Source organism: Flavobacterium sp. LM4 (assembly GCF_002017935.1).
In the GTDB taxonomy this organism is placed as follows: Bacteria; Bacteroidota; Bacteroidia; order Flavobacteriales; family Flavobacteriaceae; genus Flavobacterium; species Flavobacterium chungangense.
Genome location: NZ_MUFW01000001.1, coordinates 2,133,845 through 2,191,515 on the forward strand (window position 1 = coordinate 2,133,845; position 57,671 = coordinate 2,191,515).

Genomic DNA, 57,671 nt, shown 5'->3' on the forward strand with positions numbered 1-57,671 from the left:
AAAGCAGAGCAAAAGCCAAATCATGTGTTACGATACATTGGTGAATTGTCTGGTGATTTGCAAAATGACAAAGGAAATCTTGAAGTAAAATTAGTTTCAGTACCATCAGATACTGCCCTTGGCGGATTAAAAGGTTCTGATTCTTTCTTCGAAATTTATACGGAATCTTATGGAGACCGACCAATTGTAATTCAGGGAGCCGGAGCCGGTTCTGCTGTAACTGCGAGAGGTGTTTTTGGAGATATTTTGAGATTGTCTGATAAAGGATAGAAGATTTAAGAATTTAGATTGTAGATTTCAGATTTTTGAATTCAAAAAAAAACAAAAAACAGAAAAAATGAAAGTAAGCTTAAACAGAGTAAACGAAAACTTCCATTTCGAATTAAAAAACGAACGTGGACATATTGTAAATGTTGATGCACGTCCTGAGTTTGGAGGAAACGACATGGGACCAAGCCCAATGGAATTAGTGTTAATGGGTGTGGCAGGCTGCAGTGGAATCGATATGATCTCAATCCTGAAAAAACAACGTCAGGAAATTACTTCTTTCAAAGCTGAGGTTGAAGGCGAGCGTGTACAGGTAGGAGAAGCAAAACCATTTAAAGATATTTATGTAGTTTTTTCTTTGGAAGGAAACATTAAAGAAGACAAAGCGGCAAAAGCAGCACAATTGTCTTTCGAAAAATATTGCTCGGTTTCTAAAACGGTTGAACCAACTGCTACTATTCATTATAAAGTAATTTTGAATGGCGTAGAATTAAATAAATTAGAAAATTAGTCAATTAGAAAATCAGATAATTTTTGATTGGCTATTATAATGAAAGGTATTTTGCGAAACTCTGTGTTCACTTTTGTGAATCTCTGCGAGATAACTTTTTTTAAACAAAAAACAAAATGAACGAACAAGAATTTGGTTTTGAAACACAAGCCATAAGAACACATTTAGAAAAGTCACAATTTCAGGAACATTCAACTCCTTTGTATTTATCATCAAGTTTTGTATTTGAAGATGCAGAGGACATGAGAGCATCTTTCACTGAAGAAAAAATACGCAATATTTATTCCCGTTTCAGTAATCCAAACACAACAGAATTTGTTGATAAAGTTTGTGCGATGGAAGGAGCAGAGGCAGGTTATGCTTTTGCAACCGGAATGGCAGCAATTTATTCAACCTTTGCCGCTTTGTTGGATTCTGGTGATCATATTGTTTCTGCTGGAAGTGTTTTTGGGTCGACTCACGCGTTGTTTATGACCTATTTTCCAAAATGGAATATTGAAACGACTTATTTTGATATCAACAAACCGGAAACAATTGAAAGTTTTATTAAACCGAACACTAAAATTTTATACGCCGAAACACCTACAAATCCTGGTGTAGATGTAATTGATTTAGAGTTATTGGGCCAAATAGCCAAAAAACACAATTTAATTTTAATCATTGATAATTGTTTTGCAACACCATATATTCAGCAGCCTATTAAATACGGAGCACATATAGTAGTGCATTCTGCTACAAAATTAATGGATGGTCAGGGTCGTGTTTTGGGAGGTGTTGCTGTTGGTGATGCTGAATTAATTCGCAAAATATACTTGTTTTCAAGAAATACAGGTCCGGCAATGTCACCATTTAATGCATGGGTATTGTCAAAAAGTTTAGAAACTTTGTCAGTTCGTGTAGACAGACATTGCGAAAATGCTTTGAAAGTTGCTGAATTTTTAGAAAGCCACCCGAATGTAAACAGTGTGAAATATCCTTTCTTAAAATCACATCCAAAGTATGAAATTGCTAAAAAACAAATGCTTTTAGGCGGCAACATTATTGCATTTGAAATTAAAGGCGGAATTGAAGCAGGACGTAAATTTTTGGATAAAATTAAATTGTGTTCACTTTCAGCCAATATCGGAGACGTAAAAACGATTGTAACGCATCCGGCATCAACTACGCATAGTAAACTTTCTGTTGAAGAAAAATTAGCAGTTGGAATTACGGAAGGTTTAGTGCGTGTTTCTGTGGGTTTAGAAACAGTAAAAGATGTAATTGCTGATTTGGAACAGGCACTTTCTTAAAATAATTTTGGATTATACAAAATGACAATTTTTGACTGTAAACTTATACTGTTAAAAATTGTCATTTCCTTTTACTATTTGTTTGAACTAAAAATATATTTTTGTTTTGATTAAATCCATTTTATTAAATAACATATATTATTCAAGCCAATCAACATGAGTGATTCTACCTACATCCTTGATAACAAATTATTGGCTTCTAATGACAGTCGTTTTATAAATAATCTTGTAGATTCATCTCTTACATACGCTTTTTCCTTAGTGTTACAATATTTTTTTTTTCCTTTTCTTATAGGTTTTTTTGACTCGTTTGATTTAACTGGTTTTGGAGTTTGGTATTATAATTTAAATGAATGGTACTGGTTGGGTATTAGTTGGACACTGACATTAGGTTATTATGTTTTAACAGAAGGTTTTTTGGGCAGGTCGCTTGGGAAATTTATTACAGGTACAATAGTGATAAATAAGAGTGGCAATAAACCAGGTTTTAGAATAATTTTGATAAGAACTTTAATTAGATTTATTCCTCTAGATATTCTTTCTTTTTTAGGAAATTCTGGAAGAGGTTGGCATGATTCGTTTTCAAATACTTATGTAGTGAAAAAAAAGGCATTAGATGAAAGTATAAAATTACATTATGAATTTGATTTAATTGGAATGCCGGAAATAGAGTAATGAAATTAATTTCTCTAAACTATGAAACCAAAATTACTCATTTTATCAGATTTATTTGGAGGGAAAAATCCCGAATGGGTACAATTATATACCGAAATATTACAATCTAAATTTGATGTCCAATATTATGATGTTCGGGAATTGGCAGATATCAGTTTAGAATGTGTTACCGAATCAGATATCCACAATCAATTTCTAAATGGAGGAATTGAAAAAGCAGTTGAGAATTTATTGAAGCTTGAAAAAGGTGAAATTACTGCTTTAGGTTTTAGCATAGGAGGAGCAATTGCATGGAAAGCTGCTCTAAAAGGTTTAAAAGTTTCTCATTTAATAGCGGTTTCATCAACGAGATTACGTTTTGAAACCCAGATTCCGTGTTGTAAAATAAAATTGTATTTTGGGCAAAAAGATTTAAATCTGCCAAATCCGGAGTGGTTTTCAGCTTTAAAAATTTCCAATCATTTTTTTGAAAATCAAGGCCATTCACTATATTTAGAAAAAGAGAATGCTTTTATTATTTGTAATATTTTTTTGTAATATTTTTAGCCAAAAAGTATATTTTGTTAGCAACTAAAATTAAAAAGGTGTCATAAATTCAATTTAATTGAAGTTCAGGAAGAGGATTGATAAAACTATACTAATTTGGTAGAATTAACTTTTGTTCTATTAGAAATCTCATTCAAAAAGCTTACTTTTGCTCCGAAATAACAGGAAGCTTTATGTTTAATTCATTGATAGCTTCTGAACTAAATTTCCAATCTAAAATTTAAAAATGCTTTCAAAGAAAACAAAATACGGAATTAAAGCTTTAACTTATTTGGCCAGACGTGAAAATAATGAGCCTGTACAAATTGCTGAAATTGCCAAAAGCGAACATATTTCGATCAAATTCCTGGAAAGTATTTTATTGCTGCTAAGAAACTCTGGCTTTCTGGGAGCCAAAAAAGGTAAAGGCGGAGGATATTATCTAATCAAAGAACCAAAAGATATCAGTATGGCCAAAGTATACCGTATTTTGGAAGGCCCCATTGCTCTATTGCCATGCGCCAGCCATAATTTTTACGAAAAATGCGATGATTGTGATGATGAATCAACCTGTGCCGCGAGACGTTTAATGACAGAAGTTCGTGACAATACACTCAAAATACTGGAAAGTAATTCTCTGGCAGATATTGCATTTTAATAGTACAGAATTAATTATAAAAAAATGACCATTTCATATAATAGTAATGAAATGGTCATTTTTTTATAATTATTTTAGTCTAAAAAATCAATTTATACCCGGCTAAAAAGAGCATTACTGCGATTGCATTTCTAAGAAACTGATCCGGAACTTTTCCGCTTAGCATGCTTCCTACAAAAATTCCCGGAAGAGATCCCAATAATAATTGTCCCAATAATATCAAATCCAGGTTTCCCATAGAGGCATGTCCAACGCCTGCAACTAAAGTTAATGGAACGGCGTGTGCAATTTCGGTTCCCACTAAACGGGGAGTTGGCAATAAAGGATAAAGAAAGAATAAAGTAACGGTTCCCAATGCACCGGCGCCAATAGATGTCAAAGTTACTGTTGCACCTAATAAAACACCAATTCCTATAGTTAGCATATTTTGAGTTGTGCTTTCGCTGTGAAATTTATCTCCGGCGTGTTTCTGAGAAAACTTTAATATCTTTTGTTTAAATATAATGGCTACAGAAGTGAAAAGCAATGCCCATCCTAAACTTTTTTTAATCACCTGATTAACAGTTTCGATATCTGTTTTAATATTATTTAGAATCCATAAAGTCAGTAAGGCTGCCGGAACACTGCCTAAGGTTAACCATCCGGTAATGGACCAGTTTATGTTGCTTTTTTTATTATGCACAAATACACCGCCCATTTTGGTAAAAGCTGCATAAAGCAAATCGGTACCCACGGCCTTTGTTGGCGGAATTCCAAAATATAATAAAATAGGAGTCATTAAAGAACCACCTCCAACACCTGTCAGGCCTACTACAAAACCAACAACTAAACCTGCAATAACTAAACCTATTTGAAAATCCATAAATAAAAGTTTGGCGCAAAAATAGAAACAATTTTACAATTATCCTATGGAAATGGTAGGCTTTAAAAGTGTATATTTGGAACTTGAAATAATTGTAATTGTAAGTATCTTAAAAACAGAGAAGTATGGTTTTAGATTTATTGAATTTATTTATTAATCTTTTAAAATTTCCTTAGAATTTGATTTTAAGAAGTTTAGAAGTTTAAAAAGTTTAAAAATTGTTTTGATATTTAGAAATAAGTAGTAATTTTGCTTTTCAATCTACTAACCCGATAGGGTAATAGATTTTAGCAAGGAAACCCAGTAATTATGGAGAAAGAATTGAAAATTAATAGTGTTGATGTTACCTTTTATGCGTCAATAAAAGATAAATTATGGATAGGGATACCTGTTGTTTTATTAATAGGTTTGCTAAGTACGCTGATTTATAACCACCATGCTGAGTTTTCATGGGACGGATTTATTGGAGGATTTAATCAGGAGTTTTTAGTTTTTTTTGCTATTGGTGTTTTTGCACAATTGGTAGACGGTACTTTGGGAATGGGTTATGGAGCGACATCAACTTCATTTCTATTGGCTTACGGAATTCCTCCAGTAGTTAGCAGTACAGGAGTTCACGTAGCTGAGATGTTTACAACGGGAGCATCTGCAATATCGCATCATAAATTTGGAAATATCAATAAAAAACTGGTAAAAAATTTATTGATTCCAGGAGTATTAGGTTCTATTACGGGAGCTTATCTATTATCTGATGTTATTAATGGCGATGTTATTAAACCATTTATTGCGGTTTATATGATCGTTCTGGCACTTATTATTATCAGAAAAGCATTAAAAAAGAGTATTGTAAAAAAGAAAACTAAAAAATTAGGCGTTTTAGCTGTTTTTGGAGGTTTTATGGATTCTGTTGGAGGAGGAGGCTGGGGGCCGATTGTAACTTCAACATTATTAGGACGAGGAAGAAATCCAAGATATACGATTGGTTCTGTAAATGCAGCTGAGTTCGCAATTTCATTCGCAAGTGGTATTACCTTTATGCTTTTTGGAGGAATTCACGGTTGGCAGGTAATCATCGGGTTGATTTTAGGAGGGGTTATTTCTGCTCCATTGGCGGCTTATTTGGTTAATAAAATCAAAAGAAAACCAATGATGGTGGCAGTAGGAATTTTAATTATTTTATTGAGTTTAAAAACATTATCTAAATTATTGTAATAAATATTTAGGAAGGAAAGAAAGAATATGAGTGCGACAATTATACAATCACTGTTAGATAAAACGAAAGATTTTTCAATTGAAGAGACTTTTGCTTTTTTGGCTGAAGAATTTCCGGGAAAAGTAATTTTTTCGACTTCTTTTGGTCAGGAGGATCAGGTGATTACAGATTACATTGCCAAAAGCAATTTGGATATTACCATTTTTACATTAGATACCGGAAGGTTGTTTCAGGAAACGTATGATGTTTTTCATAAAACATTAAAAAAGTATAAGAAACCTATCGAGGTTTTCTTTCCTGAAGCCGCATCAGTTGAAAATTTGCTGAAAGAAAAAGGCCCGAATAGCTTCTACGATTCGGTTGAAAACAGAAAAGAATGCTGTTTTATTCGAAAAGTAGTTCCGTTGCGAAAAGCTTTGGCAGGAAATGCGGTTTGGATTACAGGTTTAAGAGCAGAACAATCCGAGAACAGACAAGATTTGAGTTTGTTTGAATATGATGGAGGTTTTGACATTATCAAATTCAATCCTTTGTTAAAATGGACTTTGCAGGAAGTTGAAGATTATTTGAAGGAAAACAATGTACCTCAAAATGCATTACACAAAAAAGGCTTTGTAAGTATCGGTTGTGCCCCTTGTACCAGAGCCATTTTTCCCGGAGAAGATATCAGAGCCGGAAGATGGTATTGGGAGTCCAGTCATAAAGAATGTGGTTTGCATGGTGCGAAAAAAGAGTAGCAGAAAAAACAAGCTAAAAGCAACACGCTGATGGCAGACAATAGAATACAGATTATTAGAATAAAAGCAGAGATTTTTAGATCAGGCGAAAAAAACTTGAAACTAAAGTTTTCACAAATAAAATATCAAATAAAATATCAAAAATGAGTTCAGTGTTAAAAACAAATGCTTTAGAAAGTGAAGCGATATACATCTTTAGAGAAGTTGTTTCTCAGTTTGACAAACCGGTTTTACTTTTTTCAGGTGGAAAAGATTCTATTACATTAGTACGTTTGGCCCAAAAAGCATTTTTTCCTGCTAAGATTCCGTTTCCTTTATTACATGTTGATACGGGACACAATTTTCCTGAAACAATTGCTTTCAGAGATAAATTGGTAGAAGAATTAGGTTTAGAATTGATCGTTCGTAATGTTCAGGATGCTATTGATGAAGGAAAAGTGGTTGAAGAAACTGGAAAATATTCAAGCCGTAACAGCTTACAGACGACAACACTTTTGGATGCCATTGAAGAATTTAAATTTGATGCTTGTATTGGTGGTGCGCGTCGTGATGAAGAAAAAGCAAGAGCAAAAGAACGTATTTTCTCTGTTCGTGATGATTTCGGACAATGGGACGAAAAAAATCAAAGACCTGAGTTATTTGATATTTTGAATGGTAAAATCGAAAATGGACAAAACGTTCGTGTTTTCCCAATTTCAAACTGGACAGAATTAGATGTTTGGAGTTATATTGAAAAAGAACACATCGAAATTCCATCAATCTATTTTTCACATAAAAGAAAAGTTTTCTTAAGAGATGGTTTAATCTGGTCGCATTCTCCTTTTGTATATCAGGAAGAAGATGAGCAAATCGAAGAGCGAATTGTTCGTTTCAGAACCGTTGGAGATATGAGCTGTACAGCAGCTGTTGAATCTTATGCAGCAACTATTGCAGAGGTAGTGGGCGAAATCAGAGAGTCTACCATTTCAGAAAGAGGAGCCAGAATTGACGATAAACGTTCTGAAGCTGCAATGGAGAAAAGAAAACAACAAGGATACTTTTAATAATTATGAGTTATGAATTGTGAATTATGAATGCAATTCTAGACGAAATTTTAAAAGTGAAAATCAAGAAAACAAAAACATGCAGATTATTAGTTTCAACAGAAAACCTGAAACTTTAAACCTGAAACAAAATATTACAGAATGGACGTTTTAAAAATAGCAACAGCAGGAAGTGTAGATGACGGAAAAAGTACTTTGATCGGAAGATTATTGTATGACACAAAATCATTGACTACAGATAAAATTGAAGCAATCGAAAAAAGCAGTAAACAAAAAGGATATGATTATCTTGATTTTTCTTTGGCAACTGACGGATTGGTAGCAGAAAGAGAACAAGGAATCACGATTGATGTGGCACATATTTATTTTTCGACTGCAAAGAAAAGTTACATTATTGCCGATACTCCAGGTCATGTAGAATATACAAGAAACATGGTTACAGGAGCTTCGACTTCTCAGGTTTCAATCATTTTAATTGATGCCAGAAAAGGGGTTATTGAGCAGACGTATCGTCACTTTTTTATCAATAATTTATTGAGAGTAAAAGAAGTAATCGTTGCCATCAACAAAATGGACTTAGTAGATTATTCAGAAGAAGTGTTCAATAAAATCAAAGCCGATTTTCAGGCATTAAATGCAAAAAGTACTTTCAAAGAACAAAACGTAAGTTATATTCCGTTGAGTGCTTTGACAGGAGATAATGTCGTGGATAAGTTAGGTAAAATGCCTTGGTACGAAGGGCAGACAATTTTGGAGCATTTAGAAGGATTACATTCTTCGGATGTTTTTGAAGCAGGAAAAGCACGTTTTCCAGTTCAGACAGTTATCCGTCCAAAAACAGAAGAATACCATGATTTTAGAGGATATGCCGGTAAATTATACGGAAACTCAATTAAAGTTGGGGATGCGGTAACGGTTTTGCCTTCTTTAACCGAATCAAAAGTGACAAACATTCATTTTTTCGATAAACAATTTGATGAAGCTGTTGCAGGTTCTTCAATTACAATCGAATTAGAAAATGATATTAATGTGACAAGAGGTGATATGATTGTAAAATCGTCAGAACTTCCAAAAATTGAAAAAGATATTGTAACTACAGTGTGTTGGATGGACAGCAAAAAATTAGTTCCGGGAGCTAAATATTTTGTACAGCACAATACGAACAGAGTTTTAGCTAAAATTGAGAGTGTTACCAATACAATTGCGACTGATTATTCAGGAACTACTCCGGCTTCACAATTATCAATTAATGAAATCGGTGAAGTAAGTATCAAATTAAGCAAAGCATTATATTTTGATTCTTATAATGAAAATAAATCAAACGGTGCTTTTATTTTAATTGATGCCGTAACCAACACAACAGCAGGAGTAGGATTTATTAGATAGGAAGCTTTCAGCTATGGGCTTTGAGCCTAGCGCTTTTGGACAATGGTAAAAACCTAGTTTTAGAGTAAATCTAAAAAAGATATAAGTTTATAATACAGATAACAGCCCACAGCTCATAGCCCAAGGCTCAAAGCTTAAAAGAAAATGGAAAGTTTTAGAACAGAAATAGAAAATCCGATAGTTCAGAAAGAGATTATCGATTTAGAAAAAAAGATTCATTTATTCCGTGGAGGAAAAATTGATGATGAGCGTTTTCGTAGTCTTCGTTTAGCGCGTGGAATTTACGGTCAGCGTCAGGAAGGTGTACAAATGATTCGTATCAAATTGCCTTACGGTAAAGTAACCAGTGAGCAGTTAGTACGTATTACGAAAGTTTCTGATGAATATTCTACAGGACGTCTGCACATTACAACACGTCAGGATATTCAGATTCACTACGTAAGTCTAGACAGAACGCCTGAACTTTGGGCTAATTTGGCTAAGGACGATATTACATTAAGAGAAGCTTGTGGAAACACCGTTAGAAATATTACAGGAAGTGAATTGGCAGGTGTAGATGTAAACGAACCATTTGATGTGACGCCTTATGCTCATGGAATGTTTCAATACTTATTAAGAAACCCTATTTGTCAGGAAATGGGACGTAAATTCAAAATTTCGTTCTCATCATCTGATGAAGATACTGCTTTGAGTTATTTGCATGATTTAGGATTTATTCCAAAAATTGTAAATGGTGAAAAAGGTTTTAAAGTTGTTTTTGGTGGAGGTTTAGGTTCACAGCCTGCTCACGCTGAATTACTTTCAGAATTTATTCCGGTAAATCAAATCATCCCGACAGCAGAGGGAATCATCCGTATTTTTGACCGATATGGTGAGCGTGCCAAAAGGATGAAAGCCCGTATGAAATTCTTAATCAAAGAAATGGGAAGAGATGTTTTCCTTGATTTGGTTGAAAAAGAGAAAAAAGCAATCGCTTTTGAAACATATGAAATTGACACCACCGCTTTTGAAGGTCCAATTCCGGAACCTTTATTAGCAGTTCCGCAAGTTACAATCGATGATACAGCAGCTTATGAAGCCTGGAAAAAATCGAATGTAATCGCTCAAAAACAGGCAGGTTATTATGCAATCGGAATAAAAGTTTTATTAGGTGATTTTTACACAGATAAAGCGAGATTATTAGCAGATTTGATTAAAAATTACGGAGCAAATGAACTTCGTTTTTCATTGCGTCAAAATATTGTAATTCGTCACATAAAAGAAGAGAATTTACCTTTCTTTTATCAGGAATTAGCCAAATTAGATATGGTAGCTTTAGGTTACAATACTATTGGTGATATCACTGCGTGCCCAGGTACAGATACTTGTAATTTAGGAATTGCAAGCAGTACCGGGATTGCAGATGAATTAGAAAAAGTAATCAAAGCAGAATACCCACAATACAGCAACAATACTGAGATTGAAATCAAAATCAGTGGTTGTATGAACGCTTGCGGACAACATAATATGTCAGCAATTGGTTTTCAGGGAATGTCTATCAACTCAGGAAAACTGGTAGCTCCGGCTTTACAGGTTTTATTAGGAGGCGGACGTTTAGGAAACGGAGAAGGACGTTTTGCTGATAAAGTAATTAAAATTCCAAGCCGTAGAGGACCGGACGCATTAAGAACTATTTTAAATGATTTTGATGCTAATGGAAACGGAGACAAATTCCTTAATTATTATGATGCCAAAGGAGAGAAATATTTCTATGAAATCTTAAAACCTTTTGCAGATGTAACCAATTTAACTGAAGCCGATTTTATTGACTGGGGTAATGCAGACAATTATGTAAAAGCGGTTGGAGTTGGAGAATGTGCCGGTGTTGTGATTGATTTAGTCGCTACTTTATTATTAGAAGCCAAAGATAAACTGACTTTCGCACAGGAATCTTTCGACGAAGGAAAATGGGCTGATGCAATCTATCACGCTTATGCAGGATTTGTTAACGGTGCAAAAGCATTGTTGCTTTCAGAAAACCAAAAAACAAACAACCATGCAGGAATCGTAGATTTATTTGATACTGTTTTTGTTGAAAGTGCTAAAATTGGATTGCCAACAACGTTCAAAGAATTGGTTTATCAAATCAATAAAAATGAGCCGACTGAAGCATTCGCAAAACAATATATTGAAGAAGGAATTGCATTTTTTGCGATAATAGAAAAATACAGAGCACAGGAATTAGCAAATGCATAATACTATAAAACCAAAAGTAACTTTAGTCGGTGCAGGTCCCGGCGATCCGGAATTGCTTACACTGAAAGGTGCAAAAGCACTGGCTGAAGCGAATGTGGTTTTGTATGATGCCTTGGCAAATGATGAAATTTTAGACCACGCTCCTAAAAATGCGATCAGAATTTTTGTTGGAAAAAGAATTGGAGATCATGTTTATTCGCAGGATCAGATCAATCAGTTGATTGTGGATAATGCGCTGACGTATGGAAATGTAGTTCGGTTAAAAGGTGGAGATCCATTTGTTTTCGGAAGGGGAAGCGAAGAAATAGAATTTGCAGAAAGTTTCGGAATCGAGACAGCTGTAATTCCTGGAATTTCATCAGTAGTGGCAGTCCCTGCAAGTCAGGGAATTTCGATTACAAAGAGAGGCGTCTCAGAAAGCTTTTGGGCCATTACAGGAACAACTTCAGACAGGAGATTATCAGCAGATGTAGCTTTGGCAGCACAATCATCAGCAACAGTTGTGATTTTGATGGGAATGCACAAATTACCTCAAATTGTTGAATTGTTTCAGCATGAAAAGAAAGGCGATTTGCCCGTAGCGATTATTCAAAACGGAACAACAGCAGAAGAAAAAGTGGGTGTAGGAACTGTAGATTCAATTATTGAAATTGTAAAACAACGAAATTTGAGCTCACCCGCAATTATTGTTTTGGGAGAAGTTGTTAAAGAAAGTCACAAGCTAAAAGGATTTTACGAAGAATTTCTGTCAAAAGAAATCTCGAGATAAGTTCCGTAGGAACGAAACATATTGTAGCGTCGGGTTTTAACCCGATGATAAAATAAAAATTGTAACGTCAGATTTTAGTATTTTCGGCGAAACAAAAAATTAAAATGGAACAAAACGAATTATATCCGGTATTCTTAAAACTTCACAATCTAAATGTGCTGATTGTAGGTGGAGGAAATGTTGGATTGGAAAAGCTTTCTTTTTTATTAAAGTCGAGTCCAAATGCCAACGTTGAGGTGGTTGCGCCCGACTTTCATTTAGAAATAAAAGTATTAGCTGAAAATCATCCTTCAATTAAATTGACGGAAACAAAGTTCAAAAAGAAAATGCTCAAAAAGCGACACATGGTAATCGCCTGCACGGATGATTTAGCGGTGAATAAAAGGGTTTACGATTTGTCCAGAAAGCGTTATTTGATTTGCAATATTGCCGATACACCCGATTTGTGTGATTACTATTTAGGCGGAATCGTAACAAAAGGAAATGTAAAAATTGCGATTTCGACCAACGGAAAATCACCAACAACAGCCAAAAGGCTAAGAGAATTTTTTGAAGAAGTAATTCCGGAAGATATCAATTCAATGGTCGAAAACCTAAACGAATACAGAAAAACGCTAAAGGGCGATTTTGAAGATAAAGTAAAGAAGATGAATGAAATAACGGCTTCTTTGAGAAATAAAGAATAACAAAAAAGTTCCGGAGGAACAACCGATTTTGTAGTGTCGTTTTTTTAACCAGATGTAAACGAATGAACGAAATTACCGGTTCGTTAAAAATAAAGAGTAAAAAGTTTCGCAAGGAAATGAATGATAAAAATCATTGAAATTAGAATAAATTATTCGTTTCTTTGTATTATTAAGAATGATTATAAACAACACCATAATGATTAAAACAGATATACTTATAATTGGAGCAGGACCAACAGGTTTATTTGCCGTTTTCGAGGCAGGATTATTAAAATTAAAATGCCATATCTTAGATGCTTTGCCTCAGCCGGGCGGACAACTTTCTGAATTGTACCCTAAAAAGCCAATTTATGACATTCCTGGTTTTCCGGAAGTGTTAGCGGGAGATTTAGTAGACGGATTAATGGAACAGATTAAACAATTTGAACCTGGTTTTACTTTAGGTGAGCGTGCAGAAACTATCGAAAAACAAGAAGACGGAAGTTTTATCGTAACGTCAAACAAAGGAAAAAAATTCCACGCACCGGTTATCGCAATTGCCGGAGGTTTGGGAAGTTTCGAACCCAGAAAACCTCTTATTGAAGATATCGAGTTTTATGAAGATAAAGGTGTAAAATACTTCATCAAAAATCCGGAGAAATTCAGGGATAAAAGAGTGGTTATTGCAGGAGGAGGAGATTCAGCATTAGACTGGAGTATCTTTTTAGCAAATGTAGCTTCAGAAGTAACTTTGATTCACCGTAGAAACGAATTTAGAGGAGCTTTAGATTCTGTAGAAAAAGTACAGGAATTAAAATCAGCAGGAAAAATCAAATTGATCACACCAGCTGAGGTAATCGGAATTAACGGTGCTGAGCACGTAGAATCTTTGGATATTGAGGAAAACGGAGCACACCGTAAAATCGAAACGGATTTCTTTATTCCACTTTTCGGATTAACGCCAAAATTAGGACCAATTGGAGACTGGGGACTTGAAATCGAGAAAAATGCGATTAAAGTAAACAACGCATTAGATTACCAAACCAACATTCCTGGAATCTTTGCCATTGGAGATATCAATACTTACCCTGGGAAATTAAAATTAATCCTTTGTGGTTTCCACGAAGCAACTTTAATGTGCCAGGCTGCATACGGAATTATCAACCCAGGTAAAAAATATGTATTGAAATATACAACAGTTTCTGGTGTTGACGGTTTTGACGGAACTCGTAAAGAAGCTCCAAAAGCGGTTGTGAAAGCAATAGTGTAGTCTGAGTTTCTAAGTTGCTGAGCAGCTAAGGTTCTGACAGTTTATATTATAAAGCTCAAACTTTTTAAGTTTGGGCTTTTTTATTGATGTTAATTTAAACTTAGTCTGTAAAAAGTGAGGTAAATTTGCAGTATTAATTTTTTTCAGAAAGAGAAATTTTGATTTTAGCATTTTGAATTACCAATATAAAATACTAACTTTAAGAAAGTATTAAACAAATTATCTATTATGAACAATGATGAACAACTACTAGAAGAAAATTCCAAAGTCGGCAGTGAAATGAAAATGACAGATAATGAATTAACAGATCATCAGGAAGTCATGGATACATTTCTAAAATGGGACAGAAGTTTTTAAACGACCCCATTCTGATCACCTTAATAAGCCCGTAACGCTGGGTTTATAGACTAAGATTTTAAAATCGAAAGCTCAAACTGATACATAGTTTGAGCTTTTTTATTTTAGAAAATTTAAGCATAAAGCCTCAGAACCTTAGTGTTTTAGAATCTTAAAAAAAACTTGCAAGTCGAAAGGCTATTTTGTACCTTTGCGCCGTTCCTAATTTTATTGAAAGTTATCACGAAAGGCCGAGGGAAAGACCCAATGAAACCTTAGCAACCCTTTGCCATAAAGAAGGTGCTACATTCTACTTAATACAACAAAATGTATTCAAGATAGATAACGCAAAATACATTACGTATTTCTCAAAAAACTTTTCCTGACAACTTACAATATTTCGAGCGAATCATTGACGCATTTTTGCAGTCAAAATTCCCGCTTTCGCCTATATTTCTCCGCTTCACTGCGAGGATAACGGCTCAAGCGTAGTTTACTGAACTCCTGTGAAAATAGAAAATAGGTGAAGTAATCGGGGCTAATGAGCCGGCAATAGTGAACTTTTGAAATTAATAATGATTAAAAAACTTAGCATCTTAGAACCTTAGTAGCTAAAAGATAAAAAAATATGTCGATTACAATTCAGGAAGCAATCAAAAAAAATATCCTAATCCTTGACGGAGCAATGGGAACCATGTTACAACGCTACAACTTCTCAGAAGAAGATTTTCGTGGCGAGCGTTTCAAAGATTTTCTGCATCCGTTAAAAGGAAACAACGATTTATTATCCCTCACACAGCCACAGGCAATTCGTGACGTACACGCTGCATATTATGAAGCGGGAGCAGATATTGTAGAAACCAACACATTCTCCGGAACGACAATCGGTATGGCCGATTATTTCATGGAAGATCTGGTTTACGAACTTAACTACGAATCGGCTAAAATTGCGAGACAAGTAGCCGATGAGTTTACCGCTAAAAATCCGGATAAACCACGTTTTGTAGCAGGTTCAATAGGGCCGACAAACCGTACGGCAAGTATGTCACCAGACGTGAACGATCCGGGTTACAGAGCGGTAACTTTTGACGATTTACGAATCGCCTACAAACAACAAGTTGAAGCTTTAATGGACGGCGGATGTGATTTACTGTTGGTAGAAACCATTTTCGATACGTTAAATGCAAAAGCAGCACTTTTCGCAATCGAAGAAGTAAAAGACGACCGTAATATCGATATTCCAATCATGGTTTCAGGAACGATTACCGATGCTTCAGGAAGAACGCTTTCCGGGCAAACGGTAGAAGCGTTTTTGATTTCAGTATCACATATTCCGTTGTTGAGTGTTGGTTTCAATTGCGCTCTTGGAGCCGATTTGTTGAAACCGTATTTAAAAACGTTATCTCAGCATACACAGTTCAACGTTTCGGCACATCCAAATGCAGGTTTGCCAAACGCATTCGGACAATATGATGAAACACCAGAACAAACTCAGGCTTTAATCAAAGAATATTTAGAGGATAATTTAATCAACATAATCGGTGGTTGTTGTGGAACGACTCCGGATCATATTCGATTGATTGCAGAAGTGGCGAAGGATTATAAGCCAAGAGTGGCGCCGGTTTTTGCATAACGTTTACATTTCCTGCAAGGTTTTTAAAACCTTGTAGGTATAATATTTAACTACGAATTATGAAAAAGGTGATTTTTTTAAGTGTTTTAATTTCTATTTTATCTTGTAAAAAAACAGAGGATAAATCTGTAGAAAATAAAGTTTTACTAGAAGTTCCAAAAGAAATTGAAGTTAAAACAGATGAAAAGGAAATTGAATTACCCGAATACTCTTTAATAAAAAAGGAAGATATAAGCATAAAAACATCAATGGATGCAAATGCTGTGACAAATAAAAGATTTACTTATAAATATTTGGTAGCAAAAACTATTACAAAAACTCAAATACCACTTTTGTTAACTAAATTGATTGAAAATATTGTTCAAAAAGATAATGATATTGATGACGTTACAGTCTGGTTGTATAGTGATAAAAACTTGATTGATGGTTCTTATGATGTTGCAATGGCTACTTTCAAACCCTCTAATGGCGAAGTGACTAATGAAATTGCATCAAATAATGATAAATCATCATATGTTGCAAATTTTGAAATTGCAAATAATTTTGGAGAAGGTTTAGATAGAGAATCGAATAATACAGTTGTTTCGGGATTAAGTTTTGATTTAAGAAAGAAGATATATAAAGAATTAGCCAATACTGAAACAAGAGCAAGAGAAAAATTAGATAAAATTTATCCTTATACAGCTAATTTTGATACCGATAATTATGCTAATAAATTAGATGAATTGACCAAAAAATATGAAAAAGAAATTTCGAAAAAATATAAAATCAATGCTGAAACTGTAAAAAGGATTTATGAAGAAGGAGATAAAAATGAATGGTATAATTACTGAAATTATCTCGGAGAAGCATAAAACCTCCGCTAGCGCGAGCTTCCAGCTCGTGTCCACAAAGGGATTTAAAAAATTATAATTGGAAACGTGCACGAGCGTGACGCTCGCGTTAGCAAAAAAAAAATACAATTAAAATATCGGAGAATTATAAATTTATTATGAAACCGAGTTTGCGTGAGGGATAGAAGTGAAAAGCCCACAGACCGATGTAGTGATAACGAAATTGGTCGAGGACTTGCAACGGATAGCCCGGCCCTTGGGACACGCCCAAAAATTATAGAAGATAAAGGTTAAAACCTTATAAAAATAGAATTGAAAAACTCAGAGCCTTAGAATATCAGGATCTTAGTAACTTAAAAAGAAAATGGCAGAAAAAAGAAGAGACCTTGTATTAGCAGGATTAGAACCGTTAATCATTACGCCCGAAAGTGTTTTTGTAAACATTGGAGAACGTACAAATGTAACCGGTTCGCGAAAATTCCTTCGCTTAATCAAGGAAGAGAAATATGACGAGGCGCTTGATATTGCAAGACAGCAGGTAGAAGGAGGAGCACAAATCATCGATATTAATATGGATGAAGGAATGTTGGACGGTGTAAATGCCATGACCAAATTCCTAAACTTAATTGCTGCAGAACCGGATATTTCGAGGGTTCCTATTATGATCGACAGTTCGAAATGGGAAATTATCGAAGCGGGTCTTAAAGTAGTACAAGGAAAAAGCGTTGTCAACTCGATTTCGTTAAAAGAAGGAGAAGAAAACTTTATTCACCACGCCAAATTAATCAAACGATATGGTGCGGCGGCCATTATTATGGCTTTTGACGAAGTGGGTCAGGCAGATAATTACGATCGCCGTGTGGAGATTTGCCAGCGTTCGTATGATATTTTGGTCAATAAAGTAGGCTTTCCTCCGCAGGATATTATTTTCGATTTGAATATTTTCCCGGTTGCAACAGGAATGGAAGAACACCGCCTGAATGCAATTGACTTTTTTAGAGGAACAAAATGGGTTCGTGAGAACTTGCCACACGCACATATCAGCGGTGGTGTGAGTAACGTTTCGTTTTCTTTTAGAGGAAATGATACGGTTCGTGAAGCGATGCACTCGGTGTTTTTATACCATGCAATTAAGGACGGAATGACGATGGGAATCGTGAATCCGGAGATGCTGACAATTTACGATGATATTCCGAAAGACTTATTAGAACACGTTGAAGACGTAATATTAAACAGACGTGACGACGCTACAGAGCGACTTTTGGATTTTGCAGAAAATGTAAAAGGCGAAGTAAAAAGCGATGAAAAAGCCGTTCAGGAATGGCGTTTTGGAACTGTTCAGGAACGTATCACACATTCGTTGGTAAAAGGAATTGACGCTTTTATCGAAGAAGATGTAGAAGAAGCACGTTTGGCAGCAACAAAACCAATTGAAGTTATCGAAATCAATTTGATGACAGGAATGAACGTGGTTGGAGATTTGTTCGGAAGCGGAAAAATGTTCTTGCCTCAGGTTGTAAAATCGGCTCGTGTAATGAAAAAAGCGGTGGCGTATTTATTGCCGTTTATTGAAGCCAGCAAACAAGCCGGAGACAAATCCGGAAACGGAAAAATCCTGATGGCAACCGTAAAAGGTGACGTTCATGATATTGGAAAAAACATCGTTTCGGTAGTTTTGGCTTGTAACAATTATGAGATTGTAGATTTAGGTGTAATGGTTCCTCCGGAGAAAATCATTGCAGCGGCGATCGAACATGAAGTTGACATTATTGGACTAAGCGGACTCATTACGCCTTCGCTTGATGAAATGGTATATCTGGCTAAAGAATTAGACAAACAAAACATTAAAATCCCGATTATGATTGGGGGAGCAACAACTTCCCGCGCCCATACAGCCGTGAAAATTGCACCTCAGTACAGAGAAACCGTCATTCACGTAAACGATGCTTCGAGAGCTGTTACCGTTGCGGGAAATCTGTTGGATCATAACCGAAAAATATATGCAGCAGATATTCGTGCAGAATATGATGCTTTTAGAGAAACCTTTTTAAATCGTTCGAGAGATAAAAACTTCCTGACGATTGAAGAAGCCCGTAAAAATAAATTACAATTGGATTGGTCTGAATATACTCCGACCAAACCTAAAAAAATAGGCGCACAAATCGTCGAAGTAGAATTGGATGTTTTGGTTCCGTATATCGACTGGACACCGTTTTTTCAAACGTGGGAATTGCATGGGAAATATCCGGCGATTCTAACGGATGAGGTTGTTGGTGAACAAGCCACTTCTGTTTTTGCAGATGCTCAGGCAATGCTGAAAGTGATTTTAGAAGAGAAAAAACTAAAAGCAAAAGGCATTTACGGAATTTTTCCTGCCAATCAGGTTGACGACGACGATATCGAATTGCGTGATGAAAACGGAAAGGTCTTAGAGAAATTTTTGACGCTTCGAGTACAGTCACAAAAAACGAAAGGTGCACCAAACATCGCTTTAGCCGATTTTATTCTGCCAAAAGAAAGCGGTATTGATGATTACATGGGAGCTTTTTGCGTTACTACTGGTTTTGGGGTAGACGAATGGGCGGCAGAATACGAAAAGAATTTAGACGATTATAATTCGATTATGGTGAAAGCACTTGCGGATCGTTTTGCAGAAGCTTTCGCCGAATATCTTCACGAGAGAGTGCGTAAAGATTTCTGGGGTTATGATTCAGATGAAGCTTTAACTAATGAAGAATTGATTAAAGAAAATTATAAAGGAATCCGTCCTGCTCCGGGTTATCCAGCTTGCCCGGATCACTTAGAGAAACCAACGATCTGGAAACTTCTGGATGTTGAAAAACAGATTGGAGTAACCTTAACAGAAAGTATGGCAATGTGGCCGGCTTCGTCAGTTTCAGGATATTACTTCGGAAATCCGAAAAGTAAATATTTCGGACTCGGAAAAATAAAAGAAGATCAGGTTACAGATTACGCCAAACGCCGAAATGTTCCGCTCGATTACGCAATGAAATGGTTAAACCCTAATATAGCAGATTAAATTAGTCGAAAGTCAAAAGTCGTAAAGTCCGAAAGGAAAGACTTTAGACTTTAGACTTTACAACTTTAAGACTTAATAATGAAAGTAACAGAACATATAGAAAACGCCAAAGGAAAAACATTATTCTCATTTGAAATTATTCCGCCTCAAAAAGGCAAAAGCATTCAGGAATTATACGACAATATCGATCCGTTAATGGAGTTTAAACCACCTTTTATTGATGTAACGACTTCGCGCGAAGAGTTTATCTATATCGACAAAGGCAACGGACTTTTAGACAAAAAACTAACACGTATGCGTCCGGGAACGCTTGGAATCTGTGCTTCTATAAAACACAAATATAATGTGGATACTGTGCCGCACCTGCTTTGCGGAGGCTTTACACAGGAAGAAACCGAATATATGTTGGTTGATTGTCAATATTTGGGAATCAATAACGTCATGGCGCTTCGTGGTGACGCAATGAAACACGAGCAGTCTTTCGTTCCTAAAGACGGCGGTAATCACTATGCTGTCGATTTGGTTCGACAAATCAACGATTTGAACTGTGGTAAATACCTTCATGAAGTGATGGATATAGACAACAGAGCCGATTTTTGTATTGGAGTTGCCGGTTATCCGGAGAAACATCTTGAGTCGCCTTCTTTGCAGTCTGATTTAAAAAGATTAAAAGAAAAAGTCGATGCCGGTGCAGATTATGTTGTTACTCAAATGTTTTTTGATAATGCTAAATATTTCAACTTTGTAGAAAAAGCAAGAGAAATGGGCATCACAATTCCTATTATTCCCGGAATTAAGCCAATTGCTGTTCAAAGACATTTACAAGTTCTGCCACAAATTTTCCGTATCGATTTACCGGAAGATTTGATTGATGCTGTTGACAAATGCAAAAATAACGCTGAAATCAAACAGGTAGGAATCGAATGGGCGATTCAGCAGTCTTTAGAATTAAAAGCAGCCGGAGTTCCGTTTTTGCATTATTATTCAATGGGTAAATCTGAGAATATTCGCCAGATCGCGAGTCAGGTTTTTTAAACTCATTCTAAGTCTTTGCGAGGAACGAAGCAATCTCATGCTGTATATCTTTGAAGTTCTTACTAGTTTGGTTGCTTCGTTTCTCGAAATGATTCCAAATTTTGCGAAAGAGCTGGAATTTAGAATTTTTAGATTTAATTTTAGCAGCTAATCCAGCTGTCCACTGTATCTTTTGTGGCGAACCCCGCCACAAAAGGATGCCGTTCCCATCTGGGCTGGGGCATTAGGAGTTTTAATTTCAATTTGTATTAAATTTGAACATTATGAAAAATGAAGAATTACAGGAAATTGCCTCTCAATTAAAACATCCAACAGAAGAAAAGGGAATTGAAATGGGTAATATGATGAACGAAACGAACATCAATATGACGCGTCATTCAATTCAAAATCTTAATATATCAAACGAAAACAGAATTCTTGAACTAGGCCACGGAAATGCCGGGCATGTTGAGTTTTTGTTTGAACAAGCTGAAAAATTAAAGTATTACGGACTCGAAATGTCTGAGTTAATGTTTCAGGAAGCGCGCCAGATCAACCGAAATTTTGTTTCCCAAAAACAAGCTTTCTTTTCGGTTTATGATGGAAATACAATACCATTTGAAGATGGGTTATTCGATAAAATATTTACGGTAAATACTATTTATTTTTGGCATAAACCAGAAGAGTTACTTTTAGAAATTTACAGGGTTTTAAAACAGAATGGAAATTTCTGTTTGACATTTGCAGAGGAAAGTTTTATGAAAACACTCCCGTTTACACAATTTGAATTTGAGCTTTACAGTACTGAAAAAGCACTAAAACTAATTGAAAAAACGTCTTTTAAAATTGTTTATACCGAAAGTCAGACAGAAAAAATAAAAAGCAAAACTGGCGAACTGGTCGACAGGGCTTTTACGACAATTGTTCTGGAAAAATAAGATTAGAAATGAGTATTAATTTTAGTACTCTTTTTTTATTTAATTTTAAATCGACTCTTTTTTCGCGAATTAAAATACTTTTAAATAATGGAAGTTAAAAAAATCAATTTTCTACAAAGTTACAGCAGTATCCTTTTGCTTCTTGGCGGGATTATAGTCGGAAGTATTTTTGGGTTAGTATTTGGAGAAAGAGTTGAGGTAATAAAACCACTTGGAGATATTTTTCTGAATTTACTTTTTACAGCGATTATTCCACTTATCTTTTTTACAATTGGTTCTTCGATTGCTAATTTGGAACAAACGGAGAAGTTAGGAAAACTGTTTGTAATTATGATATTGGTTTTTCTTTCAACGCTTCTTATTTCTGCAATTGTAATGATTTTTGCGGTTTATCTTTTCCCGATTCATCAGGATATAGCAATTACTAAAGTTCCTTTTGAAAATATAGAATCAGGATCTGTAGGTGATCAGATCGCAAAATTGGTTACAGTAAATGATTTTTCAGAATTGTTGTCTCGAAAAAGCATGCTGGCACTGATTATATTTTCGTTTTTAATTGGTTTTGCAACATTGCAGTCAGGTGAAAAAGGAAACGCATTCAAGAGTTTTCTGAATTCCGGAAACGAGGTTATGAAACAGCTTTTGAATAGTATCATGAAATTTGCACCAATCGGTTTAGGAGCTTATTTTGCTTATCAGGTTGGTATCTTTGGACCTCAGTTGTTTGGCGTTTATGCTAAGCCTATGGCTGTTTATTATGCCGCCTGCGTATTTTATTTCTTCATGTTTTTCAGTTTATATGCCATAATTGCTGGAGGAAAAAGAGCTTTTAAAGTTTTTTGGAGCAATAATATCACCCCTTCTTTAACCGCGATAGGAACTTGCAGCAGTATCGCAACTATTCCTGCAAATTTAGAAGCTGCCCAAAAAATGGGAATTCCGGAGCATGTCCGAAATCTGGTAATTCCGCTTGGAGCACCTTTACACAAAGACGGTTCAAGTATGTCATCGATTCTTAAAATCACTTTTTTGTTTGCCATGTTTGGAAAGGATTTTACAGAACCTTCAACAATTCTTCTGGCATTGGGAATCACCATAATTGTTTCGATTGTCGAAGGCGGAATTCCGAACGGAGGTTATATAGGTGAAGTTCTCGCTATTACGGTTTATGGTTTTCCAATGGAACAAGCTTTGCCTGTTGCCATGATTTTAGGAACATTGGTCGATCCAATAGCTACTTTATTGAATGCTAATGGCGATGTCATTTCTTCAATGCTTGTTTCGAAATTTTCAGATAAGACAAAATGGTAACAATAATTGTGTTAGTTATTCATTTTTAATGATATAGCGAGGATTTTGTTACAGATTTAAGTTGGGAATAAAACGTTAATAGGTAGGAGTTTAGGATTCATCGTCCATTTCTGCAGATTGGTCTAAAAGTTTAACAATTGATTTTTTTATAAAGTAGTTTTACTGAGATAAAATAACTTTATTTTGAATCGGATCAACTTTTATTTAGCATTCAGTATACTTTTTTTTGTATCAAAATTGCAGGCTCAGTTATGTACCGGGAGTTTGGGTGATCCTGTGGTTAAATTAGATTTTGGTTCAGGCACATCAACACATGGCACAGCTTTGGGAACCGGAATTACAAGTTACAACTGGACTACAGCAGATTTTCCAAACGATGGTTCTTATACAGTAGAAAGCAGGACGAACACAGCAGGTACCTGGTGGACAACAACAGATCATACAGGAGGAGGTTATATGATGGTGGTAAATGCAAGTATATCTACAACCGATTATTTTTATAAAAATACGGTTTCCGGTTTGTGTGCAGGTACTACTTATGAATTTGCTGCCTGGATCATGAATCTTTTGAGAACTCAGGACAATAGTCCGCCTAATATTACTTTTACAATTGAAGATACGGGAGGGACAATTTTAGGGACCTACAGTACTGGAGATATTGGTTTGTCCAGTAGTGCTACATGGAAACAATACGGATTCTTTTTTACCACACCTTCGGGAGTTTCTACGGTTGTTATTCGAATGCGAAATAATAAGGCAGGTGCTGCTCCGGGTAATGATATTGCTCTGGATGATATTACTTTCAGAGCCTGTGGGCCAACGGTTACTTCAACAATTGTAAACGAATCAGTGACTAACCTGGAAGTTTGTGAAGGTGAATCAAGGTCAATTACACTAAGCGGTTCTGTTTCGTCTTCAGCCTATACAACAGCTGGTTATCAATGGCAAAATAGTGTTGATGGAGGAATAACATGGACGGATGTTGCTGGGGCAAATGCGGCTACTTATACTTTTGTTTCCGGTGGAACCGGTATTTATAAATATCGTCTCGCTACTGCTGACAGTTCCAATATTAGTTCTACGAATTGCCGTGTCTTTTCCAACGAAATAACAATAAATGTAAAATCCGGCCCTATAAAAGCCACAATAGAAACCACTCAGCCCAATTGTGATGTACCTTCGGGAACTATTACAGTAACAACTCCGACAGGCCTTTTGTACAGTGTAGACGGTGTGAATTATCAGTCATCTATGGTTTTTTCAGGTTTGGCGGGTGGTGATTATAATGTTACTACCAAAAGTTCCAGCTGCGTTTCGGCTCTGGTTTCAGCTCATATTAATTTAGTAGCAGTTTCTAGTGAGACGCCAACAATAGATATTGTTCAACCTGTAATTTGTACAAATCCATACGGTACAATTACAGTTACCAGCCCGGATGCTGAGTATAGTTTTGACAACGGTTTATCCTGGCAGGCAAGTAATGTAAAAACTGGATTTGTTCCGGGTGATTATTGGGTCAAAACACGAAATAGTACATTGTGCGAAACCACACCAATTAAAGTAACAATTAGCATCCCGCCGGGATACCCGCCAACTCCAACAGTAAATATTACGCAGCCAGATTGTTTTACGACTACAGGAACCATTACGGTTACAGATAGTGCGGCGTCTTATAGCTTTGATGGAGGCCAAAATTGGATATCGGGTAACACTAAAACGAATTTGGTTCCGGATATTTATCAGGTTGTGATAAAAAATGCAATTGGCTGTGTTTCCCTTGTTCCAAATTCAGTTGAAATCAAAGCTTTTGTAAATAACGAACCACTTCCTGTTGCAACAACACCACAAACTTTTTGTATACAGCAAAATGCTGTTATTGATGATATTGCCATTTCTGGCACAAATGTAAAATGGTACGATGCAGCTGTAAATGGAAATTTGCTTACCAATACAACAGCTCTGCAAAACAAAACCTACTATGCGTCGCAAACTTTAACGGGTTGCGAAAGTTTACGTATTCCGGTAGTAATAAACATTCAGGATACATCAGCACCAACAGGGGATGCGGCACAAAATTTTTGCACAACACAAAAGGCAACTATTGCTAATCTTGTTGTTGCGGGAACAACTATCGTTTGGTATAACAACGTAAATGGGGGAAATGTTTTGCCAATCACAACAACTCTACTAAATGGAATAACATACTATGCTACGCAAACTGTAAATGGTTGTGAAAGTGTAAACAGATTAGCCGTTTCAGCATCTGTAGTATCTCCAAGTTTACCAGTAAATGACAGTACAGATTTTATTTGTGATGAAGGAAACGATGGTTCGGAAACAATAGACTTAACTGCTTACAATTCAAAAATAACGACTTGCAGTTCCTGTATTTTTACCTATTTTACATCATTGTCGGGTGCAGAAAACCAGATAATAGCAGATCAGATTGCTACACCGGAGAATTACAGTTTGGCTTTAGGAACTTCAATAATTTATGTGAGAGTTGATTCTAGTGATAAATGTTATCAGGTTGTTCAGCTGAATTTAGGATTAGTGGCCGCACCTGTTATCGCCATTTCAGATACTGTTACGTTATGTCAAAATAAAAATGTTTCTATAGATGCAAGCTCCGGTTTTGATAGTTATTTATGGTCTACAGGGGAGGTTTCACAATCGATAACGGTTTCTGATGCCGGATCTTATTCGGTTTCCGTAACTCAAAATCATGGAAATACGATTTGCTCTTCAACCAAAAACTTTGAGGTTAAATTATCCAATAGCGCCACAATTTTAAATATAGGCACTAAGGATTGGACAGATGAGGAGAATATAATCATGGTAGAACTTGCAGACAGCAGTTTAGGAGATTATGAATATTCAGTTGATGGAATTACTTATCAGGACAGCAATACTTTGTCGGGGTTACAAACGGGAGATTATGTTGTATATGTGCGGGATAAAAACGGATGCGGAACTGTAAATCAGGAAGTTTTTCTGCTAAATTATCCTAAGTTTTTCACGCCAAATGGAGACGGCTATAATGATACATGGAAAATAAAATTCTCAGAAACGGAGCCTACAATAAATACCAAAATTTTTGACAGATACGGTAAATTCATTAAAGAACTAAACGCAGCATCAGCCTGGGATGGGACTTTTAATGCTCATGAATTGCCTTCAACAGATTACTGGTTTGTGGTAACAAGAGCAAACGGCAAAGTTTATAAAGGGCATTTTGCAATGAAAAGATAAATTTTTTCTTATAAATGCAATTGTTTAAATTCGGGCAAAATTATTTTAATTAAAAAAAAATGAATTCAGCCTTACAACAAGATTTAAACGATTTTGAAAATATACTCGAAAAAGCAAAACAACAGGCAATAGGTTTTTTAAATGACCTTGAAAATATCCCAACTTCCAAAAAAGAAACAATTGATACCAACCGTGAATTAAACCAGTCAGGTTTGGGATCTTTGGCAGTTTTAGAAGAATTTAATAATAGACTGGCACCCCTAATGGTGGCTTCTCCAGGGCCAAGATACTGGGGTTTTGTAACAGGTGGCTCAACCCCGGCTTCGATTGCCGGAGACTGGCTGGCTTCAGTTTACGATCAGAATACACAGGCAGTTACAGCGCAGGGAGGAAATTCGGCTTTAATAGAATTTGAAACAATCCATTTACTTTTACAGTTATTAAAACTTCCAAAATCTTTTTTGGGAGGATTTGTGACTGGTGCGACGATGTCAAATTTTACCTGTCTTGGAGTTGCCAGACAATGGTTTGGTAAACAATTGGGGAAAGATTTTGCTAAAAACGGGATTTCAGAACCGATAAATATCTTAACAGCTACTCCACATTCTTCTTCGATAAAATCATTGTCGATGCTAGGAATTGGAAGTCAGAATTACACTACAATCAAAACAACATCGGGAAATCGTGAAGCAATTGATATTGAAGATTTAGAAAAAAACATCAAAAAGTTAGATGGAAAGCCTTTCATCTTAATTTCAAGTGCCGGAACCGTTAATACAGCTGATTTTGACGATTTTGAAGCCATTTCAAAACTCAGAGAACAATATAATTTCTGGTGGCATATTGATGCTGCTTTTGGAGGTTTTGCAGCAGTTTCAGAGAAATACAAACATTTTGTAAAAGGCTGGGAGGAAGCAGATAGTATTACGATTGATTGTCATAAATGGCTGAATGTTCCTTACGAGAATGCTTTTTATTTGATAAAAGAGCAGCATACCTCTTTACAAATTGAAACTTTTCAGAATTCAAATGCACCTTATTTAGGAAATCCCCTCGAGAACTTTAATTATCTCAATGTACTGCCGGAAAATTCAAGACGTTTAAGAGCTCTGCCTGTTTGGTTTTCTTTGCTGGCTTATGGTAAAGAAGGTTTTCAGGATATAATTGAAAACAGTATTGCTCTGGCTTTGCATTTTGGAAATATGCTTATCGAGGATAAAGTTTTTGAACTTTTGGCACCCATCCGTCTCAATAATGTCTGTTTTACTTTAAAAGGAAACCACAATCAGGAAAAAGTATCTGAGTTCCTGATACAGCTAAACAATACAGGAAAAGTATTTATGACACCAACAGTATATCAAAACCGAAAAGGAATAAGGGCATCATTTGTCAATTGGCGAACAACTGAAAATGATATTCGTATTGTGATTGATGAAATGAAAGAAGTTTTTTCGAAAATTTAAAATCCTAAATCTTACTTAATTTATTGGCAATGTTTGCATCATAGCAACGTTTCAGTTTTTTTAAAGACTAATTTTAAAAGAAAGAACCTGCTTAAAGCAGATTCTTTCTTATTCAAAAAAAATAAAAAACAAAAAGGTAACTATGATTTAAATTGTATGAATAAATCAGCAATTTTGTGAAATTCAATGCAAAGATAATATTATTTATAACAAGTCTAAATAAGTATAATTGATATTTTCTAAAAAATTTGTTTGAATTGATTATTAGGTAATTACATAAGACAATTTATTGTAAATTAAATTTTTCAATAAAGCATGTTAGTTTATATAAAAATGAATTCCTATTTATTGTTTAATATTTAGCTTTAATTTAAAAAAATGGTACTTAATGTAAAAAGACATATCGGGTTATATTTCCTAATCTTTTCTAATGTAATTTTTTCACAACAAACAGGTCGTAAAATTTCACTTTGGGAAAATGGTGCTCCCGGTTTTGAAAATCGTAAAGATGAACCGGAACAGGCTCAGGACTGGTGGGTTAGAAATATTCATAATCCATCAATAACAGCGTATTTTCCGGAGAAGCCAAATGGGATGGCGGTACTTATTTGTCCCGGAGGAGGTCATGAAAATCTGGTTTTTAATTCGGAAGGAAAAGATGCAGCAGTTTATTTCAATAGCATCGGAGTGACGGCTTTTGTTTTAAAATATCGTTTAGCCAGAACAAAAGATTCCCCGTACCAATTAGAAACTCATGTTAAGCAGGACGCCGAAAGAGCTATGAGACTAATAAGAAGCAAAGCAGCTGAATTTAAAATTGATGCTAACCGAATTGGCGCCATGGGATTTTCAGCAGGTGGAGAAGTTGTTGCCCTGATTGCTTATAATTCTAATAATGTTTTGAAAAATACGTCTGATACAATAGATAAATTAGACGCACAGCCCAATTTTCAAATATTAGTATATCCCGGGCCTTTATTCATTCCAAAAGAGATTAAGGCTGATGTACCTCCGGCTTTTTTAGTAGCAGCAAATGATGATTTATGTTGCTCCGCACCGATAGTTGAACTGCTTAATGGATATCGAAAAGCAAATGTTTCGGTAGAAATGCATTTGTATGCCAAAGGCGGACATGCTTTTAATATGGGGAAAAGAGCTAAAACAAATTCGCTGAAAACCTGGTCACAGCGATTGACCGACTGGTTTGAGGATACTAATTATTTTTTGAAATAAGAATTTTAAATTTGATTTGTAAGTTATACTTCAATCATCATCAGGTAGACAATAAAACAATTAGCCCGGATGTTACTCCGGGCTAATTGTTTAAATACATTAATATTTTTGTTGCTATATTAAAATTTAAAATGAATACCCAAGTGTTAAGAGCCAATTTGATGGTGCCCCGGGAAACAATCGAATGTAGTCATACCCGCCAACCCAATAGGTCTTATTGGTTATATTATTGGCATTCAACTGAATTTTAAACTTATTGATACTATAATACAAAGCAGCATTAAATAAGGTATAGCCTGGAATTGTCTGTGTTATGGTTTGACTTAAATTACGGGTCGTTACAAAATTAGATCCCATTGCGATTCCAAAATCTTTAAGTGCACCATCTGTAAAATTGTAACGAGTCCAGATATTACCCTGCTGAACGGGTGTGTTAGGCTTTTGCCTTCCAATTTCGGTTGCTTCCGGACTTTCTGTTATATACGCTTCATTATAAGAATAGGCAGCTGAAATACTCCAGTTTCTTGTAATACTTCCGTTTACATCAATCTCAATACCTTTAGATTCTTCTTCTCCAATAGCCCGCATTAATTCCGGATTTGTAGTGTCATTCGCAGGATACAAAGTGTTTTTCTGCTGAATTTTAAATAAGGCTACCGTTACGAAAAGTCTTTCTTTGAACCATGAAGATTTTCCTCCAAATTCAATCATATTACTTTCTAACGGGTCAAAAGGGCCTCCTGCGTTTGGATTTGATAAAGAGGAAGCCAATTGGGGATTATATCCTTTTACATAAGTTCCGTAAAGATTAATGTTTGGATTAAGCGTATAGGTTAAACCAAAACGCGGTAAAAAAGAATGTTGCTTTACTTTTTTCTCAGTATCTTTTTTATAATTCTCTTTATCGGTATATTCATCATAACGAACTCCAATTAAAGCCTGAAAAGCCCCAAATTTTACATGATCCTGAAAATATACGCCATACAATGAGTAATAGGTAGGATCAAATGGACGAGCTGTATAAAAATATTTGCTCATATCCTTTAATTGCTGTGATCCTGATGGATTCGTAAGGTCAAAATGTGCAACGTTTGGTACCGGATTTCCTTTAGAATCTAATAAATAAGCGCTTTTGTCATTAGGTTTATAGGTTGCGATAAATCCTGTGTTGGCAGCATTTCGATATCCGGATGCCTGCAATTGAGAACCGCCGGGAGGAACATTCTCCTGTGCATAATCGTAACCGGCAATCAGGTTGTGATCGAAAATTCCGGTTTTAGCCTGATACTTTAAAAAAGCAGAAAGATTATCGATATAACGTTTACGCTTACGTTGAAAAACCTGCATTTCGATTGCTGTTGAAATTGTGGTTCCATCTCCAGCAGAAGCATATTTATTAGCACCGCGATGTTCCAGCAGATCTTCGCTGTAGCCTGTACGTATATAGGAAGCTGAAAAAGATAAACGATCCGTAAATTGGTGATTTAATGAAGTTGTTACGATGTAGGTTTCCTCGTTTAAATAATCGTTTGTAGAATTTAAAGAGTTGGAAATCTTTGTCGAGTACAAATTATTTTCATAGGTAGACTGACCACGATCCAGGATGCTTTTTGAAGAGGTATAAATCAAATCAAAATTGACACTTGTTTTATCATTTGGTAGAAAAGACAATGATGGAGCCAGCACGATATTTTTATCAAATTGTAAATCTCTAAAGGAATTGGCGTTCTCATACCCCAGATTCAGACGATACAAAAGAGATTTGTCTTCAGTAAGCGGACCAGTAAAATCGGCCAGAGCCCTCAATGTATTAAAACTGCCTGTAGAAAAACTCACGCTGTTGGCCGTTTGGTCTAAAGGTTTTTTTGTAACACGGTTTAAAACTCCTCCAGGGGACGCATTTCCAAACAGAGCTGAAGATGGGCCTTTTAAAACTTCAACACGTTCTAAATAATTGGCAAGCGGCTGTTTCCAAAAACCTGTTGAGGTTCGCATTCCGTTTAATAACTGGGTATTACTTCCTCCATTAATGCGAAATCCTCTAATAGAGATATCATCATAAAAAGTAAACTGACTTACCCCGCTGAAATTTTTTACAACTTCGCCTACGCGAATGGCACCCTGATCTGCGATTAACTCTTTTGTGGCATAAGAAACTGCCTGAGGTAAATCTTTTAAGGCAATTTCTGTTTTGGCTCCAATAAAAGATTTGGTATTTTTATAGGACTTCTCTTTTCGTCCTGTAATTTCTACTGTCTGGAGCGTATTGATGTTTTTTTGTAAAATTATAGAAACTTCTGCATTTTCATTTTCATGCAGCTCGATTGTTTTTTCGAAAGCAGAAAATCCCATTGCCGAAAAAGAAACAGTATAAGATCCCGGTACAAGGTTCGTGATTTCAAAATTTCCGTTATCATCAGAAATAGCATTTTTTTTTAAACTTTTAATCGAAATAGAAGCATACGAAACAGCTTCATCATTTTCGGAAATTATCTTTCCCGTAATTTTAGCATTTTGTGCCTGACCTATATTGAAAAAGGCTAACAATACTATTAAATAAGTAAACTTCATGGCGGTTATTTAAATTTTAGACCGCAAAAGTATAATAATTTAGACTAAATAAAAATAAAAAAATTTATGAAATGCAATTCTCTTAAGTTCTAATATTATTTTTATCAAATATATTATAAATTAAAAAACAGAAGTGACCTTGTTTAAAGGCACTCCTGTTTTTAGTTAACCGCGTTGCAAACGCTACCTTTTTTTCTATTAATTTAAGCAGATACTCACTCGTTGTAAACGATTACTAGTTTGCGCTAGGTGTTTCCTAAATTGTTAATGGTAACTTTAGCCATTTTAGGCTTTCTCTATCAGCTTTTTAATTTGAACATTTATCATTTTACCAAAAGTTCGGCTTATTTGATATAATTGTTCTTTTACTACCGGCTTTGGTTTAAAAATAAATTGTCCTGTGTCATTTACAGGAGAAACGATATCGTTAGCCTGAACAATCTCATCTAATTCTGCGGGAGTATAATTATTCATTAATACAGATTTTACACCGAGAAAATAAGGACTATAATCTATTTTGGTTTTTATTTGATTCCATTGAGCAGCAGTTACACCGTTACTTTGATTAGCCAATTTGTCTATATAATTGTTTACATAGCCTTTTATTTCATTTTCTATTTTTATTTTTTGCATGAATTGATCGTATTTGTCTTGTGCAAAGAATGTTGTGGTGACTAATAATAATGTCACTAATACTATTGTTTTCATTTTATATTTTTCTATTAATTATTGAAATGAACTAAATCCTTTGGATAATATTGATTGTTGGCAAAACTGCTATCATCTAAAGACAAAATCTTAACTACGGCAGCAGCCTCAAAGCTCCAATAACCGCTATATATATTTGCTTTGCTTTTATGACTATTGTATGAATTCATGTCTTTGTGATAAAAGCTTTTTTCTAAGAAAAATTTCACCAATTTTGCAGCCTCGTTTTTATCAGATTGCTTTGTAGCTTTACGCAGCTTATCATATACTTTTAGGATAACTGATTTGTCCGTGTCATACTCTTCGGCTCTTTTTTGTTTACGATCTGGAAAACGTGCTTTTATAATAAATTCATACAAATCATCACTGATGTTATCACGATCGATTATATTTACCAGAACGTTGAAATCTGTTTCAGGTATATCAAGCAAATAAGCTAAAGATAAATATTGTAATATTTCCTGATGAATATGTACATAATATTGATCTAAAAAGATTTTATTGCCTGCATCAATTTTTCCCTTGTTATCTACAATAGCTTCGTTCAATAATTGAATTCCATTAGAAATATCATTTTTAAGTTCTTGTGAAGAAGCTGCTCCAATGGAATATTTAGCACCTATAATTTGTAGACAATCATAAGTCATCATTTTTTTTACGGATAATATTCTGTCATCTTTAATTAAACCATCATTTAGCATATTTAGGCTTTTATCCATAGATTTATACCTGCTATTAATTAATGATTCAAAGTAATTTTTATCTTTTAGTTTGTCTCTCATCTTTTTTTGTTTTAATGTGGTTAAGGTGTCCATATACTGCCAATATTTCCCGCAGAATCAACCAATTTATACACAACATTTCCATTTGGGCCATGTGTGGCTAAAACGCTAGTGTATCCTGCATCTATAATATCATTGGCTAAATCATGATCTCCAATAGCATCTCCTAGTTCTGTCCCTCTTTCAATCCAGTCCTTCGACTTGCTCCATACTCTTTATAAAAGTTAAATGAGCTAAAATTGGATATGTTAGCAGAGACTTTTTGCAAACTTGTCACTTACATAAAATTAAAAAACTGCGCAAAGTTTGACTTTACGCAGTTTAGGATTAATTATTTTATCGTATCCGTCACAATGAATGCACCCTTATCTCTTTCTCTTTCTTTTGCATATATAGTAATTAATGAATCCCGCTCCCTTATACTTTTAGGACTAACTTTAAAAGGACCTATTACACGATACAAAGAATAAGAATCGTTATTCTTGTCTTTTAAGACAATTGAATCGCGAGAATAATTTGCAATTTTCATTATAAATCCTCCCATATTAATTGTACTGTCGTTAATAAACCACCATTTGTTGTAATTCCCATATTTATCTGGAACTGTATCAGTAATTATAATATTTCGAATGTCATTAATATCTACATTATAACTTTCATAAATACCTTTTTTTGAGAAACTATATGAGTTATAATAAACAGGACGTTTATCTCTAGGACCGGAGACATTCCAATACTGGATGCTGTCGTTGGTAAGTATTTTGGTGATTTGTTTTTGTTTATTATTACAGGATAATAAGCAAAAAAACAGTAATAGTATTACCGTCTTAGTCTGCTGTGCTTTTAAGTTCTTTATATTCATATAATGTATTGTTTGTCGTTCCATAATCCTTAATAAAATTTAAATTGGGTATGCTAACAGGGACTTTTGCAAACTTGTCACTTAAATAAAATTAAAAAACTGCGCAAAGTTTGACTTTACGCAGTTTAGGGTTAATTATTTTATCGTATCAGTCACAATGAAAGCACCTTTATCTCTTTCTCTTTCTTTTGCATAGATAGTAATAAGCGAATCCCGCTCCCTTATACTTTTAGGACTAACTCTAAAAGGACCTATTACACGGTACAAAGAATAAGAGTCGTTATTCTTGTCTTTTAAGACAATTGAATCGCGAGAATAATTTGCAATTTTCATTATAAATCCTCCCATATTAATTGTACTGTCATTAATAAAATTCCATTTGTTGTAGATTCCATATTTATCAGGGACTGTATCTCTGGGTATGATATTTCGGACATAGTTAATATCTATATTGTACTTTTCATAAATTCCTGTTTTTGAAAAACTATACGAATTATAATAAACAGGACGTTTATCCCTAGGTCCAGATATATTCCAATACTGGATGCTATCGTTGGTAAGTATTTTGGTGATTTGTTTTTGTTTATTATTACAGGATAATAAGCAAAAAAACAGTAATAGTATCACCGTCTTAATCTGCTGTGCTTTTAAGTTCTTTATATTCATAATGATTGTCTTTTATTTGTCCATTTATACTTGTTGTAAACCTTAAACTAGCTACACTTGCATTTGAAAAAAGAATATTGTAAATTTTCACTCCGCCTGTATTTTCATCATTGTATTTTTGCATCGCAGCTACTATTCCGTCATTATTCATTCCTGCCTCAAATGCTCTTGAAGAGTTAAATATTCTAATCATATATTGGTTAGCATTATTAATTTTATGCCAATCAGAAGTATTTTTGAAATCAGGATCTGAAGCTTGTAATAAATAAATATTGGCATGGTCTTTAAATTGGTAATTAGGATCACCAGTTTTAGTGTCTTGCCAATGTAAGACTTCATGCTTTATAATTGATTTAAAATCATTTACATTGTCAAATCTCCCTTCTGAAAATGCAGTAGCCCTTACGGTTAAAACTCCATTGCCATACCAGGCAACATCATCTCCATCTTTACCTTTTTCATTTATTGTTTTTACTATTCCGGTGTATCCATATAATTCTGCATAATATGTTACGATTTTACCAAAAGCAAGTTGTATAACTTCTGTTCTTAATAAACGGGGCGGGTTTACATATTTTATAAAAAGCTACACCTTTGCAGATGTAGCTTTTATAACCTATTTTTATTTTAATATCAAAGACTAAATCCAAATACATTTATCTGGCAGATAATACTTTTAGTAGATTTTTATAAATTAAAGATTATCAGGATTAATTAATACATTAACGTAAAGAAATTCTAAAATATCGTTATCAATAGGTTTCTCTACAACGACGTCATCTAAATACGAAGGCAAACAATAATCAAATGTTTTGACCCCGTTTTTATAGATTGCAAAATAATCTATCCCTAATATATGCTCTGTTAGACCATTGTGTCCATATTCGCTTATATATCTTTTTACACTTGGCTTAGGTGCAAAATTTATAAATATTTTATTTAACACAGGTTTGTAATTTATAGATTTAGTGGTTTTTATTGTTGCTCCGCTAAGCCGTCCAAGTTCTAAATTATAATAAGTGTAATTATTGTTTATTTTGCTAATAACAACTACATACCCTACTTTTCCTTCCCATATAAAATATTCCTTTCCTGTTAAATTAGGAATGGTGCTTAATACAAGATTATTTACATTGTTAAATGATTGTAGTTCTTCTGAACTTTGAGCATAAAATACAGTAGTAATCATGCTTATTAATAGAATAATTGTTGTTTTCATAGTTGTTTTTTTAAAAATTTATCTAAATGAAGGTAAGGCAGTTGTATGGTTAGGTATAATTTGTCTTGGTTGTTTGCCATGATCAAAACCATTCCTTTGTTTTGCTGGTTGTCCTAACAAACGCCATACCATATTTTCAAAAAGAATAGCATCTTTCTCATCATGGGTATAAGTAGAAGTTTCTATTGATAAAGGCCTGCCATGCCCAAAAAATTCATGTAAAGCAGTTACTTCATCATATTTTGGAGATGTAGTATCTAAAGCAGAGACGATAGTCCCATATAATTTAGCTGTAGCACCACCGCCATAAAAATCTAGTAATTCTTTCGAAGTAAGACCGTCTCCTGACGCTAACAAAGTAGTCTCTAATGTGGAATTTAATTTGAATGCATTTGCAACCTTACTGTAGTTAGTAATAACAACCCCTGAACTTCTTTTTAGCAAAGTTTCTGTAGAAAAATACTGAATCGTCATAGACTTATTTGAATTTATTGTGTTAGCTACAATTGTAGCAAATATTTTTTGATCACCTTCATTAAGGTCATTTAATGCCTCAATTAATTTATCTTGTGGTATTTTAGAAAAAAATTCTTTATTATCTCTGGGTCCTCTTTTTATTAGAGCTTTAAACTTGTTAAAGTTAGGGCTTTTATCCAAAACATTCACAATGCTTTCGTGAAGTTTCCGGGCATCAGACACACTTGCTCCACCCACACTGGTGGCATTAGGATCTGGGGAATTTTGGGAACAAGAGTTACAGGTATTCACAACTGTTTCTGGAGTATCATTAGGTAAAATATTTATGCTTACTTCACCACCATATTGACTCATATAATAGTAACCCTGGCCAAAAGGGAAATCATAAAAATCATAGCTATAATAAGTTGGACTGACAGCACTACTTCCTATATTTCCATTACTTCCGGTATTTCCAAATATTGCCGTACTACCTTGGCTATCTGGGATTCTGTAATACGTTCCTACTTTAAACCGATCATCAGTAGCATTGGGTGTAAAATAATAAAATATATAACCCTGATCATTTTTAAATTTAGTAAGAGTTCCAATATGTGTTATACCATCAGATGTCTTAAAGATCTGATTAGTTTTAACGCTTATATTATAAGTCGACTTATTATCATTTACTAATTTATCAAATTCTTGTTTTGTAAGTGGTTTTGCAGAAGAATTTGAACCTCCAGATGAACTGCCGCCACCGCCGCCACCGCCACCGCCGGAACCACCGGAACCACTGGAGCCAGCTGTGCATAGTTCAGCATCATAAGCAGTACTCATAGGATTACATACATCATTATTTGTTTCACATAATGGATCATAAGGATCATAATTGTCACTTGTATGATCGCAGGGATTAAGATATGGACCCTCACCATAATCGCCGCCATCTAATTGTCCAAAACTACTTTGTCCTATAAAGAAGAATAGGAATGTAAAAGCTACTATTAAATATTTCTTTTTCATAGTTCCTATCTTTTAATTAAAATGGTCGTTTTTATTTCTGTACCATATGTCAATCGTAATATATAGTAGCCTGCAGGTGCATTTAGGGTAAGACTTCTGGTTTGTGTTCCCTGCTCCAGATTTCTCCATTGCTGGCGATATAATTCTCTGCCTGTATTATAGTAAATACTTACGTCTACATCAGCAGGTTTTGCCAAATCGAAACTCAAATTAAAATCTGTTACTACCGGATTTGGATGTATGACCACAGAAGAAATGACTTCCTGAACGTCATTTGTTTTGATTTGTTTTTTCTCTAAAATCAGGTACATCGGTTTTTCGTTTTCACGCTCTTTGATGTTATAGAGCTGCAGGTTGCCTACCATAAAAAGGGATTCATCGGTTTGCAGTAATTGCAGTTTGGCATCCTTAAATTCATAACTATTAAGGCTGCCTTTGTAAAAATGTTCGGTACGGTCTACTTTAGAATCTTTAAATACAATTGCATCTTCTTGTATCTGGGCGTTAAAAATAACAGTATCTCCATCGGTTTCTTTCCATTCACCTGTTAGTTTTTTGCCATTCTGACTCAAATCTATCTGCAATGGAGTTTTACTTATGATATTTTGGCCGCTAAAGTCATAACGCAATACATAGCCAATATAATTGCCGGAAATTTCGGTTGCAATAGGAGCCTGCTTTACTTTTTTAAAAGTTTCGGGAGCTTCAGTTTCGGTAATGGTTATAACTTCTGAAATTGGAGCAGAGATGGTTTTCACCTGGGTTGGGTTATAATTTTCAGCTTCAGGATCATCCAGTTCCATTTGAGATGGTTTTACCCCCATTGCTGCTGATTTGCTAAGGTAGAATTTGGCTTTTTCCAAATCGATAGCTACTCCATAACCATTTCTGTAACAAAGCCCTAGCATATACATTCCCCATGGATTGTTTTTTTGTACTGCCACTTCAAAGTGTTTTATGGCAAGACTGTAGTCTTGGGTACAGCCAAATCCTTTGTAGTACAAATAACCTTGTAAATAACTACAGTGTGTACTTCCTCTTTCGGCACCCTGCTTAAAAATGTTCATCGCCAGAGGATAATCCTGCGGCACTCCATTTCCTTTCATGACCATTCGCCCCCATTCAGTATAAGCAGAATTGTAACCTGCTGTTGCTGCTTTTTCAAAATACTGTATTGCTTTTAAGGGATTTGTTGGGGTACTTACACCTTCGTGGTATAATATTGCCAGATTGTACCAGGCCTTAGGATAACCAGTCTTTGCTGCTTTCTCAAACCATTTTATGCCTTCCTGTTCGTTGACAGCTACGCCGGAGCCCTTAGTGTAAATAAGTCCCAGCGCATTCATGGCTACCGGATTGCCTTGTGATGCTAGCTCAGTATAACTGGCTACCGCTTTTTCCGGGTTATAGTTTTTGCTTCCTTTTACGAGCTGTAGTCTTGCCATTGCTAATGTTTTGCTAATGTCCGGGGATTCCTGCGAATGTCCCAGCATGCTGCTTAGGAGCAGTAATAGGCATACTCCTTTTTTGGTAATTTTCTTCATTGGTTTGTATTTAGGTTGATTGTTATTAATATTGAGTTGAATTAAAATTGTATTAACAGATTTACCATGCCAAAGCATTTTTTGCATTTTCACTTTTAGCTTTGCTTCGGCTTAGAGCATCTAATTGCAGTAATATTTCAGGTTTTTTTTGCTCAACATCACGAACTAAAAAACGGGTTTCAGAAGTTTTCCAGTTTTTGTTTTTTTCTAATGCGATCAATAATTTCAGATGGTAATTTGCGAGTTCAGGCATTAGTTTTTGCTGGTCTGCATTTTTAGTCAATCCTTCTGATTCTAATGCTGCCCAGCTTTGATTGGCTTTTTTAATGGCTTCATTTTTGTTTTTGAGATTAAGCCATTTGTTCATTTGCTCTGAGGTTACAATTTTGGCTATGTTCTCAAATTCTGACGGTAATGGTTTGGGAGTTGTAAAGTTTCCTTTTAAATCATTTTCTTTATTCTCAATTATGATTTTTTCAAATGCCAGGTATTTTACGAGCAGGGTATCTATTTGTTTCTGGCTCAGGTTCAGTTCTTTTTCAAATTGAATCAGTGAGGCATATTTGTTATTAGCATGTTTTTGGTCTTAAAGGATTTTTGAACGGATTAGCAATGGCGGTTCCATCATTGTTGCTTTCAGGCTCAGAAAGTCCTGTTTCTTTTTTTCATACAGTTCTGCTTTTTTATCCAGAAAGCCATTTTTAGCAAAATGAAAATCCACGAGCTGCTTAAATTCTTCTTGCTCCTTATCCGGAGTATTTATTTTTAATTTTAATATTCCCTGCCAATCTGTTCTGGCATCTGCAATCGACTGGTCTTTGTAGGTAGATTTTACTACATCAACATATTGTTGTTTATTTAATATTTTAGATAGTTTACGATTGTAAAATTGGATTGTTTCTTTTGTTGATTTTTGAGGGGTAGTACTGAGAGAATCATTAAGCTGGCGTATTTTATTGATTTGTTCCGGCTGCAATTTTAAATACGGGGCGAGGATTAAAGCCGCCAAAAACCGATTGTCTTTGTCCATTTCGTAATTATACTGTTCCATTTCTTCTACAGACAATATATTCTTTAGGAATGTTTTGTCAATAGAGTTGTAAATATGCTTTTAATGATTCTGCAGGAGCGCCAACAGCTAAACCTGCATTAACAATACTATCAGTCTTCATAAATTTTTGCGCCATTTTAATTTGCTTATCTTCGCTCAAATTGACTTTAGAGATTACATCGTCTATTTTATAAACAATATGTGCAGGATAACGTTTACTAACATTTGGGCTAACCTGTGCCTGATTCAGGATAGGCAGGAACAGCAAGCTTAAGAGTAATTTTGTCATTGGTATTTTTTTTTAGTTATTTAAAATTGATATTGTAATTGATATTGTAATTGATACTTTTAAAACCAAAAACGTTCGCCATTCTCTTGTATAATAAAAGGGCGTTCCAGTCCTCTGGAATCACTGGCAAGAAAGAGGAACAAAGCATTTTTAGGGGCTTTCTCAAACTTCATTTCGGTTACAGGGCTGGTTACTGTTTGCTTTCCTAATGTTTTCCAGCTGTTGTCCCAATACAGGAGCTGGTAGGTTATCCCCAATTTAAATTTTAAGTATTTTTCTTTTTCGGCTATTAGTACTTCGCTGGTTTGTGTAAGGTCGGGCTGTAATACTTTTGTGGTAGTATTGCCAATAACAACAGGAGCGCCTGCGGGTGTTAATTTACCATTGCTGTAATATTGCGGAATAATGACTGTTTGTTTGCAGAGTTTCGTAAAAACGGTTTCATTTTTTTCTGTTTTCCCCCACCAGAAAGCTCTCCATGCCAATCCGTTAAACGTGGTTGCGTATACAATTTTAGGCTGGGCTGCTGTAGGATACAGAGGACATTTTACGGTAGTAGTCTCCCAAAAATCATTGGTTACATCAATGTAATTTTGCTGTTGCAGGAAGCCTTTCGGTATATTGCTTATATCTTCGATACGGGCTAATGTTTCAGGATTTTTAGAATACGTCAGTCGGATTACTTTAGCAGGTTCTCTTGCCAAGTTCTGGCGAAAATCCTTTGTCCCATAATCGCAATTAAGCATTTGTCTATTTTCATCAAAAAAAGTATTGGTATAATGGCCTTCGGTTGCCGTTGCCCAAAACGGAATAATGTTAACTGCCGCAGGAATACCTTGTGAGCGCATAGTAAATACACTCATACTGGCAATATCGGAGCAGGGACCTTGTTTACGAAAAAGCAATTGAAGACTCCCGAGTCTTGGCAAAGGCTCGGTACGTTTTTCTTTCCAGTTATTGACAAACCAACTGTCATAATTATCTTTAACATATGGCAAGGTAGCTTGCAAGCCCTTGGCAGAAATTTGCTCATTTATCCACTTAAATTTGTCCGTGTAGGCAGGACGCCAATCTTGTATAGGTTCTACGCTTACTCTATACGGCAAAATATATTCGCAAAAATCATCAAATGAAGTTGTTTTTATTGCGGATGATCTCCATGCCTTAAAAGCATTTTCTAAATTTTGAATTAAATAATCCCCTTTTATGGTTTCAATATCTTTATAAAAAACAGGTTTGGGTTTTAGTCCTAGATTTTGCTTTTTTATGCTTTCAAATGCGATTTTTGATTGTTCAAAATCAGTATAATCCAATTCGTTGTAGGCAATCCTATTATTGGCACTATCTTCCCAATAATAGTCTGATGAAGAATGAATATCCATATTGGCAATCAAAAACTGCATGGCTTTTATTTTCAGGGGATCACCGGTTTTGTTACTGTATTCTAATGCTTTTTCTAATTCGGATCTATTGTTTCCTGCTTTTTTTAAAGCGGTTTCAACAGGAGGAGCATATTGTGCCTGAGCTAGAATAGGAAATAGAAAGAATAGGGTTTTGAAGAGTCGCCAGGACCATATAACCGGATTTTGATGTTCCTTTTTTTTAGCAGATTTTTGATTATGCATAGTGTTAAATTTGGTTTTGTAGTTAGTTTAGTTTACTTGCTTCTTTTGCTTTTCCAAATTTTTTAGTAAAGTCCGGCACATGTTTTTGTATTGATTGACTTTTTCAGATGGTATTTTGGGTTTTAACAAGACGATGTAATTTGCTAAAGCAATTGCTTTGGCGGTTTCTTTATTTTTCAAATAAGCTTTTAACAGTCTCATTTTGTACGAGAATTTTGCCGGATATAAAGCCGTTAATGTTTCGTATTGCATAATGGCCTGTGGATATTGTTTTAATTTTTCAAGACAAATTCCAGCTCCATTATAAATATCCGGTAATGAACTTAAGGATTGCGCTTTCTTAAAGCAGTTTAAAGCCTCGCTGTAGCTATGATTTTGAAAATAAACTGTACCATAGTTTTTCCAGTAATTGGGATTTTCTTTTAGATAAGGTTCTAAACCGGGCATGATTTGTAAAACTTGTTGGTAATCTGCATTTTTGATTAGAAGTGTCGTTTTTTTGTTTAAGCTGTCTGCTCTGGCCATACCAAGAATAAGGTATGCTGAATATAGGCTGGCAGCAAGCATCCCTGTTTTAGAAAGAATAGATAAAGTTCTTCTGTTTTGAAGAAATGATAGTTTTAGAAAAGGTGTATTTTTAAGGGTACTGCAAATAATAGCAGTATAGATAATAGCCAAACACATTACCGGTACAATCTGAATGGTAGAATTAACCATTGACATTGCAATAAAAGATACAGTTGAGGCATACGCTAAATTGAAATAGCTGTTTTGAGGATGAAAAGGTGTTTCAGTCTTTAAAATAGTTTGATTTACTTTTTTTTGCTTTAGGGCAAAAAGAATTGAACCAAAAAATAACGAAATTAATAACACGCCTATAATACCGCCTTCAACAGCATTTTGAAGTAGTTCGTTATGCGGCATGATAACTGGACCTGCATTGATTAATTCTTCAGGAGAGGCTTTTCCAATTTTAATGTAATTGGCCTGATGCAAATTATATTCCTTTTCAAAAAATCCATAACCATAACCTATTAATGGTTTCTCGGGTATCATTTGAGCAGACAATTTCCAGATCAATTTTCTGCCATCAGCTGAAGCTTTTTTTGCATTATATAATTGTGAACTTAATGGAATAACAATCATTAAACCCAAAACGAATAATGCTTTTGCAGTGATATTATTTTTTTTGTTTTTTATCCAGTTTATAAATTGATATTCTAAAGTATAAAAAATGATTACAGATAATATTGTACCAATAAAAGCTGCCCGGCATTTGAGTAATAGTAGTGCGATTAATAAAGATGAAAATCCGCACAGGACTGCTTTTTGGTATTTTTCCTTAAACAAATACAGGAAAATTGGTACAGTGAGAGATAAAAAATGGCAGTTACATTCGGGTTATTCCAGCTGCCTGTAACAGCGATTAGTTTGTTTTCGCCTTTGCATACTCCCAAAAATTGTAAAATGCAATACAAAGATTCTATGGTAGAAATTCCTGCAATCCCGAGGAATAATTGTTTGAATTTAAAATTGGGAATACTAAAAAGAGCGGTCGCACTAAGTAATAAAAAATAAAGGACAATGGAGTAAATTGTAAAAACCAAAGTTGCTCTTTGTGCCGAATAATTAAACAAAACATATAGGCACCATAACCCAAATAAAAAAACGGGGAGTTTGAAGTAGGATTGTTTATTTAAGGGTAAGACAAAAATGGAAATAATGGTAAAGAGCGAAACTGCTATGCAAAATCCATAGTAGGCAAGAGCTGTCGAATTGTAAAAATACGTTGAATTAAGAAGTGTGACTACAATGATTGCAAGAAGCAAAATGGTTAGAATCTGGTTAGCGGAATAAGAAATATATTTCAATTTTTTAACATTAAAAATAATTAGGGCGTAAAAATATGGTTAAAATAATGAATGAGTAATACCTTAATTTGGTGATATTTGTGTTTTTTACATTTATTAATTTTAAGTTTTAAAAATGTTATATTTAGTAGCGTTTAAAATAACCTTTTGATATGATGAACTTTCCAACTCTGATGGGTATTAACTCTGGATCAGCTTTTCTGCTTGGTTTTATACTTTTTTTAAATAATCGAAAAGTAAACGTCAAAGCCAATAAATACCTCGGATTATTTGTTGTTACCCTGGGGTTTACCATGTTGGAAATTCCGTTGTTTTATCAAAAATTTCATTTGCAGCATCCTTATCTTTTCGAAATGATAGGGTTGTCAAGATTTCTGACTGCTCCGTATGCTTTATATCAGTGTTCTCTATTTTACGTCTATACATAAAAAATTTGAAAAGAAAATTTTATGGCACTTTTTACCTTTCGCCATTTTTACGATATTCAGGTTTCCCTTTTTTATCACCGGAAAAAATATAGAATTCAGTTATGAAAACGGCAGTATAGTATTTTTTGTCCTGCGAATTGCATTGCCTCTGCAGGCTCTTATTTATTGGTGTTTGTCTTTTGGCAGATTGCAGAAACATCTTAAACATCTGCAGCAGATTTCATCTTCAACAGAGAAAACAGATCTTATCTGGTTGAAATATTTTTTACTGATTTTGGTATTAATAATATTGGTTTGGTTCAATCTTGTATTTTTCAACTTAGAGTACCTCATTCAATTTACACCTTTCATTTATCTTTTGAGTGTCTTTTTTTTAGCCTATTTTTCTTTGCAGCAAAAAGAGATTTTCGATTTTAGCAAACCCGAATTAAATGAATTATCATCTGTTCAGTTATATAAAAAAGACAGTCCAAAAAGAGTGTCTGGTAACAGATTAAATGAATTAGATGAAAAATTAAGAATGCTTACAGAATCAGAAAAAATATATTTGGAAAATGATTTAAGTCTGCCCGGTTTGGCAAAAAGATTAGGAGCGAGCTGCAATGAAGCCTCTTTTGTAATCAATGAATTGTATCAGGATAATTTCTATAATTTTATAAATAAATACCGTATTGAAGAGGCAAAAAAAATGCTGTTGTCTGATAAATATACTCAATTGAATGTTTTGGGAATTGCTTATGAATCCGGTTTTAATTCTAAAACAACGTTTAATACCACTTTTAAAAAACATACCGGAATGTCTCCAACAGAGTTTGTAAAATCAAATACGAATCTGATAAAAAAAGAAGCTTAATTACGTTCGAAAGGGTACATCGGAACATTTACTAGCTGAGTAATATTCAAATTTGCAGCATAGTAACTCAAATACCGATAACCATGTTAGAACATTCATCTTTAGAAATTCAAAATTCAATCTGGAAAAAATTTTTCACCACTTTAATTCTTGGACTCGAATTTTCCGCTTTATTATTACTGCTTGGCAATGGGGGCAATATTCCCTGGTTTCCGCCTGTTTTGGTTTTTTCTTTAATTGGAATTTCATTGTCCGGCGTATTGATTTTTCCGCTGATCTGGCATTTATTAGAAAAAAAACAAAAAATCAATTCAACAAAACTATATGGCATTTTGTACAGCGGCATTCGATATTGCATCGCTTTTACTATTGCTGCTTTTGGCTGGAAGAAATTTTACGGGCTTCAGTTTATTGTTCCGGCAGAAATTGCAAATATGCCTATGAACCGACAGACAGGCGAGTGGCTAACCTGGTTTTATTTTGGGTATTCACATACTTTCGGAATCATAATAGCAATGATACAAATAGCGGGAGGATATTTATTGTTGTTTAGAAAAACCTTATTAATTGGAGCCATAATTTTGTTTTCTCTGCTTTTAAATCTGACCTTAATTAATATTTTTTACCATATGAATGCCGGTGCTTTATTACAATCGATATTGCTCACAATTGGTGTTTTATTTTTGATTGCCTTAGACTATAAAAAGCTTTTAGCGTTTTTTCTAAAGACAAAATCTAATTTACCTACATTAAACTTCAAAAATGAAATTTTGAAAAACATACTTCGGGTTTCCGCTATTATATTATCATTATTATTTACGATTTATCTCAAATCATTGGTTAAATAAAAAAAGAAACTCGTTTTAAATATTTTAAAACGAGTTTCTTTTTTATCTGAAATAGAAAGTATTATTTAGTGATTTCTCTAAATACAGCTTCCAGATTTTTATTTTTCTGATTCAATTGTAAAGTCTTCAATCCATTATCGTGCGCAAAATCAAAAACAGCCGGACGCATGTCTTTATCAGCTAAAAAAGTTAATTCCCATAAGCAATCATGTATGTTTTTAAATGATTTCAAATGTGGAATTGTAGCAATGACCTGTTCTTCAATTTTATAATCAAATTCAACTTCGATCACCTGCTCTTTGTCTGCTGAAATTAAATTGTCGAGTTTTTTATCCGCTACAATTTTTCCTTTGTCAATAATAATTACACGATCACAAATAGCTTCGACTTCCTGCATAATGTGTGTCGATAAAAATACGGTTTTATCTTTACCAACATTTTTGATCACATTTCGAATTTCAATCAATTGATTAGGATCCAGACCTGTAGTCGGCTCATCTAAAATCAAAACATCAGGATTGTGTAATAAGGCATTGGCAAGTCCTACACGCTGGCGGTATCCTTTAGATAACTGACTGATTTTTTTATGGCTTTCGGGTGTTAGTCCTGTAAGTTGAATTACCTCTTCAATTCTGGATTTGTCAACTTTATAAACATCAGCATTAAAAGCTAAATATTCGCGAATATATAAATCCAGATACAACGGATTGTGTTCTGGTAAATAGCCAATAGAGCGCTGTACTTCTTTGGCATTTGTCACGACATCATGACTATTTACAATAGCTGAGCCACTATCGGCAAGTAAATAAGTAGTCAAAATTTTCATCAAAGTAGATTTTCCGGCACCGTTTGGCCCCAAAAATCCTACGATCTCTCCTTTTTCAATTTTAAAAGAAATTTCATTTAAAGCTTTTTGCTCTCCGTAACTTTTTGATATGTTGTTTACTTCTATCGACATGACTTTTTATTTACTGCAAAAGTAAACAGAAATAGTATTGATTGCTAAAATTTTATGTTTTAAAGAAGTTATAAAAAACATCTCATCTAAAATTAGATATTCAATTACTGTAGGAATACAATAGTTTTTTATTTAAAGTTTAATTTTTTTTGAAAATAAAAAATTCTGATTTAGCCCGATAGGAACGGCATCCTTTTTCTGGCTCCTTTAGCCGGGAAAAGATATAGTGAATAGCGGGACAGGTGTTATAAGAATGAAAATAGTATGCTTCAAAAAAAAGCCAACAAAGTGAAGACGAAACGAATCATAACTACAAGAGTCCGACTTCACCAGTTGGCACTAAAAACAAGAATTATCTAAAAAAAATATTAATTAAACTGCTGTTTCTATGGCTGCTCTCATTTCCTGAGCGGCAGCAACCATTTCGATCAGTGCTTTTTTGGTTTCATCCCAGTGGCGTGTTTTAAGACCGCAATCAGGATTTACCCACAACTGATCTACGGGAATTACCGCTGAAGCTTTTTCCAGTAATTTTACCATTTCCTCGCTAAACGGAACTCGTGGAGAGTGGATATCATAAACACCCGGGCCAATTTCGTTTGGATATTTAAAATCGGCGAAAGCATCTAAAAGTTCCATTTGAGAACGTGAGCATTCGATGGTAATTACGTCTGCATCCATATCGGCAATGTTTTGAATGATGTCGTTAAATTCGCTGTAACACATGTGTGTGTGAATTTGCGTATCATCATTTACACCGGAAGCAGAAATTCTAAATGCTTTTACAGCCCAGTCTAAATAGGTTGCCCATTCTTCTTTTCGTAAAGGCAAACCTTCGCGAATGGCAGGTTCGTCAATTTGAATGATTTTGATTCCGGCTTTTTCCAAGTCTACAACTTCATCACGAATCGCTAAAGCAATCTGTGTGCAGGTTTCAGAACGAGTCTGATCGTTACGCACAAATGACCATTGCAAAATTGTTACCGGCCCGGTCAACATTCCTTTTACCCATTTTGGAGTCAGGGATTGTGCGTATTGGGACCATTTTACAGTCATTGGATTTGGTCTTGAGACGTCTCCGTAAATAACGGGAGGTTTTACACAGCGGCTTCCGTAACTTTGTACCCAGCCGTTTTTCGTAAATGTAAATCCGGCTAATTGTTCTCCGAAATATTCGACCATATCGTTGCGTTCGAATTCTCCGTGCACTAAAACATCAATGCCGGTTTCTTCCTGAAAACGAATGGTAGCTTCAGTTTCTTTTTCGATTAAATCGTTGTATTGTTGGGTTGTTAATTCTCCTTTTTTGAATTTTGCTCTCCAGCTTCTCACTTCAGCGGTCTGAGGGAAAGAACCAATTGTAGTGGTTGGAAATAAAGGCAGGTTTAAAGCTTCAATTTGGCTTTTTCTTCTTGTTTCAAAAGTACTTTTGCGTTTGTCATCAGAGGCTGTGATTCCGGCAACACGGGCTTTTACTTCATTATTATGAATTAATTTTGAAATTTTACGGTTTTCGTTTGCCACAACATTTCTTTCGTAATCAGCTGAAAACTTAACATCTGTTTCTTTTGAAGCGAATTGTTTCAATAATACAATTTCGTTGATTTTTTGCTTTGCGAAAGCCAGCCATTGCTTGATTTCCGGAGTTAATGTCTGATTGTTTGTTTCTAAGTCCAAATCGCAAGGACTGTGAATTAAAGAGCAGGATGGAGCAACTAAAATCCTGTTTTCTCCCAATACAGCCGTTGCTTTTTGGATTAATTCTAACGATTTTGTGAAATCATTTTTCCAGATATTTCTTCCGTCAACAACTCCCAAAGACAAGTTTACGTTTGAAGCCAGTTTTCCGGATTCTAAAATATCATCTAACTGAGATGGACAACGAACTAAATCCAAATGGAAAGTATCAACAGGCAAAGCTAAAGCCGTTTCTAAATTCTCTCCGAAACAGTCGAAATAATTCGCTAAAATAACTTTAAGTTTTGGAAAACGTTTGTTGATTTCGTTATACGTTTTTGTGAAAGCATTTCTGTCTTTATCCGTTAAATTTAAAGCTAAAAAAGGCTCGTCGAATTGAATATATTCAGCATTTTCTGATTGTAATTTCTCCAGGATTTCAAAATAAACCGGAAGTAAATTATCCAGAAGATCAATTCGGTTAAAACCTTCTTCTTTTTCTTTTCCTAATAACAAATAAGAAACAGGCCCGATTAAAACAGGTTTTGTTTTAATTCCGATAGCATTTGCTTCTTTGAATTCATTGCTTATTTTTTCTGAAAACAATTCGAATTTTTGGTTTTTTGTAAATTCAGGAACGATATAATGGTAATTGGTATCGAACCATTTGGTCATTTCCATCGCCACAACATCCTGTCCTTCTTTTTGCGCTCCTCTCGCCATTGCAAAATACAAATCAAGTGATGAATTTGATTTGGCGAATTCATAGTAACGTTCCGGAATGGCGCCAACTGTCAAAGTTAAATCCAGGACCTGATCGTAAAAAGAAAAATCATTAGACGGAATCAGATCAACTCCTGCATCCGATTGTAATTTCCAGTTTTTAAGACGGATTTCTTTTCCGGCATCCATCAGTTCGTCAGCCGAAATTTTTTCTGCCCAATACAATTCAGAGGCTTTTTTCAGTTCTCTTTTACTTCCAATTCGAGGGTAACCTAAGTTATTTGTTTTCATTTCGATTTCAGCTTTTTTTACTGTACAAATTTATTGTATTAGATTTTATAACTTATATTTGTAGTATATTTCAGTAAAATAGACTTTTAAAATTGCTTTTTAAAGTTTAAATTACTGTTGGTTTCTTTAAAATGAACTTTTAGCCGTAAAAAAAACTATGGAAAACCTGGATAAAACAGATTTGCTTATTCTGAAACACCTTCAGGAGAACTCAAATATCAACACAAAAGATCTCGCCAGTAAATTATTTTTGACAGTAACACCGGTTTATGAACGAATAAAAAGGTTAGAACGTGATGGTTATATCACGAAATATGTGGCTTTACTGGATAAGAAAAAAATGAACCGGGGGATGACTGTTTTTTGCAATGTTCGCCTGAAAGAGCATGCAAAAAACGTAGGAAGCAATTTTGTGAAAGATATTGTTGCACTTCCGGAAATTATAGAATGTTATAATATCGCCGGAGATTATGATTTTATGCTGAAAATATTAGTAAAGGATATGGCTAGTTATCAGGATTTTGTGATGAATAAATTGTCAACTATTGAAAACATAGGAAATACGAATAGTATTTTTGTGATGGGAGAAATTAAACATAGTACGGCACTTGAGTTTTAATCCTTATAAAATCGTAAAATAAAATGTATTTTTGATTCTTCTAAATCATAAAATCTAAAATCGTTAATCGACAATCTAATATCATAATGAACTGGGAACAACTTTTATCACTAAAACGCCAAGGCGATACTACCAAAAGATTGCGTGTAGAACAAGATGACACACGATTAGGTTTTGAAGTTGATTATGACCGAATCATATTTTCGGCTGCATTTCGATCTTTGCAGGATAAGACTCAGGTGATTCCGCTTTCTAAAACAGATTTTGTACATACCAGATTAACCCATAGTTTAGAGGTTTCGGTTGTAGGGCGTTCGTTGGGACGCCTGGTTGGGAAAAAAATAATCGAAAAATATCCTTATCTAAAAGAAGTTCACGGTTATCATATGAACGATTTCGGAGCTATTGTAGCTGCTGCTTCGTTGGCACATGATATAGGGAATCCTCCTTTTGGACATTCTGGTGAAAAAGCGATTGGAGAATACTTTTCTATCGGAAACGGATTAAAATACAAGGATAAATTAACGGCTAAACAGTGGCAGGATCTTATTGATTTTGAAGGAAATGCCAATGGGTTTTCAGTACTTACGGCAAGCCGTCCGGGAATTGAGGGCGGACTTAGAATTTCGTATGCAACTTTAGGCGCTTTTATGAAATATCCTAAAGAAAGTCTGCCAAAAAAACCAACCAGCAATATAGCAGATAAAAAATATGGTTTCTTTCAGTCAGATAAATTATTCTTTCAGGAAGTTGCTGAAGATATGGGGATGATCGCCAATAAGGAAGAAGAAGACATTGGTTTTGAAAGACATCCTTTGGCATATCTGGTTGAAGCTGCTGATGATATCTGCTACACGATTATCGATTTTGAAGACGGAATAAATCTGGGTTTAGTTTCTGAAGATTATGCTTTAGAATATTTGATTAAACTGGTAAAAGATAACATTGGTGTTACTAAATATAAATTATTAGAAACCAAAGAAGATCGAATCAGTTATCTGCGCGCTTTGGCTATTGGCGCTTTGATTAATGATGCTGTAGATGTTTTTATTGAAAATGAAGAAGCAATTCTGGCCGGGAATTTTCCTTTTGCCTTAACAGATAAAAGCAAATACAAAGCACAGATGAATGATATTATCAAATTGAGTGTTGATAAAATCTATCAAAGCCGTGAAGTTATCGAGAAAGAGATTGTAGGCTATCAAATCATTCAGACTTTGCTGGATAAATTTATAACTGCTTTTAATAACAAATATGAAGGAACTGCTTCAAACTACGATAAGCTGATTTTGAAAATGCTGCCGGAAAAGCATCATTTAGAAAAAGGTAATTTATATGAGCGTTTACTTCATATTTGTCATTTTGTTTCTCTTTTGACAGATGGAAATGCTTTGGAATTATTTAAAACAATTAACGGGCGTAAAAACTAATTAAAAAGCATATACAAGACCAACACCCAGAACCTGTCTTAGCTGGGCTCTTGGTCCGTCATCTACCTGTGATTTTGAACCGGAAACTGGATCAACAACTTCTTTTTTTGTTTTAATATCATCGTCATAAATGATATGAACGCCAATATTTGCTTTTACATAAGCATTAACTACAAGGTCCAGACGGGTATCGTAATCGACATCTACGTTTCCAAATCGGTTTAGGTAATCGGTATATAAACTTAATCTGTTTTCATAAAAAATGTTTTTATATATTTCATTTTTCATGTATCCTGTAAATAAAATACCAAACTCGGCTTTTACTTTTTGTCCTTCTTCAATTAAAATCTTGTTATCTGGATCAAGCGGATCAGGAGCATAAACTGCTTTTTTAACACCAAAAGCTCCCTGATTTGCTAAATATTGATCTAATACCAAAGTGGTTTTTAAAGTAATGGGAGAGAAATAAAATGTTCTGTTTTTTTGTTTGTTTGAGTTTTCAGCTCCAGCTCCCAAAAAGATATAAGCCGGTGCAAAAGGTTTGGAGATGGCAATATCTCTGTTTGGGTAATTATATCCGTTCGTAAATTGAGTATTGAAATTGAATTTAGCCGAGTAATACCAATTTGAAAGCGTATCTTTTCTAAATCCGTAAGTAGAGTTAAATAGGATAGCATCGTCTGTTTTTCGCAATTCGGTACCATCTTGCTTATTCATACCGTATTTTACAATAAGTTCATTAAACCATTTATGATTTTTTTTGTTATATGTTCTTGTAAATTCTCCTTTAAATAATCCAGAAATTGAACTTGTTCCCCCGGCACTCCAGTTAACGAATGCAATTTCTGAAATGTCAAAACCAAGTTTGTTTTTTTTGCTCCAATTAGAAGGTGGTGGCGGCACCTGGCCAGGATCCAATGTAGTTCGGATGATACTCTGAGCAAAATTGTTGGTAGTAAATAAAAAAAACAATAATAAAAGGGTCGATCGGAATAATTTCATTAGGGTAAGCTTTTGATTTTTTTTGGCGCTGCAAAATACTTATTTTTCAATGTTGGAAAAAAGATTTACTAAACTTTTAACGTCAATTTTGCAAAAATGTTGTTGCTCAATTACTGTGCCATGTTCAATAAAAATGTCCGGAATCCCTAAATTTTCTATTTTTTTTGTAAAATTATTTGCTGATGCATATTCTAAAACCGCACTTCCAAAACCACCAATTTTTGCCCCGTCTTCAATAGTGATTATTTGGTCGAAAGAAATTAAGATTTTGTCTAATAAATCATTGTCTAAAGGTTTTATAAAAGGAAAATCGTAATGAGCGATAGTTTCTGGATTACCTAATTCATTTATGGCAGCAATTACATTATTTCCGATAGCTCCTGTAGATAAAACAGCTGTTTTTGTTCCGGATTTTAAACAACTTGCTTTGCCCAAAGGAATATTTTGATAATTTTTGAAGTTTTCTGCTTCCCATTTTGGTAAAACGCCACGGTCTCTCGGATAACGAATAGCAATTGGATGGTCTAAAGGGACAGACTGAACTGTATATAAAATATTCTGAAGCGCAATTTCGTTGATTGGAGCATAAATAATCATATTTGGAACAGTTCTTAAATAGGCAATATCAAAGATACCATGATGTGTTGCTCCGTCTTCACCCACCAAACCGGCCCTGTCCAGGCAAAAAATAACCGGTAAATTTTGCAGGGCAACATCATGAATAACCTGATCGTAGGCACGCTGTAAAAAAGTCGAATAAATATTGCAGTACACAATCATGCCCTGGGTCGCCATTCCGGCCGCCAATGTAACGGCATGCTGTTCTGCAATTCCAACGTCAAAGGCACGATCGGGCAGTTCATCCATCATAAATTTCAAGGAACTTCCTGATGGCATAGCAGGTGTGATTCCGATGATTTTTTCGTTCTTTTTAGCTAAATCTAAAAGGGTTAAACCAAAGACATCCTGATATTTTGGAGGTAAATTTTCTTCTGATTTTAAATGAATTTCTCCGGTCGAAGCATCGAATTTTCCCGGAGCATGATATTTTACCTGATTTTCTTCTGCTTGCTGCAGACCCTTTCCTTTTGTGGTAACGATATGTAGAAACTTTGGTCCTTTTATCTTTTTTAAACGATTTAATTCTTTGATTAAAGTTGGAAGATCGTGTCCGTCAATTGGACCTGAATAATCAAAATTTAAAGATTTGATGATATTATTCTGTTTTGGATTTTTTCCGTTTTTAACTGCAGTCAGATATTTTTTTAAAGCTCCCACACTCGGATCAATTCCGATAGCGTTGTCGTTTAAAATGACTAGAATATTAGTGTCAGTAACTCCGGCATGGTTTAACCCTTCAAATGCCATTCCGCTTGCAATTGAAGCATCGCCAATTACAGCAATATGTTCTTTGCTGAAATCTCCTTTTAATTTAGAAGCAATCGCCATTCCGAGTGCTGCAGATATTGATGTTGATGAATGCCCAACACCAAAAGCGTCATAAACACTTTCCGCTCTTTTTGGAAAACCTGAAACGCCTCCAAGCTGTCTGTTGGTGTGAAAATTTTCTCGTCTTTCGGTCAGGATTTTATGTCCATAAGCCTGATGTCCAACATCCCAAACCAATAAATCTTCGGGAGTATTAAAGACATAATGCAGAGCAATTGTAAGTTCTACAACTCCCAGACTTGCTCCCAAATGTCCTTCTTTTACAGAGACAACATCAATAATAAATTGACGCAGTTCATGGGCAACCTGGACCAGCTGCTCCTCTTTTAAAAGACGTAAATCGGCAGGATTGTATATGTTGGAAAGTAAATTGCTTTTCATTATTGAGATAAAAAGCAAATTTACGGTTTTAAATTTAATTTTTTTGACAGAGTCTTATTTCAATAAAATAGGAACAGAATACTGCATCCTGATTTTTTTTCCTTTAAATTCGCCAGGTTGCCATTTAGGGCATAAATTCAAAACCCTGATAATTTCTTTTTCAAGAGGTTCTTCAACCGCAGGAGAACATTCAAGAAACGATACAGTACCATTTTTTTCTACTGCAAATGCAAGTGTGAAATTGAGTTTCCAATAACTTACGCCTTCCGGTTTTTTATATTCTTTCATAAAAAAACTATGGAATTGATCAATCCCGCCCGGGAATTCTGCATTTTTATTAAGAGGAACTTCCGGATTAGTTAAGGCTTCCTTTTTTGAAGTACTGTTTTTTTTGTTTTTTTCAGGATTGGTAATATTTTCTTTCGGTTTTACAGATTTTACCTGATTTGCCTTTTTGGGCGATGAAATAACTTCTTCATTATTGAGTTCAATATTTTTTTCAGGATGTTCCGGTTTATCTTCTTTTGAGAGATGAGAGGAATCAGGAATCTGTTCTGATTTGTTGATTTCATCTTTTTCTACATCAACAACTTCAATTTCGTTATTTTGTTTTTTGTTGCCTGTATCGGTACAGCTAAATAAAGTTGTTCCAATAATAAAAAACAAAGTCAGTAAAAACAGTTTAGTGTAATATTTTTGCATATTTAAAGTGAAATTGATAATGTGTAAGATGATCGTACACTTTGATTTTTTCGTTTTCCGGGAATCCATTTGGGTCCCATTTTTAAGATTCGGATAGCTTCTTCTCCTATTTCTATTGGCGTATTTTTGACGATGTTAAAATTACTCAGACTACCATCTTCTTCTATCACAAATAAGACATCAATTTTACCTTTAGTTGGTGCAGTATAATTTTTATTGAAAAATTTATAGAATTTTTTCATCCCATTTTCAGGAACAGGTAAAACATCCAAATCAGGTTGACTATATATAATATGATATTTAAAATTTCCTGTCTCACTAACATTAGGAGGGATTATTAGTCCCATCATTGTGATTGCGTTGTTGCGTTTTATTTTTTTAGGTTTTTTAGATTCTATCTCATGTCCATAACATGATGAGGCAATTTCTTCATCCTGATTTTGTTCTGTATTGTCAATAATTTCAATCTTATCAATTCTATTTTTGTTCCCATCTTTATCCGAACAACTAAATAAAGTTGTTCCCATAGTAATAAACAAAGCCAGTAAAAATATTTTACGATAATGCGTTTGAGAATATAATACGCGATCTGGAATTTGGATGCTAATAGCATCCAATTGTGACTTTCTAAATCTGCCACAAATACTTCCATTTCGATTTTGAATAAAGAAATGCTGAATTTCATTCGGAAGCATGACAGTAAAATCAACGACTGTTTTAGAACAGCTCATGCAGAAACGTCCATTATCTTTTCGTGTCATCTTATCCCAGTTTTCGTGGCAGGGTTGTGGAATGGTTATTTTATGTTTTTCTTCCATTATTGAAACGATATTGGTAAGCTATATTTAGTTCGGGTTTTTTTACCATTTTGTTCTCCTGATTGCCATTTTGGAGCCAGTTTTAAAACACGTTTTACTTCTGCTTCTATTTTTGGATCAACTTTTTTTGGGAATTCAAATGATGACAAGGAACCATCTTTTTCTATTACGAACGAAACCATAATTCTGGCTTCTGGCTTTTCATTGTCTTCAGGGAGTTTAAATTCGGTTACTAAAAACTGATAAAAACTGTTGATCCCACCCGGATAATATGGAGCTGTTTCAATTGCAGCTCCGGTGATGTAAAGATCTTCTTCTACAATAGAATCTTGCGTAATTGTTTTTGATGATGATTTGTTGTTATCGTAAGTTGTTTCTACACAATCTGTAGTTATCGGTTTTACAAATTTTACAGGAGCATTTTTTGGTGAAGTGGAGACTTCAATAAAATCACTGTTTTTATGTAATACTTTCTCACTCTTGTTTTGTTTTGATTTGTCATCCTCAACAACTTCAATCTTATCAATTCTACTTTTGTTTCCTTCTTTATCCGAACAACTAAATAAAGTTGTTCCCATAGTAATAAACAAAGCCAGTAAAAACATTTTATGATAATGCGTTTGAGAATATAAAATACGATCCGGAATTTGGATTGTAATAGCATCCAATTGTGACTTTTTAAATCTGCCGCAAATACTTCCATTTCGATTTTGAATAAAGAAATGCTGAATTTCATTCGGAAGCATGGCAGTAAAATCAACGACTGTTTTAGAACAGCACATGCAGAAACGTCCATTATCTTTTGGTGTCATCTTATCCCATTTTTCGTGACAGGGTTCCGGTATGGTGATTTTGTAATTTCTTTCCATGCTTGAATTTCAGGATTTAAAAGTAATAAAAATAAAGTGGAAAATTTCTATTTTTGCAGTTATGATAAATCCTTTCACCGACGAATATTTTATGAAAAAAGCTTTGCAGGAAGCTGAAATGGCTTACGCAAAAGGTGAAATTCCTGTTGGAGCTGTCATTGTTGTGGCTAATAAAGTAATTGCAAGCAGTCATAATTTAACAGAATTGCTAAATGATGTTACAGCCCACGCCGAAATGCAATCCATAACGGCAGCAGCGAATTTTTTGGGTGGAAAATATTTAAAAGATTGTACTTTATATGTGACTCTTGAACCTTGCCAAATGTGCGCCGGAGCTTTGTACTGGAGTCAGATTTCAAAAATTGTTTTTGGTGCCCGTGACGAACAACGTGGTTTTATGGTTATGGGAACAAAACTGCATCCCAAAACTACTGTCGTTTCTGGAATTATGGCCAATGAAGCTGCCGATTTAATGAAACGTTTTTTTATTGAAAGACGTAAATAAATCTCTCTTTTTTACTTCAATTAAATTATTTTAGCTTAAAGAAAATTCCTCTTAAAAAGTTTCGAAAATTATTTTACATTTACTACAATATAATTGGCATTTTGCTTGTTATGGTTTTAATAGTAAAATGTTAAAACGTTCTGTCATTTCTTAAAATTCGTAACCCATTAACTCTAAATAAAAGTGAAAGCAAAAGGATTAGTTCTCGTGTTTTGTGTGTTTTTTATTTTTCAATCTTGCGGCAGAAAATCAGCCGCCGATTTCAATTCCGATTTTTCATTATTTAAAGA

52 protein-coding genes and 1 riboswitch (2 of these 53 running past the window's edge) are annotated in these 57,671 nt (G+C 34.6%); of the genes, 30 read left to right on the forward strand and 22 right to left on the reverse strand.

The window, feature by feature from the left end:
• The 6 genes from thrA to BXU10_RS09585 form a co-directional block, all read left to right on the forward strand.
• Nucleotides 1-270: the 3' portion of a bifunctional aspartate kinase/homoserine dehydrogenase I gene (gene thrA / locus BXU10_RS09560; RefSeq protein ID WP_078227130.1), read on the forward strand. 2,145 nt of this gene lie to the left of the window's left edge; the window shows 270 of its 2,415 coding nt (coding positions 2,146-2,415); its start codon lies beyond the left edge, outside the window; it ends in the stop codon at nt 268-270.
• Between the two features lie 67 nt (nt 271-337).
• Nucleotides 338-778 carry an OsmC family protein gene (locus BXU10_RS09565; RefSeq protein ID WP_078227131.1) on the forward strand — a complete coding sequence of 147 codons (441 nt, stop codon included), beginning with the start codon at nt 338-340 and terminating at the stop codon, nt 776-778.
• 116 nt (nt 779-894) lie between these two features.
• Complete coding sequence (locus BXU10_RS09570; RefSeq protein WP_078227132.1) at nt 895-2,067, forward strand: PLP-dependent aspartate aminotransferase family protein; 1,173 nt, start codon at nt 895-897, stop codon at nt 2,065-2,067.
• 156 nt (nt 2,068-2,223) lie between these two features.
• A complete protein-coding gene (locus BXU10_RS09575) occupies nt 2,224-2,742 on the forward strand; it encodes an RDD family protein (RefSeq protein WP_078227133.1) in 519 nt (172 codons plus the stop codon).
• Nucleotides 2,743-2,763: 21 nt separating this feature from the next.
• Nucleotides 2,764-3,279, forward strand: coding sequence for a hypothetical protein (locus BXU10_RS09580; protein ID WP_078227134.1), 516 nt, complete (start codon nt 2,764-2,766; stop codon nt 3,277-3,279).
• A gap of 235 nt (nt 3,280-3,514) precedes the next feature.
• Nucleotides 3,515-3,925 (forward strand): Rrf2 family transcriptional regulator, encoded by a 411-nt coding sequence (locus BXU10_RS09585; protein WP_031454305.1) that lies wholly within the window; start codon nt 3,515-3,517, stop codon nt 3,923-3,925.
• A 79-nt stretch (nt 3,926-4,004) separates the two neighbouring features.
• Here BXU10_RS09585 and BXU10_RS09590 read toward each other — a convergent pair whose 3' ends face one another.
• Nucleotides 4,005-4,787 carry a sulfite exporter TauE/SafE family protein gene (locus BXU10_RS09590; RefSeq protein ID WP_078227135.1) on the reverse strand — a complete coding sequence of 261 codons (783 nt, stop codon included), beginning with the start codon at nt 4,785-4,787 and terminating at the stop codon, nt 4,005-4,007.
• Nucleotides 4,788-5,096: 309 nt separating this feature from the next.
• On the opposite strand from BXU10_RS09590, the gene BXU10_RS09595 reads away from it, so the two are divergent.
• The 17 genes from BXU10_RS09595 (at nt 5,097) to BXU10_RS09675 (ending at nt 29,158) form a co-directional block, all read left to right on the forward strand.
• Nucleotides 5,097-5,999, forward strand: coding sequence for a sulfite exporter TauE/SafE family protein (locus tag BXU10_RS09595; protein ID WP_078227136.1), 903 nt, complete (start codon nt 5,097-5,099; stop codon nt 5,997-5,999).
• Nucleotides 6,000-6,026: 27 nt separating this feature from the next.
• The gene (locus tag BXU10_RS09600; RefSeq protein WP_078227137.1) at nt 6,027-6,737 is read left to right on the forward strand and encodes a phosphoadenylyl-sulfate reductase; all 711 of its coding nucleotides are present in this window, start codon (nt 6,027-6,029) and stop codon (nt 6,735-6,737) included.
• A gap of 143 nt (nt 6,738-6,880) precedes the next feature.
• Nucleotides 6,881-7,780 (forward strand): sulfate adenylyltransferase subunit CysD, encoded by a 900-nt coding sequence (gene cysD, locus BXU10_RS09605; RefSeq protein ID WP_078227138.1) that lies wholly within the window; start codon nt 6,881-6,883, stop codon nt 7,778-7,780.
• Nucleotides 7,781-7,921: 141 nt separating this feature from the next.
• Nucleotides 7,922-9,166: a sulfate adenylyltransferase subunit 1 gene (locus BXU10_RS09610; protein WP_078227139.1), complete on the forward strand. Its 1,245-nt coding sequence runs from the start codon at nt 7,922-7,924 to the stop codon at nt 9,164-9,166.
• Nucleotides 9,167-9,310: 144 nt separating this feature from the next.
• The gene (locus BXU10_RS09615; protein WP_078227140.1) at nt 9,311-11,401 is read left to right on the forward strand and encodes a HEPN domain-containing protein; all 2,091 of its coding nucleotides are present in this window, start codon (nt 9,311-9,313) and stop codon (nt 11,399-11,401) included.
• A complete protein-coding gene (cobA, locus tag BXU10_RS09620) occupies nt 11,394-12,170 on the forward strand; it encodes a uroporphyrinogen-III C-methyltransferase (RefSeq protein WP_078227141.1) in 777 nt (258 codons plus the stop codon). Before BXU10_RS09615 ends, cobA begins: the two co-directional genes overlap by 8 nt.
• A 104-nt stretch (nt 12,171-12,274) precedes the next feature.
• On the forward strand, nt 12,275-12,856 hold the full coding sequence (locus BXU10_RS09625) for a bifunctional precorrin-2 dehydrogenase/sirohydrochlorin ferrochelatase (RefSeq protein WP_078227142.1): 582 nt from the start codon (nt 12,275-12,277) through the stop codon (nt 12,854-12,856).
• 196 nt (nt 12,857-13,052) lie between these two features.
• A complete protein-coding gene (locus BXU10_RS09630; RefSeq protein ID WP_078227143.1) occupies nt 13,053-14,105 on the forward strand; it encodes an NAD(P)/FAD-dependent oxidoreductase in 1,053 nt (350 codons plus the stop codon).
• Between the two features lie 571 nt (nt 14,106-14,676).
• Nucleotides 14,677-14,790, forward strand: a riboswitch (SAM riboswitch).
• 279 nt (nt 14,791-15,069) lie between these two features.
• Nucleotides 15,070-16,074 (forward strand): homocysteine S-methyltransferase family protein, encoded by a 1,005-nt coding sequence (locus BXU10_RS09635; protein WP_078227144.1) that lies wholly within the window; start codon nt 15,070-15,072, stop codon nt 16,072-16,074.
• A 59-nt stretch (nt 16,075-16,133) separates the two neighbouring features.
• Complete coding sequence (locus BXU10_RS09640; RefSeq protein WP_078227145.1) at nt 16,134-16,907, forward strand: hypothetical protein; 774 nt, start codon at nt 16,134-16,136, stop codon at nt 16,905-16,907.
• A 364-nt stretch (nt 16,908-17,271) separates the two neighbouring features.
• A complete protein-coding gene (metH, locus tag BXU10_RS09645) occupies nt 17,272-19,947 on the forward strand; it encodes a methionine synthase (protein ID WP_078227146.1) in 2,676 nt (891 codons plus the stop codon).
• A 78-nt stretch (nt 19,948-20,025) separates the two neighbouring features.
• The gene (gene metF / locus BXU10_RS09650) at nt 20,026-20,982 is read left to right on the forward strand and encodes a methylenetetrahydrofolate reductase [NAD(P)H] (RefSeq protein ID WP_078227147.1); all 957 of its coding nucleotides are present in this window, start codon (nt 20,026-20,028) and stop codon (nt 20,980-20,982) included.
• A gap of 263 nt (nt 20,983-21,245) precedes the next feature.
• Nucleotides 21,246-21,899 carry a class I SAM-dependent methyltransferase gene (locus BXU10_RS09655; RefSeq protein WP_078227148.1) on the forward strand — a complete coding sequence of 218 codons (654 nt, stop codon included), beginning with the start codon at nt 21,246-21,248 and terminating at the stop codon, nt 21,897-21,899.
• Nucleotides 21,900-21,986: 87 nt separating this feature from the next.
• Entirely contained in the window at nt 21,987-23,210 is a 1,224-nt protein-coding gene (locus BXU10_RS09660) for a dicarboxylate/amino acid:cation symporter (protein WP_078227149.1), read from the forward strand.
• Nucleotides 23,211-23,447: 237 nt separating this feature from the next.
• On the forward strand, nt 23,448-26,462 hold the full coding sequence (locus tag BXU10_RS09665; protein ID WP_078227150.1) for a T9SS type B sorting domain-containing protein: 3,015 nt from the start codon (nt 23,448-23,450) through the stop codon (nt 26,460-26,462).
• 59 nt (nt 26,463-26,521) lie between these two features.
• Nucleotides 26,522-27,925 (forward strand): pyridoxal-dependent decarboxylase, encoded by a 1,404-nt coding sequence (locus tag BXU10_RS09670; RefSeq protein ID WP_078227151.1) that lies wholly within the window; start codon nt 26,522-26,524, stop codon nt 27,923-27,925.
• A 378-nt stretch (nt 27,926-28,303) separates the two neighbouring features.
• Nucleotides 28,304-29,158 (forward strand): alpha/beta hydrolase, encoded by an 855-nt coding sequence (locus BXU10_RS09675; protein WP_078227152.1) that lies wholly within the window; start codon nt 28,304-28,306, stop codon nt 29,156-29,158.
• 126 nt (nt 29,159-29,284) lie between these two features.
• Here BXU10_RS09675 and BXU10_RS09680 read toward each other — a convergent pair whose 3' ends face one another.
• The 14 genes from BXU10_RS09680 to BXU10_RS09745 all read right to left on the reverse strand — a co-directional run bounded on the left by BXU10_RS09680 (nt 29,285) and on the right by BXU10_RS09745 (nt 43,277).
• A complete protein-coding gene (locus BXU10_RS09680) occupies nt 29,285-31,729 on the reverse strand; it encodes a TonB-dependent receptor (protein ID WP_078227153.1) in 2,445 nt (814 codons plus the stop codon).
• 285 nt (nt 31,730-32,014) lie between these two features.
• Complete coding sequence (locus tag BXU10_RS09685; RefSeq protein WP_123921972.1) at nt 32,015-32,437, reverse strand: hypothetical protein; 423 nt, start codon at nt 32,435-32,437, stop codon at nt 32,015-32,017.
• 14 nt (nt 32,438-32,451) lie between these two features.
• The gene (locus BXU10_RS09690; protein ID WP_189328074.1) at nt 32,452-33,219 is read right to left on the reverse strand and encodes a PoNe immunity protein domain-containing protein; all 768 of its coding nucleotides are present in this window, start codon (nt 33,217-33,219) and stop codon (nt 32,452-32,454) included.
• A gap of 331 nt (nt 33,220-33,550) precedes the next feature.
• Nucleotides 33,551-34,081, reverse strand: coding sequence for a hypothetical protein (locus tag BXU10_RS09695; RefSeq protein WP_123921973.1), 531 nt, complete (start codon nt 34,079-34,081; stop codon nt 33,551-33,553).
• A gap of 135 nt (nt 34,082-34,216) precedes the next feature.
• Nucleotides 34,217-34,747 (reverse strand): hypothetical protein, encoded by a 531-nt coding sequence (locus tag BXU10_RS09700; protein WP_078227157.1) that lies wholly within the window; start codon nt 34,745-34,747, stop codon nt 34,217-34,219.
• Nucleotides 34,713-35,327, reverse strand: coding sequence for a hypothetical protein (locus BXU10_RS09705; protein ID WP_078227158.1), 615 nt, complete (start codon nt 35,325-35,327; stop codon nt 34,713-34,715). The genes BXU10_RS09700 and BXU10_RS09705 overlap by 35 nt, the downstream gene beginning before the upstream one ends.
• Nucleotides 35,328-35,441: 114 nt before the next feature.
• The gene (locus BXU10_RS09710; protein ID WP_078227159.1) at nt 35,442-35,966 is read right to left on the reverse strand and encodes a hypothetical protein; all 525 of its coding nucleotides are present in this window, start codon (nt 35,964-35,966) and stop codon (nt 35,442-35,444) included.
• Nucleotides 35,967-35,984: 18 nt separating this feature from the next.
• A complete protein-coding gene (locus BXU10_RS24990) occupies nt 35,985-37,448 on the reverse strand; it encodes a hypothetical protein (RefSeq protein WP_078227160.1) in 1,464 nt (487 codons plus the stop codon).
• A gap of 5 nt (nt 37,449-37,453) precedes the next feature.
• Nucleotides 37,454-38,992 carry a T9SS type A sorting domain-containing protein gene (locus BXU10_RS09720; protein ID WP_189328075.1) on the reverse strand — a complete coding sequence of 513 codons (1,539 nt, stop codon included), beginning with the start codon at nt 38,990-38,992 and terminating at the stop codon, nt 37,454-37,456.
• A gap of 61 nt (nt 38,993-39,053) precedes the next feature.
• Entirely contained in the window at nt 39,054-39,359 is a 306-nt protein-coding gene (locus BXU10_RS09725; protein ID WP_078227162.1) for a hypothetical protein, read from the reverse strand.
• Between the two features lie 219 nt (nt 39,360-39,578).
• On the reverse strand, nt 39,579-40,058 hold the full coding sequence (locus tag BXU10_RS09730; protein WP_078227163.1) for a hypothetical protein: 480 nt from the start codon (nt 40,056-40,058) through the stop codon (nt 39,579-39,581).
• Nucleotides 40,059-40,080: 22 nt separating this feature from the next.
• Entirely contained in the window at nt 40,081-40,332 is a 252-nt protein-coding gene (locus tag BXU10_RS09735; protein WP_078227164.1) for a hypothetical protein, read from the reverse strand.
• A 59-nt stretch (nt 40,333-40,391) separates the two neighbouring features.
• Nucleotides 40,392-41,957, reverse strand: coding sequence for a transglutaminase-like domain-containing protein (locus BXU10_RS09740; protein WP_078227165.1), 1,566 nt, complete (start codon nt 41,955-41,957; stop codon nt 40,392-40,394).
• A 27-nt stretch (nt 41,958-41,984) separates the two neighbouring features.
• On the reverse strand, nt 41,985-43,277 hold the full coding sequence (locus BXU10_RS09745) for an O-antigen ligase family protein (protein WP_223255459.1): 1,293 nt from the start codon (nt 43,275-43,277) through the stop codon (nt 41,985-41,987).
• Here BXU10_RS09745 and BXU10_RS25235 point away from each other — a divergent pair.
• From BXU10_RS25235 to BXU10_RS09760, 3 genes are all read left to right on the forward strand, one after another.
• Nucleotides 43,192-43,377, forward strand: coding sequence for a hypothetical protein (locus BXU10_RS25235; RefSeq protein WP_223255464.1), 186 nt, complete (start codon nt 43,192-43,194; stop codon nt 43,375-43,377). The genes BXU10_RS09745 and BXU10_RS25235 overlap by 86 nt on opposite strands.
• 838 nt (nt 43,378-44,215) lie before the next feature.
• Nucleotides 44,216-45,109, forward strand: coding sequence for an AraC family transcriptional regulator (locus BXU10_RS09755; protein ID WP_078227168.1), 894 nt, complete (start codon nt 44,216-44,218; stop codon nt 45,107-45,109).
• A gap of 83 nt (nt 45,110-45,192) precedes the next feature.
• Nucleotides 45,193-45,957: a hypothetical protein gene (locus BXU10_RS09760; protein ID WP_078227169.1), complete on the forward strand. Its 765-nt coding sequence runs from the start codon at nt 45,193-45,195 to the stop codon at nt 45,955-45,957.
• A 61-nt stretch (nt 45,958-46,018) separates the two neighbouring features.
• On the opposite strand, the gene gldA is transcribed toward BXU10_RS09760, so the two are convergent.
• Together gldA and metE are read right to left on the reverse strand one after the other, a co-directional pair.
• Complete coding sequence (gene gldA / locus BXU10_RS09765) at nt 46,019-46,915, reverse strand: gliding motility-associated ABC transporter ATP-binding subunit GldA (protein ID WP_031454327.1); 897 nt, start codon at nt 46,913-46,915, stop codon at nt 46,019-46,021.
• Nucleotides 46,916-47,287: 372 nt separating this feature from the next.
• Nucleotides 47,288-49,606: a 5-methyltetrahydropteroyltriglutamate--homocysteine S-methyltransferase gene (gene metE / locus BXU10_RS09770; protein ID WP_078227170.1), complete on the reverse strand. Its 2,319-nt coding sequence runs from the start codon at nt 49,604-49,606 to the stop codon at nt 47,288-47,290.
• 157 nt (nt 49,607-49,763) lie between these two features.
• Here metE and BXU10_RS09775 point away from each other — a divergent pair, with 157 nt between their 5' ends.
• Together BXU10_RS09775 and BXU10_RS09780 are read left to right on the forward strand one after the other, a co-directional pair.
• A complete protein-coding gene (locus BXU10_RS09775; RefSeq protein WP_031454329.1) occupies nt 49,764-50,225 on the forward strand; it encodes an Lrp/AsnC family transcriptional regulator in 462 nt (153 codons plus the stop codon).
• A gap of 86 nt (nt 50,226-50,311) precedes the next feature.
• On the forward strand, nt 50,312-51,655 hold the full coding sequence (locus BXU10_RS09780) for a deoxyguanosinetriphosphate triphosphohydrolase (RefSeq protein WP_078227171.1): 1,344 nt from the start codon (nt 50,312-50,314) through the stop codon (nt 51,653-51,655).
• On the opposite strand, the gene BXU10_RS09785 is transcribed toward BXU10_RS09780, so the two are convergent.
• Genes BXU10_RS09785 through BXU10_RS09805 form a run of 5 tightly spaced genes read right to left on the reverse strand, consistent with a single transcriptional unit; the run spans nt 51,656 to nt 56,876 of the window.
• Complete coding sequence (locus BXU10_RS09785; protein WP_078227172.1) at nt 51,656-52,657, reverse strand: DUF3078 domain-containing protein; 1,002 nt, start codon at nt 52,655-52,657, stop codon at nt 51,656-51,658. It lies immediately after the preceding gene.
• 39 nt (nt 52,658-52,696) lie between these two features.
• Nucleotides 52,697-54,487, reverse strand: coding sequence for a 1-deoxy-D-xylulose-5-phosphate synthase (locus BXU10_RS09790; RefSeq protein ID WP_078227173.1), 1,791 nt, complete (start codon nt 54,485-54,487; stop codon nt 52,697-52,699).
• Between the two features lie 54 nt (nt 54,488-54,541).
• Nucleotides 54,542-55,189: a hypothetical protein gene (locus BXU10_RS09795; RefSeq protein ID WP_078227174.1), complete on the reverse strand. Its 648-nt coding sequence runs from the start codon at nt 55,187-55,189 to the stop codon at nt 54,542-54,544.
• A gap of 2 nt (nt 55,190-55,191) precedes the next feature.
• A complete protein-coding gene (locus BXU10_RS09800) occupies nt 55,192-56,007 on the reverse strand; it encodes an energy transducer TonB (protein ID WP_078227175.1) in 816 nt (271 codons plus the stop codon).
• Nucleotides 56,007-56,876, reverse strand: coding sequence for an energy transducer TonB (locus BXU10_RS09805; protein ID WP_078227176.1), 870 nt, complete (start codon nt 56,874-56,876; stop codon nt 56,007-56,009). Before BXU10_RS09805 ends, BXU10_RS09800 begins: the two co-directional genes overlap by 1 nt.
• Nucleotides 56,877-56,937: 61 nt before the next feature.
• Here BXU10_RS09805 and BXU10_RS09810 point away from each other — a divergent pair, with 61 nt between their 5' ends.
• Together BXU10_RS09810 and BXU10_RS09815 are read left to right on the forward strand one after the other, a co-directional pair.
• Nucleotides 56,938-57,381 (forward strand): nucleoside deaminase, encoded by a 444-nt coding sequence (locus tag BXU10_RS09810; RefSeq protein WP_078227960.1) that lies wholly within the window; start codon nt 56,938-56,940, stop codon nt 57,379-57,381.
• A 183-nt stretch (nt 57,382-57,564) separates the two neighbouring features.
• A protein-coding gene (locus BXU10_RS09815) for an alpha-2-macroglobulin (RefSeq protein WP_078227177.1) crosses the window boundary here: on the forward strand, nt 57,565-57,671 show its beginning. Its footprint extends 5,566 nt past the window's final position; 107 of the gene's 5,673 nt are visible here — the first part of the coding sequence; the start codon lies at nt 57,565-57,567; its stop codon lies off the right edge, out of view.

Bases quoted from the DNA above. Each gene is read 5' to 3' on its own strand.
- BXU10_RS09565 (WP_078227131.1), top strand. From the start codon at position 338: ATGAAAGTAAGCTTAAACAGAGTAAACGAAAACTTCCATTTCGAATTA.
- BXU10_RS09570 (WP_078227132.1), top strand. From the start codon at position 895: ATGAACGAACAAGAATTTGGTTTTGAAACACAAGCCATAAGAACACAT.
- BXU10_RS09575 (WP_078227133.1), top strand. From the start codon at position 2,224: ATGAGTGATTCTACCTACATCCTTGATAACAAATTATTGGCTTCTAAT.
- BXU10_RS09580 (WP_078227134.1), top strand. From the start codon at position 2,764: ATGAAACCAAAATTACTCATTTTATCAGATTTATTTGGAGGGAAAAAT.
- BXU10_RS09585 (WP_031454305.1), top strand. From the start codon at position 3,515: ATGCTTTCAAAGAAAACAAAATACGGAATTAAAGCTTTAACTTATTTG.
- BXU10_RS09590 (WP_078227135.1), bottom strand. From the start codon at position 4,787: ATGGATTTTCAAATAGGTTTAGTTATTGCAGGTTTAGTTGTTGGTTTT.
- BXU10_RS09595 (WP_078227136.1), top strand. From the start codon at position 5,097: ATGGAGAAAGAATTGAAAATTAATAGTGTTGATGTTACCTTTTATGCG.
- BXU10_RS09600 (WP_078227137.1), top strand. From the start codon at position 6,027: ATGAGTGCGACAATTATACAATCACTGTTAGATAAAACGAAAGATTTT.
- cysD (WP_078227138.1), top strand. From the start codon at position 6,881: ATGAGTTCAGTGTTAAAAACAAATGCTTTAGAAAGTGAAGCGATATAC.
- BXU10_RS09610 (WP_078227139.1), top strand. From the start codon at position 7,922: ATGGACGTTTTAAAAATAGCAACAGCAGGAAGTGTAGATGACGGAAAA.
- BXU10_RS09615 (WP_078227140.1), top strand. From the start codon at position 9,311: ATGGAAAGTTTTAGAACAGAAATAGAAAATCCGATAGTTCAGAAAGAG.
- cobA (WP_078227141.1), top strand. From the start codon at position 11,394: ATGCATAATACTATAAAACCAAAAGTAACTTTAGTCGGTGCAGGTCCC.
- BXU10_RS09625 (WP_078227142.1), top strand. From the start codon at position 12,275: ATGGAACAAAACGAATTATATCCGGTATTCTTAAAACTTCACAATCTA.
- BXU10_RS09630 (WP_078227143.1), top strand. From the start codon at position 13,053: ATGATTAAAACAGATATACTTATAATTGGAGCAGGACCAACAGGTTTA.
- BXU10_RS09635 (WP_078227144.1), top strand. From the start codon at position 15,070: ATGTCGATTACAATTCAGGAAGCAATCAAAAAAAATATCCTAATCCTT.
- BXU10_RS09640 (WP_078227145.1), top strand. From the start codon at position 16,134: ATGAAAAAGGTGATTTTTTTAAGTGTTTTAATTTCTATTTTATCTTGT.
- metH (WP_078227146.1), top strand. From the start codon at position 17,272: ATGGCAGAAAAAAGAAGAGACCTTGTATTAGCAGGATTAGAACCGTTA.
- metF (WP_078227147.1), top strand. From the start codon at position 20,026: ATGAAAGTAACAGAACATATAGAAAACGCCAAAGGAAAAACATTATTC.
- BXU10_RS09655 (WP_078227148.1), top strand. From the start codon at position 21,246: ATGAAAAATGAAGAATTACAGGAAATTGCCTCTCAATTAAAACATCCA.
- BXU10_RS09660 (WP_078227149.1), top strand. From the start codon at position 21,987: ATGGAAGTTAAAAAAATCAATTTTCTACAAAGTTACAGCAGTATCCTT.
- BXU10_RS09670 (WP_078227151.1), top strand. From the start codon at position 26,522: ATGAATTCAGCCTTACAACAAGATTTAAACGATTTTGAAAATATACTC.
- BXU10_RS09675 (WP_078227152.1), top strand. From the start codon at position 28,304: ATGGTACTTAATGTAAAAAGACATATCGGGTTATATTTCCTAATCTTT.
- BXU10_RS09680 (WP_078227153.1), bottom strand. From the start codon at position 31,729: ATGAAGTTTACTTATTTAATAGTATTGTTAGCCTTTTTCAATATAGGT.
- BXU10_RS09685 (WP_123921972.1), bottom strand. From the start codon at position 32,437: ATGAAAACAATAGTATTAGTGACATTATTATTAGTCACCACAACATTC.
- BXU10_RS09690 (WP_189328074.1), bottom strand. From the start codon at position 33,219: ATGAGAGACAAACTAAAAGATAAAAATTACTTTGAATCATTAATTAAT.
- BXU10_RS09695 (WP_123921973.1), bottom strand. From the start codon at position 34,081: ATGAATATAAAGAACTTAAAAGCACAGCAGACTAAGACGGTAATACTA.
- BXU10_RS09700 (WP_078227157.1), bottom strand. From the start codon at position 34,747: ATGAATATAAAGAACTTAAAAGCACAGCAGATTAAGACGGTGATACTA.
- BXU10_RS09710 (WP_078227159.1), bottom strand. From the start codon at position 35,966: ATGAAAACAACAATTATTCTATTAATAAGCATGATTACTACTGTATTT.
- BXU10_RS24990 (WP_078227160.1), bottom strand. From the start codon at position 37,448: ATGAAAAAGAAATATTTAATAGTAGCTTTTACATTCCTATTCTTCTTT.
- BXU10_RS09720 (WP_189328075.1), bottom strand. From the start codon at position 38,992: ATGAAGAAAATTACCAAAAAAGGAGTATGCCTATTACTGCTCCTAAGC.
- BXU10_RS09725 (WP_078227162.1), bottom strand. From the start codon at position 39,359: ATGAACAAATGGCTTAATCTCAAAAACAAAAATGAAGCCATTAAAAAA.
- BXU10_RS09735 (WP_078227164.1), bottom strand. From the start codon at position 40,332: ATGACAAAATTACTCTTAAGCTTGCTGTTCCTGCCTATCCTGAATCAG.
- BXU10_RS09740 (WP_078227165.1), bottom strand. From the start codon at position 41,957: ATGCATAATCAAAAATCTGCTAAAAAAAAGGAACATCAAAATCCGGTT.
- BXU10_RS25235 (WP_223255464.1), top strand. From the start codon at position 43,192: ATGATTACAGATAATATTGTACCAATAAAAGCTGCCCGGCATTTGAGT.
- BXU10_RS09755 (WP_078227168.1), top strand. From the start codon at position 44,216: ATGCTTTATATCAGTGTTCTCTATTTTACGTCTATACATAAAAAATTT.
- BXU10_RS09760 (WP_078227169.1), top strand. From the start codon at position 45,193: ATGTTAGAACATTCATCTTTAGAAATTCAAAATTCAATCTGGAAAAAA.
- gldA (WP_031454327.1), bottom strand. From the start codon at position 46,915: ATGTCGATAGAAGTAAACAACATATCAAAAAGTTACGGAGAGCAAAAA.
- metE (WP_078227170.1), bottom strand. From the start codon at position 49,606: ATGAAAACAAATAACTTAGGTTACCCTCGAATTGGAAGTAAAAGAGAA.
- BXU10_RS09775 (WP_031454329.1), top strand. From the start codon at position 49,764: ATGGAAAACCTGGATAAAACAGATTTGCTTATTCTGAAACACCTTCAG.
- BXU10_RS09780 (WP_078227171.1), top strand. From the start codon at position 50,312: ATGAACTGGGAACAACTTTTATCACTAAAACGCCAAGGCGATACTACC.
- BXU10_RS09785 (WP_078227172.1), bottom strand. From the start codon at position 52,657: ATGAAATTATTCCGATCGACCCTTTTATTATTGTTTTTTTTATTTACT.
- BXU10_RS09790 (WP_078227173.1), bottom strand. From the start codon at position 54,487: ATGAAAAGCAATTTACTTTCCAACATATACAATCCTGCCGATTTACGT.
- BXU10_RS09795 (WP_078227174.1), bottom strand. From the start codon at position 55,189: ATGCAAAAATATTACACTAAACTGTTTTTACTGACTTTGTTTTTTATT.
- BXU10_RS09800 (WP_078227175.1), bottom strand. From the start codon at position 56,007: ATGGAAGAAAAACATAAAATAACCATTCCACAACCCTGCCACGAAAAC.
- BXU10_RS09805 (WP_078227176.1), bottom strand. From the start codon at position 56,876: ATGGAAAGAAATTACAAAATCACCATACCGGAACCCTGTCACGAAAAA.
- BXU10_RS09810 (WP_078227960.1), top strand. From the start codon at position 56,938: ATGATAAATCCTTTCACCGACGAATATTTTATGAAAAAAGCTTTGCAG.